The sequence below is a fragment of the Virgibacillus sp. Bac330 genome (genome assembly GCF_003667845.1).
In the GTDB taxonomy this organism is placed as follows: Bacteria; Bacillota; Bacilli; order Bacillales; family Amphibacillaceae; genus Virgibacillus; species Virgibacillus chiguensis.
This window is the reverse complement of sequence record NZ_CP033048.1, coordinates 1,153,428-1,211,098: the sequence shown is the minus strand read 5'-3', so window position 1 is coordinate 1,211,098 and position 57,671 is coordinate 1,153,428. Positions and strand designations below refer to the sequence as shown.

The 57,671-nt window shown below is 35.3% G+C and carries 58 protein-coding genes, 1 pseudogene and 1 other annotated feature (2 of these 60 cut by a window edge); of the genes and pseudogenes, 13 read left to right on the top strand and 46 right to left on the bottom strand.

The window, feature by feature from the left end; translation table 11 throughout:
- From D9780_RS05420 to D9780_RS05385, 9 genes are all read right to left on the bottom strand, one after another.
- Positions 1-224: the 5' portion of a hypothetical protein gene (locus tag D9780_RS05420; RefSeq protein WP_116279732.1), read on the bottom strand. Its footprint begins 70 nt before the window's first position; 224 of the gene's 294 nt are visible here — the first part of the coding sequence; its start codon is at positions 222-224; its stop codon lies off the left edge, out of view.
- Positions 221-472 carry a hypothetical protein gene (locus tag D9780_RS05415; RefSeq protein WP_121639523.1) on the bottom strand — a complete coding sequence of 84 codons (252 nt, stop codon included), beginning with the start codon at positions 470-472 and terminating at the stop codon, positions 221-223. The genes D9780_RS05420 and D9780_RS05415 overlap by 4 nt, the downstream gene beginning before the upstream one ends.
- A 113-nt stretch (positions 473-585) precedes the next feature.
- Positions 586-1,515: a YopX family protein gene (locus D9780_RS05410; protein WP_121639522.1), complete on the bottom strand. Its 930-nt coding sequence runs from the start codon at positions 1,513-1,515 to the stop codon at positions 586-588.
- A gap of 57 nt (positions 1,516-1,572) precedes the next feature.
- Positions 1,573-1,974 carry a hypothetical protein gene (locus tag D9780_RS05405; RefSeq protein WP_121639521.1) on the bottom strand — a complete coding sequence of 134 codons (402 nt, stop codon included), beginning with the start codon at positions 1,972-1,974 and terminating at the stop codon, positions 1,573-1,575.
- Between the two features lie 141 nt (positions 1,975-2,115).
- Positions 2,116-2,589: a single-stranded DNA-binding protein gene (gene ssb / locus D9780_RS05400; protein ID WP_121639520.1), complete on the bottom strand. Its 474-nt coding sequence runs from the start codon at positions 2,587-2,589 to the stop codon at positions 2,116-2,118.
- A gap of 33 nt (positions 2,590-2,622) precedes the next feature.
- Positions 2,623-3,657, bottom strand: coding sequence for a hypothetical protein (locus D9780_RS05395; protein ID WP_121639519.1), 1,035 nt, complete (start codon positions 3,655-3,657; stop codon positions 2,623-2,625).
- A 3-nt stretch (positions 3,658-3,660) separates the two neighbouring features.
- A complete protein-coding gene (locus tag D9780_RS05390) occupies positions 3,661-3,870 on the bottom strand; it encodes a hypothetical protein (RefSeq protein ID WP_121639518.1) in 210 nt (69 codons plus the stop codon).
- 102 nt (positions 3,871-3,972) lie between these two features.
- Complete coding sequence (locus tag D9780_RS20985) at positions 3,973-4,137, bottom strand: hypothetical protein (RefSeq protein WP_162985790.1); 165 nt, start codon at positions 4,135-4,137, stop codon at positions 3,973-3,975.
- A gap of 241 nt (positions 4,138-4,378) precedes the next feature.
- Entirely contained in the window at positions 4,379-4,573 is a 195-nt protein-coding gene (locus D9780_RS05385) for a helix-turn-helix transcriptional regulator (protein WP_121639517.1), read from the bottom strand.
- Positions 4,574-4,740: 167 nt separating this feature from the next.
- Between D9780_RS05385 and D9780_RS05380 the strand changes: the two genes are divergently transcribed.
- The 3 genes from D9780_RS05380 to D9780_RS05370 all read left to right on the top strand — a co-directional run bounded on the left by D9780_RS05380 (position 4,741) and on the right by D9780_RS05370 (position 6,362).
- Complete coding sequence (locus tag D9780_RS05380; RefSeq protein ID WP_121639516.1) at positions 4,741-5,169, top strand: helix-turn-helix domain-containing protein; 429 nt, start codon at positions 4,741-4,743, stop codon at positions 5,167-5,169.
- A 206-nt stretch (positions 5,170-5,375) separates the two neighbouring features.
- The gene (locus D9780_RS21600) at positions 5,376-5,483 is read left to right on the top strand and encodes a hypothetical protein (RefSeq protein WP_162985789.1); all 108 of its coding nucleotides are present in this window, start codon (positions 5,376-5,378) and stop codon (positions 5,481-5,483) included.
- Between the two features lie 201 nt (positions 5,484-5,684).
- Entirely contained in the window at positions 5,685-6,362 is a 678-nt protein-coding gene (locus tag D9780_RS05370; RefSeq protein WP_121639514.1) for a hypothetical protein, read from the top strand.
- 3 nt (positions 6,363-6,365) lie between these two features.
- Here the strand turns inward: D9780_RS05370 and D9780_RS05365 are convergent, their stop codons facing one another.
- The gene (locus D9780_RS05365; RefSeq protein WP_121639513.1) at positions 6,366-7,088 is read right to left on the bottom strand and encodes a hypothetical protein; all 723 of its coding nucleotides are present in this window, start codon (positions 7,086-7,088) and stop codon (positions 6,366-6,368) included.
- A 96-nt stretch (positions 7,089-7,184) separates the two neighbouring features.
- Positions 7,185-10,244: a DEAD/DEAH box helicase gene (locus tag D9780_RS05360; RefSeq protein WP_121639512.1), complete on the bottom strand. Its 3,060-nt coding sequence runs from the start codon at positions 10,242-10,244 to the stop codon at positions 7,185-7,187.
- A 301-nt stretch (positions 10,245-10,545) separates the two neighbouring features.
- Between D9780_RS05360 and D9780_RS05355 the strand changes: the two genes are divergently transcribed.
- A complete protein-coding gene (locus D9780_RS05355) occupies positions 10,546-10,986 on the top strand; it encodes an ImmA/IrrE family metallo-endopeptidase (protein WP_371413706.1) in 441 nt (146 codons plus the stop codon).
- A 135-nt stretch (positions 10,987-11,121) separates the two neighbouring features.
- Here D9780_RS05355 and D9780_RS05350 read toward each other — a convergent pair whose 3' ends face one another.
- From D9780_RS05350 to D9780_RS05315, 8 genes and pseudogenes are all read right to left on the bottom strand, one after another.
- A complete protein-coding gene (locus D9780_RS05350; RefSeq protein WP_121639510.1) occupies positions 11,122-11,571 on the bottom strand; it encodes a hypothetical protein in 450 nt (149 codons plus the stop codon).
- A 1-nt stretch (position 11,572) separates the two neighbouring features.
- Positions 11,573-11,665: pseudogene (locus tag D9780_RS05345) on the bottom strand (polymorphic toxin type 35 domain-containing protein); the annotation flags it as partial.
- 699 nt (positions 11,666-12,364) lie between these two features.
- Positions 12,365-12,826, bottom strand: coding sequence for a hypothetical protein (locus D9780_RS05340; RefSeq protein WP_121639509.1), 462 nt, complete (start codon positions 12,824-12,826; stop codon positions 12,365-12,367).
- 397 nt (positions 12,827-13,223) lie between these two features.
- Entirely contained in the window at positions 13,224-13,397 is a 174-nt protein-coding gene (locus D9780_RS05335) for a helix-turn-helix domain-containing protein (protein ID WP_121639508.1), read from the bottom strand.
- 434 nt (positions 13,398-13,831) lie between these two features.
- Positions 13,832-14,272 carry an acyl-CoA thioesterase gene (locus tag D9780_RS05330; protein WP_073010239.1) on the bottom strand — a complete coding sequence of 147 codons (441 nt, stop codon included), beginning with the start codon at positions 14,270-14,272 and terminating at the stop codon, positions 13,832-13,834.
- Positions 14,273-14,692: 420 nt separating this feature from the next.
- Entirely contained in the window at positions 14,693-15,457 is a 765-nt protein-coding gene (gene sdhB, locus D9780_RS05325) for a succinate dehydrogenase iron-sulfur subunit (RefSeq protein ID WP_073010236.1), read from the bottom strand.
- A gap of 2 nt (positions 15,458-15,459) precedes the next feature.
- Positions 15,460-17,223, bottom strand: a complete 1,764-nt coding sequence (gene sdhA / locus D9780_RS05320; protein ID WP_116278204.1) for a succinate dehydrogenase flavoprotein subunit — start codon at positions 17,221-17,223, stop codon at positions 15,460-15,462.
- A gap of 30 nt (positions 17,224-17,253) precedes the next feature.
- The gene (locus D9780_RS05315) at positions 17,254-17,868 is read right to left on the bottom strand and encodes a succinate dehydrogenase cytochrome b558 subunit (protein WP_101933801.1); all 615 of its coding nucleotides are present in this window, start codon (positions 17,866-17,868) and stop codon (positions 17,254-17,256) included.
- 691 nt (positions 17,869-18,559) lie between these two features.
- Here D9780_RS05315 and D9780_RS05310 point away from each other — a divergent pair.
- The gene (locus D9780_RS05310) at positions 18,560-19,003 is read left to right on the top strand and encodes a YslB family protein (protein ID WP_121639507.1); all 444 of its coding nucleotides are present in this window, start codon (positions 18,560-18,562) and stop codon (positions 19,001-19,003) included.
- Positions 19,004-19,390: 387 nt separating this feature from the next.
- On the opposite strand, the gene uvrC is transcribed toward D9780_RS05310, so the two are convergent.
- The 12 genes from uvrC to zapA all read right to left on the bottom strand — a co-directional run bounded on the left by uvrC (position 19,391) and on the right by zapA (position 32,787).
- Positions 19,391-21,181, bottom strand: coding sequence for an excinuclease ABC subunit UvrC (gene uvrC, locus D9780_RS05305; protein WP_121639506.1), 1,791 nt, complete (start codon positions 21,179-21,181; stop codon positions 19,391-19,393).
- Between the two features lie 117 nt (positions 21,182-21,298).
- Positions 21,299-21,613, bottom strand: a complete 315-nt coding sequence (trxA, locus tag D9780_RS05300) for a thioredoxin (protein ID WP_073010223.1) — start codon at positions 21,611-21,613, stop codon at positions 21,299-21,301.
- 368 nt (positions 21,614-21,981) lie between these two features.
- On the bottom strand, positions 21,982-22,968 hold the full coding sequence (locus D9780_RS05295; RefSeq protein ID WP_121639505.1) for an electron transfer flavoprotein subunit alpha/FixB family protein: 987 nt from the start codon (positions 22,966-22,968) through the stop codon (positions 21,982-21,984).
- Positions 22,969-22,994: 26 nt separating this feature from the next.
- On the bottom strand, positions 22,995-23,768 hold the full coding sequence (locus D9780_RS05290) for an electron transfer flavoprotein subunit beta/FixA family protein (RefSeq protein WP_121639504.1): 774 nt from the start codon (positions 23,766-23,768) through the stop codon (positions 22,995-22,997).
- Positions 23,769-23,787: 19 nt separating this feature from the next.
- Positions 23,788-24,564, bottom strand: coding sequence for an enoyl-CoA hydratase (locus D9780_RS05285; RefSeq protein ID WP_205601119.1), 777 nt, complete (start codon positions 24,562-24,564; stop codon positions 23,788-23,790).
- 26 nt (positions 24,565-24,590) lie between these two features.
- A complete protein-coding gene (locus D9780_RS05280) occupies positions 24,591-25,178 on the bottom strand; it encodes a fatty acid metabolism transcriptional regulator FadR (protein WP_121639503.1) in 588 nt (195 codons plus the stop codon).
- 119 nt (positions 25,179-25,297) lie between these two features.
- Positions 25,298-26,983 (bottom strand): long-chain-fatty-acid--CoA ligase, encoded by a 1,686-nt coding sequence (locus tag D9780_RS05275; RefSeq protein WP_121639502.1) that lies wholly within the window; start codon positions 26,981-26,983, stop codon positions 25,298-25,300.
- A 320-nt stretch (positions 26,984-27,303) separates the two neighbouring features.
- Positions 27,304-27,714 (bottom strand): DUF350 domain-containing protein, encoded by a 411-nt coding sequence (locus D9780_RS05270; RefSeq protein ID WP_371413732.1) that lies wholly within the window; start codon positions 27,712-27,714, stop codon positions 27,304-27,306.
- A 30-nt stretch (positions 27,715-27,744) separates the two neighbouring features.
- Positions 27,745-30,087, bottom strand: a complete 2,343-nt coding sequence (locus tag D9780_RS05265; protein WP_121641434.1) for an endonuclease MutS2 — start codon at positions 30,085-30,087, stop codon at positions 27,745-27,747.
- 120 nt (positions 30,088-30,207) lie between these two features.
- The gene (gene polX / locus D9780_RS05260; protein WP_121641433.1) at positions 30,208-31,926 is read right to left on the bottom strand and encodes a DNA polymerase/3'-5' exonuclease PolX; all 1,719 of its coding nucleotides are present in this window, start codon (positions 31,924-31,926) and stop codon (positions 30,208-30,210) included.
- 32 nt (positions 31,927-31,958) lie between these two features.
- A complete protein-coding gene (locus D9780_RS05255; RefSeq protein ID WP_116278211.1) occupies positions 31,959-32,504 on the bottom strand; it encodes a CvpA family protein in 546 nt (181 codons plus the stop codon).
- Positions 32,505-32,526: 22 nt separating this feature from the next.
- Positions 32,527-32,787, bottom strand: a complete 261-nt coding sequence (gene zapA / locus D9780_RS05250) for a cell division protein ZapA (protein WP_073010200.1) — start codon at positions 32,785-32,787, stop codon at positions 32,527-32,529.
- Between the two features lie 265 nt (positions 32,788-33,052).
- On the opposite strand from zapA, the gene rnhC reads away from it, so the two are divergent.
- The gene (rnhC, locus tag D9780_RS05245) at positions 33,053-33,991 is read left to right on the top strand and encodes a ribonuclease HIII (protein WP_121639501.1); all 939 of its coding nucleotides are present in this window, start codon (positions 33,053-33,055) and stop codon (positions 33,989-33,991) included.
- A gap of 287 nt (positions 33,992-34,278) precedes the next feature.
- Here rnhC and pheT read toward each other — a convergent pair whose 3' ends face one another.
- From pheT to D9780_RS05230, 3 genes are all read right to left on the bottom strand, one after another.
- Positions 34,279-36,708: a phenylalanine--tRNA ligase subunit beta gene (gene pheT, locus D9780_RS05240; RefSeq protein WP_121639500.1), complete on the bottom strand. Its 2,430-nt coding sequence runs from the start codon at positions 36,706-36,708 to the stop codon at positions 34,279-34,281.
- A 14-nt stretch (positions 36,709-36,722) separates the two neighbouring features.
- Positions 36,723-37,757 carry a phenylalanine--tRNA ligase subunit alpha gene (pheS, locus tag D9780_RS05235; RefSeq protein WP_116278214.1) on the bottom strand — a complete coding sequence of 345 codons (1,035 nt, stop codon included), beginning with the start codon at positions 37,755-37,757 and terminating at the stop codon, positions 36,723-36,725.
- Positions 37,758-38,105: 348 nt separating this feature from the next.
- Positions 38,106-38,852, bottom strand: coding sequence for a TrmH family RNA methyltransferase (locus D9780_RS05230; RefSeq protein ID WP_371413705.1), 747 nt, complete (start codon positions 38,850-38,852; stop codon positions 38,106-38,108).
- Positions 38,853-39,089: 237 nt separating this feature from the next.
- Here D9780_RS05230 and sspI point away from each other — a divergent pair, with 237 nt between their 5' ends.
- From sspI to D9780_RS21540, 6 genes are all read left to right on the top strand, one after another.
- On the top strand, positions 39,090-39,314 hold the full coding sequence (gene sspI, locus D9780_RS05225) for a small acid-soluble spore protein SspI (RefSeq protein WP_073010190.1): 225 nt from the start codon (positions 39,090-39,092) through the stop codon (positions 39,312-39,314).
- A 515-nt stretch (positions 39,315-39,829) separates the two neighbouring features.
- Positions 39,830-41,404 carry a DUF6583 family protein gene (locus D9780_RS05220; protein ID WP_121639499.1) on the top strand — a complete coding sequence of 525 codons (1,575 nt, stop codon included), beginning with the start codon at positions 39,830-39,832 and terminating at the stop codon, positions 41,402-41,404.
- 34 nt (positions 41,405-41,438) lie between these two features.
- The gene (locus D9780_RS05215) at positions 41,439-42,662 is read left to right on the top strand and encodes an ABC transporter permease (protein WP_121639498.1); all 1,224 of its coding nucleotides are present in this window, start codon (positions 41,439-41,441) and stop codon (positions 42,660-42,662) included.
- On the top strand, positions 42,659-43,789 hold the full coding sequence (locus D9780_RS05210; protein ID WP_121639497.1) for an ABC transporter permease: 1,131 nt from the start codon (positions 42,659-42,661) through the stop codon (positions 43,787-43,789). The genes D9780_RS05215 and D9780_RS05210 overlap by 4 nt, the downstream gene beginning before the upstream one ends.
- The gene (locus D9780_RS05205; RefSeq protein ID WP_121639496.1) at positions 43,782-44,468 is read left to right on the top strand and encodes an ABC transporter ATP-binding protein; all 687 of its coding nucleotides are present in this window, start codon (positions 43,782-43,784) and stop codon (positions 44,466-44,468) included. The genes D9780_RS05210 and D9780_RS05205 overlap by 8 nt, the downstream gene beginning before the upstream one ends.
- Positions 44,469-44,519: 51 nt before the next feature.
- On the top strand, positions 44,520-45,152 hold the full coding sequence (locus D9780_RS21540) for a lytic transglycosylase domain-containing protein (protein WP_121639495.1): 633 nt from the start codon (positions 44,520-44,522) through the stop codon (positions 45,150-45,152).
- A gap of 156 nt (positions 45,153-45,308) precedes the next feature.
- Here the strand turns inward: D9780_RS21540 and D9780_RS05195 are convergent, their stop codons facing one another.
- Positions 45,309-46,394 (bottom strand): M42 family metallopeptidase, encoded by a 1,086-nt coding sequence (locus tag D9780_RS05195; RefSeq protein WP_121639494.1) that lies wholly within the window; start codon positions 46,392-46,394, stop codon positions 45,309-45,311.
- 196 nt (positions 46,395-46,590) lie between these two features.
- A complete protein-coding gene (locus D9780_RS05190) occupies positions 46,591-47,076 on the bottom strand; it encodes a dUTP diphosphatase (protein WP_121639493.1) in 486 nt (161 codons plus the stop codon).
- A 120-nt stretch (positions 47,077-47,196) separates the two neighbouring features.
- Here D9780_RS05190 and D9780_RS05185 point away from each other — a divergent pair, with 120 nt between their 5' ends.
- Entirely contained in the window at positions 47,197-47,589 is a 393-nt protein-coding gene (locus D9780_RS05185) for a sigma-w pathway protein ysdB (protein WP_121639492.1), read from the top strand.
- A gap of 490 nt (positions 47,590-48,079) precedes the next feature.
- Here the strand turns inward: D9780_RS05185 and D9780_RS05180 are convergent, their stop codons facing one another.
- The 10 genes from D9780_RS05180 to D9780_RS05135 form a co-directional block, all read right to left on the bottom strand.
- Positions 48,080-48,664: a TVP38/TMEM64 family protein gene (locus tag D9780_RS05180; RefSeq protein ID WP_121639491.1), complete on the bottom strand. Its 585-nt coding sequence runs from the start codon at positions 48,662-48,664 to the stop codon at positions 48,080-48,082.
- A 120-nt stretch (positions 48,665-48,784) separates the two neighbouring features.
- Positions 48,785-49,066 carry a DUF1294 domain-containing protein gene (locus D9780_RS05175; RefSeq protein WP_073010161.1) on the bottom strand — a complete coding sequence of 94 codons (282 nt, stop codon included), beginning with the start codon at positions 49,064-49,066 and terminating at the stop codon, positions 48,785-48,787.
- A gap of 427 nt (positions 49,067-49,493) precedes the next feature.
- The gene (rplT, locus tag D9780_RS05170; RefSeq protein ID WP_073010158.1) at positions 49,494-49,850 is read right to left on the bottom strand and encodes a 50S ribosomal protein L20; all 357 of its coding nucleotides are present in this window, start codon (positions 49,848-49,850) and stop codon (positions 49,494-49,496) included.
- Positions 49,851-49,911: 61 nt separating this feature from the next.
- Entirely contained in the window at positions 49,912-50,109 is a 198-nt protein-coding gene (gene rpmI / locus D9780_RS05165) for a 50S ribosomal protein L35 (protein ID WP_073010155.1), read from the bottom strand.
- 34 nt (positions 50,110-50,143) lie between these two features.
- The gene (infC, locus tag D9780_RS05160) at positions 50,144-50,647 is read right to left on the bottom strand and encodes a translation initiation factor IF-3 (protein ID WP_116278245.1); all 504 of its coding nucleotides are present in this window, start codon (positions 50,645-50,647) and stop codon (positions 50,144-50,146) included.
- Positions 50,648-50,779: 132 nt separating this feature from the next.
- Positions 50,780-50,904: a sequence feature (ribosomal protein L20 leader region), on the bottom strand.
- Positions 50,905-50,992: 88 nt separating this feature from the next.
- Positions 50,993-51,751, bottom strand: coding sequence for an aminoglycoside phosphotransferase family protein (locus D9780_RS05155; protein ID WP_121639490.1), 759 nt, complete (start codon positions 51,749-51,751; stop codon positions 50,993-50,995).
- A gap of 280 nt (positions 51,752-52,031) precedes the next feature.
- Positions 52,032-53,978, bottom strand: a complete 1,947-nt coding sequence (gene thrS, locus D9780_RS05150) for a threonine--tRNA ligase (RefSeq protein ID WP_121639489.1) — start codon at positions 53,976-53,978, stop codon at positions 52,032-52,034.
- A gap of 321 nt (positions 53,979-54,299) precedes the next feature.
- Positions 54,300-55,154 carry a putative sporulation protein YtxC gene (gene ytxC, locus D9780_RS05145; RefSeq protein WP_240458818.1) on the bottom strand — a complete coding sequence of 285 codons (855 nt, stop codon included), beginning with the start codon at positions 55,152-55,154 and terminating at the stop codon, positions 54,300-54,302.
- Between the two features lie 384 nt (positions 55,155-55,538).
- Entirely contained in the window at positions 55,539-56,465 is a 927-nt protein-coding gene (gene dnaI, locus D9780_RS05140) for a primosomal protein DnaI (RefSeq protein ID WP_121639487.1), read from the bottom strand.
- A 23-nt stretch (positions 56,466-56,488) separates the two neighbouring features.
- Positions 56,489-57,671 carry the 3' portion of a replication initiation and membrane attachment family protein gene (locus D9780_RS05135; protein WP_073010302.1) on the bottom strand. It continues 152 nt past the right edge of the window, so only the last 1,183 of its 1,335 coding nucleotides appear in the window; the start codon falls outside the window, past its right edge; the stop codon is at positions 56,489-56,491.

Sequence of the window (57,671 nt, the reverse complement as noted above, 5' to 3'; positions counted from 1 at the left end):
CTAAATAAAGTAATTCTATTAGCAACCTCTTTATGTTTCTTATTAAAAGCAAGTATTCCTGCAAAACAATTCGCTACAAGTAAAATAAAGAACGAAACTCCAATCAGTAAGTCGTGTATTAAACCAGTAGCAATCGAAAACCCATTCAACGACCAGTACATAATTACTGCACACAGAACAAAAATAAACAATAAACGAAGATATTTCATATCTTTATTAGTCATTTTTTACCTCCCGCATTTACATTTCGTAAATCAATTGGAATTTGAGTATCTCGATGATCCATAACCATCCTTCTTGCTTGAAACCAAGAGCAATTGTATGACTGTTGAACAGCCGTCACGTACCTTCTCCAGACTTCTTTTTCCTCTTTAAAAGCTTTAGAATTTTTGTTTTTTGTTGACTCTAATGGAGATACAACATGTTGAGGTATAACTTCTCTATTTTGATCAAACAAACTTAATTGTTGCATATAATCTCTCCTCACTTTTTTTGATTTAAAATGGTCAATATTTACCTTGCAACTGTTTGCATAAAGTGAATTTTGTAGCTTTGACTCCTAGCCACGGAAATCTATAAGATGCATTAAGCATTCTCTAATAATCCAGAATTCTCATAGATGTTTCCAATGATTTTGCAACGTGATATTATCAATTTATCTAAGTATTCAAACTTAAAATCCCCCTTTAATACATAACATGCTAAATAGGCAGCATATTCAGGATGATAAACGATTCTTGCTCTAATTCCATTAGGATTTTCAAGTACGTCCCCACCATATATTTCCTCATCGTTTTTATCATTCAACCCGATGTATTGATCACTAGAAACTAACTCATGTTCATTAGAAAAGACGATAGATAAATCTTTTAAAGGTTTCCTTTCGATTTGAGCTAAAAAGTAATGGACAACATGTATATTTCCAGTAGGTTTGTGTTTCATGATATACCTAATTTTTTGTTTCCACACAGCTCTTTTCTCGATTATGCTTGATTTTAGAGTTTCCTCATTATAAATATTGCATTTCAAAATATCCATCTTACCTTCTTCAACTTTTTCCACTTCGATTGCTTTCACATTTGGTACTTGTTGGACTACTAACTGTGCAATTTTTTCACCTTTGCGGATTACATATCCACCTTCCATAACTTCATCAAATTTAGAAATTGCATCATAACCGCCTGTGATGAATCTAGCAGCCGTCATTTTGAAATCTTCATATTCCTCGCAAGGTGCGATATTATCGACAATTACCTTAACCTCGCCAGCATAACCGTTATCCACCGTACCTAATTGCACTCGTAGTTTTGTCTTAGCTGTAATGTCCCTAAACGGTCTTATCTGCGCTTCAAATCCTTCTGGTAGTTGTAAAGATACACCTGTAGGAACTACTGCTGTTTCCCCCGGTTCGATTATCACATCTTCATTCGCATATAAATCAAATCCAGAATCAGTTTCATGCGCTTTTGTAGGTATAATTGCGTCGTTGTTTAATTTTTTAACTAATAAATTCATTATTTATACCTCCTACACCCACTGTTAATAATGTAACATCGTCAGTAGAAGTTAGTTTTATTTTTTTAAAACTGTATTTATTTCATATAAATGTTGCTTAGATAACTTCTCTATCCAACAACGTCCATCGTCTTTAGAAATAGCTATAAAGTGTTCGTTATTATTTTTATAAAGAATAATGTTTTGTCCCTCCCCTAATTCCATTTCAAACTTTTCTTCAAAAGCCAATAATTTGTTGCCGTCATATAAATCTGCATATCCTTCGCAATAAGCCAAAGCAAGAATACAAAACGTTTCTTCATCGCCATATTTCAATGCTGTTTCTAAAGGAATACCAGCTTCTTTTAATAGTTCTTGGTTTTCTTCGTTATTTTCTACGAGCATATAAGCGCTATCACCACCATTAGTTTCAATTACTTCTAGTTTGTTTAAAACATTTAATACTTTTTGTCTTTCCATTTTTACGCCTCCTAACTGCTTACGGCAGTTTTATATTCATATTTTTTAACGCACATATTTCTTACACAGTTTAAATTACCTATAAACCTTTATATATCAAGGTTTATCATACCCTTTAATGTTTACACATATGGACAGGGGTCAGAACGGTAAATCGTCATCCGTAACATCTATCGCCTCTCCACTACTTCCAAACGAGCTGTTAAAATTATTTTCTTGCCCTCTTGAGGCTTTTTCATGGTAATTTGGTGTATTTGTATGCGATCGGTTTTTAAAACTATCGGAATTGTTATTTTTGCTTTCTATGAATTGAACACTTCCTGCTAATACTTCAGTAACAAATACTGTTTTTCCATCTTGTCCTTCAAATCGGCGTGTTTGCACTCGCCCATCCACACCAACCATGCTTCCTTTATGCATATAAGTCGCTAAGTTTTCAGCAGGCTTTCTCCATATCACGCATTTGATAAAATCGGCTTCCTTGTTTCCCTGTTGATTTGAAAATGGACGGTTAACAGCTAAGGTGAAATTAGCTACTGCCACTCCATTTGGTGTATAGCGTAAATCAGGATCCTTTGTTAACCTTCCTACAAGCACAACACGATTAATAGTCATTCTAATACCTCCTAATTTTTCGGCAATATATTTTTAACGCTCCTGCTTTTGCTGTTTAAACCATTCGGGGATTACTTCATTTGATTTCCCTTCTTCCAGCCAATCGTAGTAAACAGTGTCTGGCTGATTTGCGTTACGTGATCTTGTCGATAATTCATTAAGCAAAACGTTGTAGATGGTTTTGTAAATATAACCGTCCCCATTTTCCACCGTCTGCTGTTGCTCTATTTGCCTAATTGCTCTGCTAAAAGCATTGATTAACTGATACTCAAGTTCGTGCTCTTGCTCTAGCCAAATAACAAAGCCCACTTCTTTTTCAACTCGTTTTTTAGCAATCAAAATAATTTCATAATATTTTTGAGCTTGGTTCATATCTGCGGAAAAAGCTTTTAACATATTTGCAAGTCTTTCAGGCACTCGCTCACTATTTTCATAGAATCCTTTTTCCATGTATGCTTTTTTCAGCTGCTCTTTTTCTTCATCCGTTGTTGGATTTATTTCATGTGTAATATTTTCATCGTGGTTTTTAGTATCTATATTTGTATCTAGTGTATCTAAATAATTATTAGTTAATTTATTAACTGTACATTTTGGACTGTCCAAAATGTACAATCCAAATTTGGACTGTGCGTTTTGTACAGTCGAAGAATCGCTATTATGGCGCGCTTCTTCCTCGTAATTCCTATTTTCTTCCTGTTGGGTAGATAATTTTCCATCCCAAATACTGCAACCTTCCATTTTTTCAATTTCCTTGATATCATCTTCTTGAAATTTCTCTTGGGAAACATAATAAATATACTCAAACGTTCTTCCAGTTCTCTTTCTTAGTTGGACTATGTAATTATTCTCAACAAGTTGGTTCCATGCTTTCTCCACAGAACGGCGACCGTTTTTTCCATAAAATTTGTATAGTGCCGTTTTTTTAATTTCCCAGGAATCTGGCATAGATATAAGGTTTGCAAGTAAGCCAATAGCTTCTAAGCTCAAATTATCCGTATCCTGCAACATCTCTCTATTTAAAGATTCATAGCCTTTACGTCTATATTTTTTAATGTTTCCGCCAGCCATTTGTTACACCTCACATACTCTTTCATAACACTTGTCTAAAGTGGAATAGCATTCATGAATCTCTTCTGAAGTAAGCTCGTACAAATTGAACTTTGTATACGTAATACATACCTCTCCACATTGAAGACTTTCTCCAACTTGTAAACGTTCTATCTTTTGGTAAAGCGGATCAGTATACGCTCCTAGGTATTCGTATAAATGCACCTGTTGCACTTTCAACACCACCTTATTAAAACTTTGCTATTATTCGTGAAATTTTTGGTTTATAATGAACAGTAAAGTAGCTATGTGCTTGTCCATCTGAAAAAAGGAGGCTTATTCAAGCCTGCTTAAATAAGTGCTCTTTGCTTTATCTGGATTGAAATAGGGTTCAAATGCTTTTCGGAAACATTCTTCCATTGGCATGTCGCCAAACGTTTCCTTACCAAGCTTTAAATGACTTTTTCGCTTTGGACGCTTCTTTTCATTTTGCTTCGTCATGAAATCCCCCCTCTTTGTTAACATATGCAAAATGAATAGATGGACTGCCCTATCAATTTTAGTTACTTGCTTTTCTGCATTAAAAACTCCTTTTGGGGTAATCTCATAAATGCACATGTTTTAATACAATTTTTGATTTACTTGAAAAAGATTAAATCAGCTTATTTTATCTGACCTTACTTTTTCTCTTTTTAAGTAAATAACCATAATCTTTTTCTATCCCTTGTTCACTTATAGTTAACTAACTATCCAAAAAAATATAGTCAGGGTTAGAATTAAATACTTTTGCAATTTTAACTGCATGTTCATATGTTAATCTACGCTTACCATTTTCAATCATCCAATAGTACTCTTTTGATATGCCGACTTCATCAGCTACTTGTTGGTAAGTTAAGCCTTCTTTTATTCTAATTTTTTTCAACTTATCAAGCACCATTTACTTCATCCCTTTCGGTTAACTTGAGGTTAACCTAAGTATAGTTCACTACAAGTTAACTTGTCAAGGGTTTTTTTTATAAATTTCTATTTAGTTAACTTTACTGCTTTTTCTTTATGTTATCTATTAGTTAACTTATAATATTATTTAGAAACGAGGTGTTAACTGTGTTAGGAGATAGGTTAAAGAAATTACGGAAACAAAAAAAGATAACACAAGAAGAACTAGGTAAAAAAGTAAATGTTACAAAAGTATCTATTTCGGGTTATGAAAACGGACATAGAACACCTGATACAGAAACACTTCAAAAATTAGCTGATTTTTTTGAAGTAACTACAGATTATTTGTTAGGTAGATCAGATGAAAGTAACCCTCATTGGAATGAACTAACCGAAAAAGATGAAAAAGACATTGCTAAGCGCATGGAAAAGATTAAAGAGGATTTGCAAAACGCTGATGGATTAAATTTTTCTGGGGAACCAATTAGTGAGGAAGCTGTTGAATCCTTGTTAGAAGCCATGGAATATGCTGTTCGGCAAACACAGCGAATTAATAAGAAATATATTCCTAAAAAACACAGAAAAAAATCAGATTGAAATAACATAGGGGCAATATTGTTGAGTTGTTGGATCAAGAAAACAGTCCAAACAATTAATACAGGCATCTAACTCTAACGATCCCTTTGAACTAGTTGATGTAAAAACATCCACGTTGTTGAGTGGGATTTACACCATGAAATTAAAGGGTTTTACAAATATGTTCTAGAAGCCAATATATTTTTATTAATTCTAATTTAGATGACATGCCTAAAATATCTGTATGTGCTCACAAACTAGGACACTCTCAATTACATACAAGAGTGAATACTCCATTCCTAAGGAGTACCACTTTTGTTCCTGTAAATAAATAAGAAGTAGAAGCAAATACCTTTGCTGTAAAACTTCTATTGCCAGACGAGTGTCTTTATGAAAATGTAAGCACAGACATTACCATTTAAATAATAACTGCAACTTGCGATACCCCTGAACAAATTATCCATCTAAAAAATTTTAAAGTTTAAATGGGTAAATAGAACTAATTCAAATATTTATAAATCTTGGAGGGTTATATTTTGGCAAAAGCTTTTTTAATTTGTATTATAAAAAAATTTCCACAAAAAGATTTCCTTGTTCCTATACAACAAGAATTCGATTTACTAGAAACAGAAGGAAAACCAGTTACATCTATTCAAATAAACACTGAAAACTTTCATATAAATTTTGATCAATATAAATGCCATAACGATTACATTCATAACAAGAGTGGAAGGGTTTTTAATCGGGATTTCAATTACTATTTTGAACCCCTTGATTTTCACTCATACTACAAAAAAGATGATAGCTTGTTATTAGTTCAAACAAAAACAGACGCAGCTATTGATTTTGTTAACAGATTAAATAATACAAAAGAATATGATATCAAACCTGTAGACATCGATTTTAAAAATATGATTCCTCTTATAACAGAAGTTTCTGGTGCGTGGTTTGCTGACTTAAAACGAACACACCTTAAAACTGCTGGGTATTTCGGTCCTAATGTAAACAAAAGTGAAGAATATAAAGAAGCTGCTTCAGAAGGGAATATATCGTCGATACATTTAAAATATATTAGCACCAGAAACAACAAGGAGCACTATGTAGTAATTTCTAAAAAAGGCTCTGTAATTTTATATGATACACTACAAACACCGGAAGAAGAGTTGGATATTATTGATGAAATTTATAGAGAACTTATAAATCCCCACTTGTAAAGTTTAACGTGGGGATAATGTTAAATATTCTTTTGAGAAAGAGTTTAATTTTTGAAGACTTGTGGTATAAAATTCAATAGATTGTTTATTGACTGTCACTTTATCATTTTCTACATTAAATTTAACATTAAAAGTATTAATATCTTTTAATTTTAACCTACGAATAAAGAAACCATAATAAGGATTCACCTCTTTAAAACCAATATTAAAATAATACTTGCTTTCATCTTCTTTTAATATCCTAGAAAGTTTTTCTAAAATCTCCCCCAATTCATAATCAATTAATCTTCTAGATCTTCTATACGATACTTCTAAATCACTTAAATCTAATCTAAAAATATTATTTGTATTATCAATTACAATTTCGAAAGTAAGTGTATTTATTTTATATAATCTTCTTAAATTACTAAGTTTTATAACTTTTAGATCACTCGTGCTATCTCTAAACATTTCTTCAATTTTGTTAAAAGTATCAATGTTAAAATCTCCAACAAATTCAACTTGCATATTCCATATACAATCAGGATTCTTTATGAAAAACCATGCTCTTTTTATAAACATATAAAATGGTTCTGAATAATTCCAAGTTAATTGAATCATAAAAAGAAGCCAACCCAATATAATGGTTCCATTAGCAAGAAAGGACATAGAACTTTTTATGATTATAACTGCAACCAAAATAATGACAATACACCAACCGATGCAAAAAAACACAGTTTTTTTCATAAATCTCTTCCCCTCCTTTTACAAAGTATAACAGAACGTATATTCTTAGTTCAACTTCTTTCTTTATAATTCACGTTATCATAATAAGAAGGTTAACTATTTCTTAATCACATACCTACTATTTTCAAGATTGTAAACTTCACCAATATTTCTTGCTATGGTGCTATAATATTCTTTTTTTGAAAGGCGTTTATAATCCCCTACCATGTAAAATTCTTCTTTTGCTCTTGTCACAGCCACGTTAATTAGATTAGGCTTAGAGCATGACCAATTGGCAGCGCTATCGCTTTTTTCATCTGTTCCAGCTACAAAATAAACAATATCTGCTTCCCTACCCTGAAATGTATGAACGGTTCCAATTGATTTAATGATCCAGCTACTTATACTTCGATTTGGAATACCTTCTTGCTTTAAGCGTGCTCTTACAATGTTCTTAATACCGTCTTTAACAGCGGTAAAAGGAGTGATTACATATATATCTGGTGGCTCTATACCATTTTTCCATTGTGAGGCGATCTTTTCCGCAACAAAGTATGCTTGTTCTTTTACAAATTGGCGATTAATTGCACCACCGATACAATGAAACCATGCGCTTTCTCCAAGCTTTTCCTTTTTAGCTAAGACCATTTTATTATCATAAGCAATTTCATTAGAGATGGTAAACATTGGACTTGAACACCTTCTATGAACCCATAAAGGAATTCCAATCCACTGCCCATACTTATTATATACTCCAAATCTATTTGCATTATCAGCAATAGATTGTACAGAGGATCCTTTATCAATATAAATAGAATCCACATTATAGTATTTTTTAATGTCTCCTAGAATTGTTTGATCAATAGTTACGACTGGTTCTATTTGAAGTGGATCTCCAACTACAATAGCATTTTTGGAACGCCATAATGCTCCTGCTGCTTGCTGTGGACTAGCTTGCCCAGCTTCATCAATAAACAAATAATCAATAAAATCTTTGCTTACCCCTTTGTACATCAAACTAAAACTTGCAAAAGTAGTACTTATTAATGGCGTTATCAAATGAACAGCTTGCCAAGCATATTCCAAGTATCGTCTATGTTCACTCTGGTTTAGATCTAACTGATTTCGATAATTTAATAAACGGAGGTTAGATTTTATCGCTTTGTAGTTGAATATTAATATCAACTTATGAATCTTCATTGCTTTTAAAAATAACAATCCTCTTTCATAGTTTAATTCATCTGTGATCCAAATTGCTTTTTCTTGCCTATAATCGTATGCAGAACTACTCCAATATTTCTCATCAGGTAGCACTAAATTTTGATCTTCATATTTTTCCATTACACGATCATAGTAATCTATTTTATTTTTATTATCCAACATATTTTCTTGTGCTACATACTTTTTTAAGGTTAATTGATGTAGATCACCTAATTCTTTCTGAATTTTTGCATTAATATCTAGTAAGTCATCTTCTAACTGTAATATTTGCGTATTCTTTTTACGAAGCACTTTTCTAATTACTCTCATTAAAAGCCCTTCTCTTGAAACTGTTTCAAATTCTTCTTCTAATAATGTTTTTCTCTCTTGGAAATGTTCTAGTTTTTCTTCTATTTTTTTCTCTTTCTCTTCTAAAGTTAATATAATTTCCTCCGTTTTATCTAATTCGATTTTTAAATTATTAATAAATTTACGTTGATCGCATATAAATTGTAGTTCTTTTTTCTTTGCTTTAATAGATCTTAGTGTTGCTTGAAAATCATTAACAGCGTCTTTCCAATTAGACATGTCAATGTTTTTACTATCTTGTTCTAATTGATTTATAAAACTATCCTCATCTTTATTATAAAGTTTATTATAATAGCTCGATATATTTTCCTTTTTTCCCATTGCAGCAGAAAACAATCCCCACGCCTTTTCATCATTACCTATTAAATCTTTAGCAGCAATTGGATACATATTTAACTGTTTTGCCTCATCAGCATAAAGTTCTTCAAATGCTTTAAACTCATCCTTTTCGTCAACTTTACGAATAATTTCCCTTTCTTTTGGAAGGTCTTTAGAAATGTTTTCTACTGCACCATTATTACTTGAAGCTACAACCATTGAATAATTTCTAATTGATTTTTCCATCTCATAGATTGGATAATTATAGCCTTCTAATTGAAGGGTTTTCAACTTTTGAAACGCTTTTGTTGGATCTCCTAATTTAATCATGGCTTCTGCTCTTTCAACCATGATATGTGCAAAAATATCTTTTAATAAAGTTGTTTTCCCTGTTCCCGGAGGTCCATTAACTGAATGCACTTTTTCATTCATGTTTATAATTTGGTTAACTGCAACCTGTTGCATCAAAGACAACCTATGTTCGACTTTGGAAGGCCATCTACTATTCGGTAAATATTTAGGCTGTAATATTTCTTCTATAACCTTTCTATTTTCATCGATAATGATCCTATTATTAGAATCTACTCCTTCGATAAACTTATATAAAGTATCGTTAGTTCCTTTTTGAATAATATTTTCTAAATCTTTTAAAAAGAAGCTGTTGAAACTACCCTGACCACTACTGCCTTCTTTTACGATTTCTTTCTCCACATAGTGTAATTGATTTTCTAGTAGAAAAAAATACTGTCGATATGTATCTAAAGCTTTGTAGAGCGAATGTTGATCCACTCCACCTTTAAAAATGGCATCTACTTTGTCTTCAAATAATTGTAATTTATCATCAAATGCTGTCTTCATTTCATCATATGCTATATGAGCTTTTTTACTCATTATCTTAGTTGCATACATTAAAATAGGAACAAAAATTGAACCCTTTATGTACTCCCCATTTTGATCAATCGAAAAGGAAAAGCTAAATAGAATTGTTTTATCTTTGTTGATAATTTCATCATTATTTTGCAGTAAATTACGTAAATACTCAACTAGTTTATATTGTTGAAAGCATCCCAAATAATAGCGAAATTGTAGGTTTTCCTTACTAGACTCTTTTAATTTCACCTGCTCCCATGGCTTTTCTGATAAACTAATTTGTTCAGTTTTACGTTGCTTTTTCCCGTCTAAAAATCGATTTTTGTTAATCACTTCTCCAATACCCTTTACCTCGCTTGGAGACAAAGATTCAACTAGTTTCCAAGCCTCTAAAACAGATTTCACATCTTCTTTTCCCATTGTTTCACTCCTAAATATTCTTCCTTACCAATTGAAGATTAGTTTACTTCATAACTTAAATGCATTATACCAAATTTCCAGTTGCAGGAATATAGATAGGTATATTTATCTATTAAAACCTCCATCTTAGCAAAACTGGTCACCTCTTACCTTGATGCAAATAATAGAAATGCACTTAACCTATTTCTTTTAAGTCTTCATGATGACCAAAAACGTAGCATCAGGCCTTTACTTTAAGAAACTGCCGCTATGTCGATATTATAAAAAAGGATGGCTACACTATGATGGGAGGATGGATCGATTGAGTTGGATAAAGGATATAGTAAATCAATTAATACAAAAGTTTCGTTCTAATAATCCATTTGAACTAGCAAACTTTAAAAATGTCCATGTTATCGAGTGGAATTTGCATGACGAAATCAAGGGGTTTTACAAATATGATAGAAAGAATCAATATATTTTTATTAATTCTAATTTAGATGACATAACTAAAAGATTTGTATGTGCTCATGAGCTCGGTCACTCTCAATTACATACAAGAGTAAATACCCCTTTCTTACGGAGTACCACTTACCTTCCAGTAAGTAAGATTGAAGTAGAAGCAAACACCTTTGCTGTAGAGCTTCTTCTGCCAGATGAGTGTCTATATGAATATGTAAGCACAAACATTACCATTAAAGAAGTAGCTGCAACTTACGGTATCCCTGAACAAATTTGTCATCTAAAAAATTTTAAAGTTTGAATAGGTACTTAGAACTAAGCCTAAAGTATGAAAGTAGTCAATATACGGTTTAACGTACACCCTGTGCAGATATACAAAGAGATGGCACGTTGAATATATCATTTAAAAATGATGGCCATCTCTTCTTTATTACACTTATTTGTTATTCCTATTTTCACTCATAAATTCATTTGCTATTTCGTTGTTAGGATCTAATGTAAGGATCTTTTTAGCAACGTTGAATGCTTCCTTTTCGGATACTACAGTTTCAGGAACATCATGTAAAAACAGAAGGTTAGTTAAATAACCTACATCTTGTTGATTAGTTAATTCAACACAACGTTTTGCATGATATAAAGCAGTGTAGTAAGCTCCATCAATATGACATAGTGGGTTAACTAGCATATCAAAAGCTATTCCATGAAGTTCCACTTTTTCATCTTCAATTATTAAACTCATAACAAAGGCATAATTGGTAATACTGGAGTTATGAAAAGCAATATCTGTTAATGTTGCATCAAGTTCTTCAATAGAAAGATTGCTAGAAATTTTTTTAGCCTCTTCCAGATTACCACTTAAAATAAGACCCTTTAACTTGTTAGTCAATTTATTTCACCCATCCATTACTAATATATGTTTTTCCGTTAGCCCTTTTAAAAGTCACTGTCACAGTTCTTCCACTCATCTTCTTCAATGTTTTTTATGTTTATATGCATTATTTACTATAAAGCAAATATATGACAGAATAAGGGTACATAACATTGCACACCAAAAAATTCTAAAAATATAAGGTCATCAGCCTTCCCCCTACTGTTATCGATGCCTAATCAAATCAATAAATGTTGAAGGGAATGCTGACCTGAAATTAATTCTATCAACAAGGTACTTTTAAATTAAAAATAGAAGTTGTAGACTGCTTACGTGGGCAAGTAGTAGGATTTATCTTATTTAAAAATGAGTTAGCTCAGCTTAAAGTTAGAGAAAAGAGTACGAAGTTAATACTGTAATACATTATTCGCAAAATACTTAGAATGTAGGCTTTTTCGTTAGGTGTTAATTGAATCTTTTTACGACCACATTTCGCTTTATTCACTTGATATTGTAGGTAAACGACACATTAAATCCTTCTTTCAGTTGTCTAATAACACGATAAACAGCTTCCATGGTCACGCTTTAACTTATTGGCAATTTTTTGACCAGAAAAGTCGAATTCATGATATTCCTCTATGAATACCAGTTCTGTTTTGGTAAGATGGGTGTAGGACATGTCAGATACACTCTCCTTAACTTTGGTCGGTTATTGATTGAGTAGAGTATATCACGACATGTCTTTTTTAGTGTCTCACTTAATTTTACAATCTAGGTTATTAAAAACTAGAAAGGCAAATTTAATCAACATTCATCTCTCTTTTGAAAATTTATTTATTCCCCATTTATCTCCGAGTGATTCGATAGATTCAACTAGTACGTTATCACCAATTATGTGATAATTGTACTTATGTCCTTCAATAAATAGATTATGCTTATTATCGATACTAATTGAATAAGCGCTTTTAGTCGTTCTAACGGTAATAAAATATTCTGTGTCTCCTCGTTCCGTTGTTTTTTTTAATTTCATATCTGCGGGTTGCTCAATTATTTTCATCATCTCATCATTGTTATCAAGATACATGTCTTTCCATACACGTTCATCTGAATTATTATAATAGGTAATGTCAATTGTTCTAATTTCTTCATCTTCCGAAATTAAATCCGTTAGAACTTCTTTATAAGTAGTTGTTCTCCATTGAGCCACCATAAAAAAAACTGCAACGATAATCAATAACAAAATAACCAAATTCCATATCTTTTTTTTCCGCACTATAAACCTCCCTATAGTTCTTGATGTATTTATTTGAATTTTATAATAATTTTTTCAACTTTAATGTATTATAAAAAGAATGGGTGTGTCAATAATGTTTTTTAGATTCCCTTTTAATAATTGGAATCTAATTACACAATATATTCTACACCCACTCAATTTTATCAAAAGACATCTTTTTTTACATGACTGTTTGTCACATAAAAAGACTGGTACTCATCAAGAAGTTTGGTGAGTACCACTTTTTTAATTAAGGGGATTTTGTCACAGTCTATTATAATTAAATGTAATTATAAAGTATTCCATCCGCCTACACAATAATCGCATTAATGTGTAATTTTCAGATATCCCACACCTATGTAATAGCGTGAGCTATTTGAAGATTACCTAATAAAAATCAGCATTTGCAATTGGTACGCATAGCATTTGAAATATGGTTTCGGACAGTTTTTTCTGATATGAATAATTCCTGGGCAATTTCTTTTGTGGTTTTATCCTGAACTAATAGTTCAAATACTTCTTTTTCCCGTTTAGTTAATAATTGCTTCGGTTTATACTCGTTGTCCTTCAAATGGTAACCCCTCCTTGCTGTCAATAGAGCTGCAAAATGAAGGGAAATTATTTAGTCAATAATAGCTTATGTAAAAGCAATTAAACGGTGCGTACATTTATCAGGGGTCACAGAAATCTTGTAAACTAACACCTACACTTACCACCTTGCTCGTTGCTTGAAGTGGAAGTTTTTTAGGTAATCGCCACTTTTAGTAACTGACGAAAAGGAAAAGGCAAATGAAATAGCATCTAGGCTACCCTTGACACGCTGTGAGAAAAAGACTACTTCCCAAAACACGTTTAACTGTATATTTATATTTAGTAAAATATGGTTTTTTTTATTAACATGATTATTACCACCACTTTATTCTCTAAATATAAAAATGAGAGCGGTTAAACGTTCTGCACAACTTGTAAGATCTGCCTTTCTAATATAACGTATACTATTTCTGTTTACTTTTGCGCCAAAGCTATTCTCATTGATTCTCCTAATGATATTGGCTTGCCTGTTTTTGCATGAATGTATACAAGTCGTCCTCTTCCAGTCAAAGCAATTTCTTGTTTATCATCTAAAACCATATAATGTATATCAACAGAAGATCTACCAACATGATGTGCTTTCACATACACTTGAATAGTTTGATCAAAGTACAGTTGCTTTAAAAAATCGCATTGTAAATCAGATACAACTGGTATTCCCTCTGTATTCGTATTCCCATCAAAAACACCTGCAGCTTTCAAAAATTCGATTCTTGCCTGCTCAAAATAAATAAACACAGTAGTATTGTTCATATGACCAAATAAGTCTGTCTCAGAAAAACGAATCGTAACTGGTATAGAAAAAGAAAAAGTTTTACTCCACTCATTTAGATTGTCAATATAAGATATTCGCACATTTTCACCTCTTTAACAAATAATGTATGGGATCGGACAAATAAAAGCTTGTCACAGTCAATTCATTTAATCTACTACCTTCGCCGCAACATGCCGCTAGTTTGATTGCTGAAAATTAAACGTAACACGCTTACAAACATTTAACTATAAAAGAAAACTTCATCACATAGTCTTAGAGATTATTCGTTGCGATAAACGCTGTCATTTTCCTTATACTAAAAACCTTCAAAATTACTACTTTCTACAGTTTATAATGTGAACAAAAACTTTTGTTGTACAAATTTAAATTTTAAAGCGTAGCTCTTAATCCACTTCTATTCAAAGGAAAATAATCATCATTCTAAAATTTCTCATAATTAATATTGAAAAACAGCCCTCAGCCTTCTTAGAGGCAGAGGGTCGTTAGTATAGCTAATTAAATTAATGTGCGTTGTCACTTCCAAAAAAGTTTTTAAACGCTTGGATATTTGTTGCTCGGTTCATGGCAGCAATAGAAGTAGTCAGTGGAATACCTTTAGGGCAAACTTGTACACAGTTTTGCGAGTTTCCACAACCATCTATACCTCCATCTTCCATCAACCCATTTAAACGTTCACTTGCATTCATTTCTCCAGTTGGATGTGCATTAAACAAACGAGCCTGCGAAATAGCTGCTGGACCAATGAAATTGGATTTATCATTAACATTTGGGCAAGCTTCTAGACAAACACCGCAAGTCATACATTTCGATAATTCATATGCCCATTGCCGTTTCTTTTCAGGCATACGTGGACCGGCTCCTAAATCATGCGTACCATCAATTGGAATCCATGCTTTCACCTGTTTTAACGCATCGAACATGCGGTTACGATCGATAATTAGATCGCGAACAACTGGAAATGTTGACATTGGTTCTAGTCGGATCGGCTGTTCAAGCTGATCTACAAGTGCTGCACAAGACTGTCTTGCTACCCCATTAATCACCATGGAACATGCACCACATACTTCCTCAAGACAGTTCATATCCCACTGAACTGGTGTTGTTTTCTCTCCATTTGCATTAACCGGATTTTGTCTAATTTCCATCAATGCAGAAATAACGTTCATATTTGGCTTATAAGGTATTTTAAACGTTTCTGTATAGGAGTTAGAATCAGGGCTGTCTTGTCGAGTTATAATAAAAGTAACTGTTTTATTATCAGCCATTCTTACTTACTCCCTTCACTTTTTTTCGTGTAGTCACGCTTACGAGGTTTAATTAATGAAATATCTACATCCTCATAAGAAAATTTAGGTGCTTTTTCTTCTGCGTCAAATTCTGCAATCGTTGTTTTCAACCACTCTTCATCATTTCGATCTGGGAATTCAGGTTTATAATGAGCACCACGGCTCTCATTCCGATTATAAGCGCCTTGTGTAATAACACGCGCTAAATGAAGCATGTTTTCCAACTGACGTGTAAACATAACACCTTGGTTGCTCCAACGAGAGGTATCATTAATATTAATGTTTTCAAAACGTTGCAGTAGTTCTTGAATCTTTTCATCTGTTTGCAATAATTTTTTATTATCACGCACTACGGTTACGTTATCAGTCATCCACTGACCAAGTTCCTTATGAAGCTGATAAGCATTTTCTTCGCCATCCATGTTCATTAATTTTTCAAAGTGGTCTTGTTCCACTTTTACATTCTCTTCAAATAAATGAGATGGCAAATCATCGACATGCTTCTCTAAACTTTCTATATATTCCATTGCCTTTGGACCAGCAACAGCTCCTCCATAAATAGCAGACAATAATGAATTAGCACCAAGACGGTTGGCACCATGCTGCGAATAATCACATTCTCCTGCAGCAAAAATACCAGGGATATTAGTCATTTGATTAATATCTACCCACAGTCCACCCATGGAATAATGGACAGCAGGGAAGATTTTCATAGGCACTTTTCGAGGATCTTCGCCAACAAATTTCTCATATATCTCAATAATTCCGCCTAGTTTTATATCAAGCTCTTTTGGATCTTTATGTGATAGATCCAAATACACCATATTCTCGCCATTTATACCAAGTTTTTGGTTCACACATACGTCAAAAATTTCACGTGTGGCGATGTCTCTTGGTACGAGGTTACCATAAGCTGGATATTTTTCCTCTAAGAAATACCAAGGTTCTCCATCTTTATATGTCCAAATTCTGCCCCCTTCACCACGGGCAGACTCACTCATTAATCGTAATTTATCATCACCAGGAATAGCTGTAGGATGAATTTGAATAAATTCTCCATTGGCATATTTTGCACCTTGCTGGTACAACTTACTTGCAGCAGATCCAGTATTAATCATAGAATTAGTAGATTTACCAAAGATAATTCCAGGACCACCAGTAGCAAAAATGGTTGCATCAGATGGAAATGCTTTTATCTCATGCGTTTTCACATTTTGAGCTACAATCCCTCTACCAACACCTTCTTCATCAATCACTGCCCGCGCAAATTCCCAGTTTTCATATTTTGTCACAAGACCTTCAACCTCATAACGACGAACTTGCTCATCCACCGCATAAAGTAATTGTTGTCCTGTTGTTGCTCCAGCATAAGCTGTTCTATGCATTTGCGTTCCACCAAAACGACGAAAATCTAGCAATCCTTCAGGTGTGCGGTTAAACATAACACCCATTCGATCAAACATATGAATAATTCCAGGCGCTGCATCACACATCGCTTTTACTTGCGGTTGGTTTGCTAAGAAATCTCCACCGTACACTGTATCATCAAAGTGAAGCCAAGGAGAATCCCCTTCTCCCTTAGTATTAACTGCACCATTTATTCCACCTTGAGCACATACAGAGTGAGAGCGCTTTACAGGAACAATGGAAAATAAATCAACACTTACTCCTGCTTCTGCTGCTTTTATTGTTGCCATTAAGCCAGCTAAACCTCCGCCAACTATGGCAATTTTCCGTTTACTCATAACTTGTCACCCACTCCCTGTTCCTTTGAATTAAATACCGTAAGCAAATGTAAGAATTGTTCTAACACCGACATAACTTAGTGCTAAGAAAACAACTACAGTTGCATATGTAACTACTTTTTGTGATTTAGGTGTTTGTGTAATACCCCAAGTCACACAGAAGCTCCATAATCCATTGGCAAAATGGAAAATAGTAGATAGGACACCAATCATATAGAACCAGAACATAAATGGATTGGAAAGAATCCCTTCCATTAGGCTATAGTCAGCTCCTTGTGATCCTAACTGTATTCTTGTCTCCCACACATGCCAAACAACAAAGACAAACGTAATAATACCCGTTATTCGCTGTAATAAGAACATCCAATTACGGAAAAAATTATATCTTTTCGTGTTGCTTCGTGCTACAAATACAATATATACCCCTAAAATAGCATGAAACAAAATTGGAATAAAAATAACCCCGAATTCCAATACGAGTCTAAATGGTAGACTGTGCATAAAATCGGCTGCTTTATTAAAATTCTCTTCTCCATAAACAGCAAAATGATTCACCACTAAATGTTGAACCAAAAAAAGACCTATCGGAATTACACCTAATAACGAGTGCACTCTTCTTGTTAGAAACTCACGATGCTCTGTCAATGTGTTCCCCCCCTTTAATTTGATCATTAATTAGTTTCATAGTGTTGTACATATTTAAAAGTTCAACTCTTAAAGGAAGTACGGCGAGTTGACATTGTACAATTGCGACATGTTTATTGTACTTCTAACTATTGCAAGCGTCAAGAAAACGGTACCTTTATTTCTATTTTTGCATGCGTTAAAAGTATTCTCATTACTTGTACTTTTTCAAAAAAATTATTTTAATGCATACACCTTGCCCATTTATATATTTTCTAGCATTTAGGAAGCATCTTAAGTATGATAAACTAGTAGAAGCTCAAAGATTTGTGACTTGCACGTACTAAAATTATTTAAGATAATATAACAAGCTACATACATATAGTAGTGAAATCAACGTAAATGATGGTCTTTAAAATATGGAATGTAATTTATAAAGTACTACTACAAAAGGAAAATGTATTAGAAAAACTTGGCTTGTCGCCAATTTTTATGACGAAAGCTGTAATTTTTCTTATTCTATAAACCTTACAAATTTTTATACTTTTTTATAGTATAAACTAAAAGTACGCTCTATAACACTCGTCGTTCACTATTAAGAGCGAGTTGCAAACTTTAACTTTTAAAGTATTCATTATAAAGAAAAAATGTTCATTGTAGGAAGGTGTTTATTTACCCTTACTTTAAGAGTATTCAGAGAGGATGACATGGAATGAGAAACCAACAAACAACGGTTATATCCGTTCACGATTTAGAAGCATTACATACAGAAGGTGTCGGCTTTGATATTTTACGATATGTTAGTTTACCAGAATTACTAGGTGAAGAATCTCCAACCCTGCTATATTTCATGGGGAGAAAACTTGCCAGAAAGTTTGATATACAAACCGTAGATGATGTCATACATATTTTTACACTTTTAGGCTTTGGGCGATTAGAAGTTGTAAAAGATAAACGCAAATCAATGACCTTTCAATTGATGTCTGATGCAGTTGCGTCACGATTACAAGCTTCATTTTCTACCGATTTTCGCCTAGAAGCTGGTTTTTTAGCAGAAGCTCTACATATAATTGAAAACAGAGATTGCGAGTGCGTAGAAACGATTAATAAAAGAATTCATCAAGTTGAGTTTAAAGCCATGTTTTCGGTGGATTAATAGAAATAATTAAAACAAGTGTGCTCTTAACCCCCGATACTACAAATTTTTTACTAAACATTGTTATAGAAACATTTCGTTGGTGCAAAAGATCAAGAACCGACCGAGATTCTTGATCTTTTAACCCCCTTTGGACAAGCGCCTTAAATATCCGCCAAGAACAAAGGCTCGGGGCGCCCGGTTAGCAACGTAGAGAGTAGAACGAATCAACGAAAGTTTTAGGAATTATGATGAGAAACGAACCGATGATGACTTAGCTTAAGGCAATGGAGTGAAGTCGCCTAGTTGCTGGGCGCTGGAGCCGGACGTGGCTAAAAACTTAGTTAGTTTATCAAGTTTTATAATTTCCTAGACCATAAAAAAGCAGTAGATTGCCAGATCATGGCGCTACTGCTTTTCTATGTTAGCTGCTTGAAAATGGGTAATAATATTTTCAGCGACATCACGTGGAATACCTAATCTTATCAGGTCGTCCATACTAGCTTGTTTTATTTCCGTGATTGTTTTAAAATGTGTTAGCAACAATCTTCTTCTTTTTTGACCAATACCTGAAATATTATCTAATTCAGATTGTACAACGTTTTTCCCACGTAATTGACGATGAAACGTAATGGCAAAACGATGCACTTCTTCCTGCACCCTTTGGACAAGATAAAATTCATTCGATTTGCGATCTAAATCTATAATTTGAGGTGGAAATCCATATAAAAGTTCACTTGTTTTATGACGATCATCTTTTGCTAAACCACATAAAGGAATGTCTAGCCCTAACTCATTTTCTAGCACATCCAATGCGGCACTCATTTGACCTTTTCCACCATCTACAATAATTAAACCTGGTAATGGAAGTTTATCTCTTAAAACTCTCGTGTAACGCCTTCTAATAACTTCTCTCATTGTTTCATAATCATCCGGTCGATCAACATTGCGGATTTTGTATTTACGATACTCATTCTTAGCTGGCTTACCGTCTATAAAAACAACCATCGCAGAAACTGGATCAGTCCCTTGAATGTTGGAATTATCAAATGCTTCTATTCGATGCGGTGTTTCAATATTTAGAATTTCTCCTAAGCGCTCTACAGCTACAATAGTTCTTTCTTCGTCTCGCTCCATAATAGAGAATTTCTCATTTAACGAAATTCGCGCATTTTCTTCCGCTAGCTTCACCAATTCTTTTTTTCTTCCACGGTATGGCGTATGCACATCTACCTCAAGTAAATCTTTCAATAGTTCTGTATTGGTACCAAGAGGAACAAGAATTTGTTTTGGCTTCGGATGGTTTTGATGGAGGTAAAAACGGCCAACATAACTAATAAATGTTTCTTCAGCTTCATCGAAAAAAGGAAAAACAGCTATATCTCGTTCAATCAACTTCCCTTGACGAATAAAAAATACTTGGATGCACATCCATCCTTTATCATAACTATATGCAAAAATATCCCTATCTGCCTGGTCGTTTAACGTCATTTTCTGTTGTTCCATGACAGATTCAATGTGATAAATTTGATCTCTTAATTCCTTCGCTCTTTCAAAATTCAACGCTTCACTCGCTTGCTGCATTTTCTTCGTTAAGTCTTTTTTTATTGCTTTATATCCACCATGTAAAAAAGATGATACATTTTGGACAATTGCTGCATATTCTTCTTTTGTCGGTGGATTGTTACTACAGGCGTAACATTGACCCATATGATAGTACAAGCAAGGGCGCCCAGGAAGGTTATTACATTTTCTAAGAGGGTAAAGTCGATCCAATAATTTTTTTGTTTCTCTCGCCGCGATAACATTGGGATAAGGACCAAAGTATTTGCCTTTGTCTTTCTTTATTTTCCTCGTAATTAGCAACCTTGGATGGCGTTCAGAAGTAATTTTTAAGTAAGGGTAAGACTTATCGTCTTTGAGCATAACATTATATTTAGGATCATATTTTTTAATTAAATTCATTTCTAAAATAAGTGCTTCTATCTCGGAAGAAGTTACAATATACTCAAAACTTTCAATCTCTTGCACTAAACGTTGCGTTTTTCGATCATGTGCTCCAGTAAAGTAAGAACGCACCCGATTCTTTAATACTTTCGACTTTCCAACATAAATGACGCTTTCATATTTATCCTTCATCAAATAACAGCCTGGCTTTGCTGGTAAAACCGCTAGTTTATCTTTTATATTTTGGTTCATCTACATTCATTCCTTTAATAGACATGTTCTACCATGTAAGACTCTAGAAAATCCCTTGTCACTATTTAGCAACAAGGGATTCTTCATCTTCTATTCTAAAGAATAGTATACCATTTGTTAAGCATGTTTGTTAATTAAATCAACTAATGCTTCTTTTGGCTGAAAACCGATTACTTGGTCAACGACTTGACCATCTTTAAATAACAACAATGTTGGAATACTCATCACACCAAATTTACCTGCTGTTTCTTGGTTTTCGTCAACATCTAATTTTACAATCTGAACTTTTTCAGACATTTCACCATCAATTTCTTCCAATACTGGTGCAATCATTTTACATGGTCCACACCATGGCGCCCAAAAGTCTGCTAGCACTAAACCTTCTGCAGTCTCTTTGGCAAACGTCTGATCAGTAGCATTGATAATTGCCATTCTTTCATTCCTCCTTGACTTAGATAAAGCTTTCCCGCTTATTACGTTGAGTATATCATCGTTTAAATAAGCATCCTAATTATTTGCTTATGCATTGTTTATATCATTTCTAAAGCCTAAAAATCAATTCATATGTTTCCTTTCTATGTACACATACCTAATGATTGCTCCGAAAATTAAAATCTCTCTCCCTCTTAAAAGTTGGACCCAACGGCAAGGCCCTACGGAGAAAAATGAACTATATTTTCAGAAAAAGATGTGTTTGCTTTGCCACAGCATGTGGAAAGCGATCAGTTCTTTGACTTCTATAGAGAGAGTTTCCGGAGCATTGGCTATCCTTATTTTAGTATCGTTAACACCTTTTTCTTCTAAGCCCCTGTTCCTACTTTTGCTTTCTTCACTTCCTCAATCAAAAGTGGAATAATGTCAAACAAATCTCCAACAATACCGTAGTCTGCTATATTAAAGATGGTCGCTTCTGGGTCTTTATTAATAGCTACAATTACTTTGGAATTTGACATACCTGCCAAATGTTGAATGGCACCAGAGATACCAACTGCAATGTATAAATCTGGCGTGACAACCTTCCCTGTTTGCCCAATTTGCAAGGAGTAATCACAATATTCCGCATCACAAGCACCTCGTGAAGCTCCTACTGCACCTCCTAATACTTCGGCTAATTCATAAAGAGGTTTGAATCCTTCTTCACTTTTCACACCGCGACCACCAGCTACAATTACATTTGCTTCAGATAAATCAACACCCTCAGAAGCTTTTCTTATTACATCTTTAATAACCGTGCGAATATCAGCAATTTCAACTGCTTTATCAGTTACTTCTCCCGATCTGGATGTATCTTTATCTAAGGCTGCAATATTATTAGGACGGATAGTAAAAAATGTTAAACCATCCGTAATAACTTTCTTCTCAAATGCTTTCCCAGAATAGATAGGACGGACAAATTGAACTTGATCATCAGCTATTTCAATGTCTACTGCATCTGAAATGAGTCCAGTATTTAGCTTACTTGCTAACTTTGGCGTAAGGTCCTTTCCTATGGATGTATGCCCCATCACAATTACTTGTGGGGCTTCTTCCTCAACAACAGCCATTACTGCTTGACAATATCCTTCAGAGGTGTAATTTTGTAAGTTTTCGTGTGTAACTGTTATTACGCGGTCTGCTCCATAATGAATCATTTCTTCTCCTAATGAAGACAGTTCACCATTACCGCATACTACACCAACTACTTCACCATCAGCGTGAACCTTTTTTGCTGCTGCTATCGCCTCAAAAGAAACATTTCGTAATACACCATCTTTCACTTCTCCAATTACTACTATTTTTTCACTCAAGTTCATTACTCCTCTCTGTCTTAAAATTACAGTACTTTCGCTTCCGTTTTCAATAATGTAACAAGTTCTTTTACTTGCTCTTGCGGTTCACCTTCTAGTACCTTGCCAGCTTCCTTCTCCGGCGGTAAGAAGATATCTACTGTTTTCGTTTTCGCTTCTACGTCATCTTCATCTAAGTCTAAATCGTCTATTTCCAGTTCTTCTAATGGTTTCTTTTTTGCTTTCATTATTCCTGGAAGTGAAGGATACCTTGGTTCGTTTAGCCCTTGTTGGCAGGTCACCAATAGTGGCAAAGTTGTTTCTACTATTTCCACATCTCCTTCCACATCTTTTTCCACGGTAGCTGTATCTCCACTAACCTTTAAGTCTGTAATCGTTGTCACATGTGGGATACGTAGTGCATCTGCAAGCCGCGGACCTACTTGCCCACTTGCTTCATCAATCGCTACATTCCCAGCAAGGATTATGTCCGGTTCTTTATCCTCAAAAAACGCTTCCAAAATTTTTGCTGTTGTATATTGATCACCATCTTCTACATCATCTTCTGTATTTATTAACACTGCTTTATCTGCCCCCATTGCTAAAGCAGTGCGTAATTGTTTTTCTGAATCTTCATCTCCAATTGTTACAACGGTGACTTCACCTCCATGCTCATCCCGTTGTTTAATGGCTTCCTCGACGGCATACTCGTCGTATGGATTAATAATAAATTCAGCACCTTCATCTTCAATTCGCCCGTTTGATACGTTAATTTTTTCTTCTGTATCAAATGTTTTCTTGAGTAACACATAAATTTCCATCATTGCTCCTCCTTTTTGTTTAGTTATCCTGGAAGTTCGGTTTCCGTTTTTCAATGAAAGCTTGCACGCCTTCTTTCGCATCCTCAGATCCAAAAATTTCGCCAAATGCTTTTGCTTCTTCTGATACTCCTTCTGCAAATAAACTAGTCTTTGCATAAGGTATTAAACGCATGATTTGCTGAATAGTTAACTTGCTCTTAGAAACTATTTTTTCAGCTAACTGCTTTACTTCTTCGTCCAAAGCGTTTGCTTCCACTACTTTATTTGCCAAGCCATAAGAATATGCTTCTTCCCCATTGATTGGCTCTCCAGTCAATATCATTTCATACGCTTTAGCCGAACCAACGAAGTGCGGCAAACGTTGTGTACCAGCAAAACCTGGTATAATACCTAATGTTATTTCAGGTAAACCAAGTTTTGCCTCCTTCGTTACAATTCTCATATGGCAAGCCATAGCAAGCTCCAGTCCTCCGCCTAGAGCAGCGCCATGAATAGATGCAATAATCGGAATGTGGAACGTTTCCATGCGAGCAAACAAATCTTGCCCTCTTTTCGCCATAGATTCATAGTCAGATGCTTGCTGCAAAGCTGTAAATTCTTTTATGTCTGCTCCTGCTGAAAAGAACTTCCCTTCTCCTTTTAAAACAATCGCCTTTATACTTGGGTCTTCCTCTATCTTATTCAACACTGCTTCCAAATCCTTTAATAGAATACTAGATAGAGCGTTTGCTGGCGGACTTTGGATCGTTACATAAGCAATAGAATGATTCGCTTCCAAAAATAGTGTGTTCGTCAAACTTCATCCCCCTTTGTTTTATTGATCTACTGCTTTGATTGAAGTCCTTCTGTTAATAATGTATGAACTTCCGTTGCTAAATCAACAAGATTGTACTTTCTATCTTTCATTACCCAATTTGTAACCGTTTCATCTAGTGTACCAAAAATCATCTGACGAACAAGTCGTAAATTCAAATTTTTTCGAAAAACTTTTTCTTCCATCCCTTCTGTAATGACGGTATCGATGACATTTAAATAAGGTTTTAACACATTATTGATTTGTAAACGCAAGGAAGGATTCGATTGCCTCAACTCCAACTGCGTAACAATAGCTAAATGGTGATCTTCACTTAACTGGCGAAAATGTAGCTTAATTAGTTCGTAAAGCTTTTCATTTGCGTTTTCCTTCTTCTGAATGGCATCTGTAATATGCGTAATAAATTGCCCCATTTTTTCTTCAAATACAGAGATCAATATATCTTCTTTGTTTTTAAAGTACAGATAAATCGTTCCATCTGCTACTCCTGCCTGTTTGGCAATTTTAGATACTTGAGAGGCATGGTAACCATTCTCTGCGATAACCTTTACTGCCGCCTCGATAATTTGATTGTATTTCGGTTTATTTTTCTTCATGATTCTCTCCTAAATTCGATACAATAATGAATGATTGTTCATTCATTATTGTATCTCTTTCTAAGAGAACTGTCAATGCCATTGCTTGTACAAAGCTAGATAAAAAAGAGCCAGAGAGCTCAATTTACTTGTAAATTTTCTTTTTCTTCATCAATAAGTTGTCTCCTTAGAATTTTACCAACCGCTGTTTTAGGAAGTTCTTCACGAAATTCATAAATGCGTGGCACTTTAAATGCTGCTAAGTGTTTTCGGCAATACGTATTAAGATCGTCTTCTGTTATTGTATAACCTGGCTTTAAAACTACATAAGCTTTTACTGTTTCCCCTCGATACGGGTCGGGAATACCAGCCACAACAGCTTCTTGAATCGCTTCATGCTCATATAACACTTCTTCTACTTCACGAGGATATATATTGTATCCACCAGCAATAATCATATCTTTTTTTCGATCTACAACATAAAAGTAGCCATCTTCTGTTTGGTATCCTAAATCACCTGTAAATAACCATCCGTCTTTTAATACTTGGGCTGTTTCTTCAGGATTGTTCCAATATCCTTTCATAATTTGCGGACCTTTAACAGCAATCTCTCCAATCTCTCCGCACGGCGCTTCTTCCATCGTTTCTTCATCAATTATTTTAGCATCTGTATCTGGCCACGGCACCCCAATACTACCATTTCTCCGTTCGTGCCAAACAAAATTTGCATGGGTAACAGGGGATGTTTCTGTTAAGCCATAACCTTCTACAAGTTTGCCACCTGTCACCTTTTCAAATTGTTCTTGAACCTCTGTAGGTAATGGTGCAGAACCACTTATACAAGCTTCAATCGATGATAAATTATACTGCTCTAATTTAGGATGATTTAATAAAGCCACATAAATTGTAGGTGCTCCTGGGAAAAGTGTTGGTTTATGCTTATCAATCGTTTTCAATACTTCTGTTGCATCAAATTTAGGTAACAAGATCATTTTAGCACCCATCATAATCGCATTATTCATAACTGCTGTCATTCCATAAACATGAAAAAACGGTAATACTCCTAATACGATTTCCTCACCAGGATTCGTTTTATAAATCCAAGCTTGGCACATTTGGACATTAGAAACTAAATTATGGTGAGTAAGCATCACTCCTTTTGGATTTCCAGTTGTTCCACCGGTATACTGCAATAAAGCCAAATCTTCTTTTGGATTAACGGCAACCTTTTCATAAGCAGACTGGGCGACATCCATCATATAATCCCAAACATGTATATTGTCGGATTGTTCTACTTTGACAACCATATTGTACTGTTTCTTTTGTATATAAGGATAAATTAAGTTTTTAGGAAATGGCAAATAATCTTTGATGCTTGCAACAATAGTATGTTGGATATCTGTATTATTTTTTACATTTGTAACACGGGGGAGTAAGATATCTAGACATACAATAAAAGTCGCTCCAGAATCCTTCAGCTGATATTCCAACTCCCTTTCTTTATACAGTGGATTTGTTTGTACAACGATACCCCCTGCCATTAAAGCCCCATAATACGTGATAACAGATTGTGGACAGTTTGGCAGCATGATAGCAATTCGATCTCCTTTTTCCATACCTAGTTGTTGTAAGTAGTTAGCCATTTTGGTTGCTTGATTATAAAGTTCTTCATACGTCAAATCTTTCCCCATAAAATGAAGCGCTTTCTTTTTAGGGAATGTTTCAGCACTTTCGAGTAAAAATCGATGGAGCGGCTTTTCATCATAGTGGAGTGATGTTTTTATTTCAGGTGGATAGTGCTGAAACCAAGTTTTCGTTTCTCCCATGTTTTTTCCTCCCTTTGCTTTATGCTTATTTACATTATACCGATTAATCGTTATTTTTTGAAATATTATTTAATTATTTTTTAGAAAAACTTGATTACCGCCAAACCTTTATGGTGAAAACCTTGTTTGGCTAATACGATAAAACCTTTTCCTATGGAAAAAACTTGGCAAATATGCCAAGTTTAATGATACATTCATTATAAGCAAACAAATACTCAACGTTAGATCAATAACCATATAATCCCTACAACAATAAATAAAATAGCTACAACAATTAATATCTTTGCTAAACGATCTAACACCATAGGTTTCTCCCCCTCTTACCCTATGCTAGCACCAATAACAAAAGCCAAACCTACTGAAATAATCATTGAAATAAATCCGACTGCTTTGTTGCCATTCCCTATCTCTTCATCGACTTTCAGTACTGGTGTCAAAAACTCAAATACAAAATAACTTAGTAATAACAAGATAAAACCGTATACACCCCAACCAATACTTTGAACCAATGTATCATTATGTTCAATAGAGTAACGAAAAATAATCGCAATACCAAATATCTTCCCGCCTGTTGCCATGGCTACTGCAAAATTTCCTTTTTTAATTTCTTCCCAATTTTTATATGACGTAACCATTTCTAAAATCGCTAAGAACACTAGCGTGCATAAGATCACCACACTGTATCTGGCTGCAGTTTGTACGACTACATTTTCCCAAAAGGCTACTCCCATTTCCATCCTATTCACCTCGAATACTCACTCTTATTTCAAATTAATGACCGTTATTCCACTACCGCCTTCTCCAGCTTCACCTGGCCTGGAGTCAACTATTCTCGGATGTTGTTGTACAAACTGCTGAACACCTTTTCGAAGCGCTCCAGTTCCCTTTCCATGTATAATGGAAACCCTTGGATAACCAGCAAGTAGCGCATCATCCACATACTTTTCTAATTTTAACAGCGCATCTTCTAACCTCTCTCCTCGAAGATCCAACTCTGTTTTCACATGGTAATTGCTTCCTTTAATAGTTGTAATTGGCTGCTCATACTTCTCTTTTGTTTTACTCATATAGTGTAAATCTTTTCGATTCACTTTCACTTTCATAATGCCAACTTGAACCAAATACTCATGATTGCTTATTCTTTCTAACACTGTCCCCTTCTGATTAATCGTAAGTAGTTTAATGTCATCACCAGGTTCTAGTACTTTTTCTTCTCGTTTTTTGGAGGGAGTAGAGGTGTCTTGTTTTGCCGATAACTCCGGTTTAGCATCATCAAGCATTTTCTTAGCTTCAATCCATTCATGCTCTTTCCACTCGGCTTCTCTGCGCATGTTGCGAATTTCTTGAACGATAAGCTCTGCCTCTTCCCGTGCTTTTTGAATGGCTTTATCAGCTTTCTCTTCAGCTTTCCGGTACAGTTTGTCTTTCTTCTCTTGCCATTCATGCCACATATTCTTTACATCTTCATAGAAGTTTTCTACTTGTTGTAGCAAGTCATGAGCTTGCTCGTAATCTTTTTCTGCCTTTAATTGCGATTGTTCTAAAGAAGCAATCATATTTTCAACATTTTTGGAATCCATGCCGACGTAGGACTTTGCATGATCAATAATTGCTGCGGAAAGCCCTAAGCGCCGAGATATATCAAAGGCATTACTTCGTCCAGGTATGCCTAATAACAAACGATACGTAGGACGTAATGTCTCAATATCAAATTCTACAGAAGCATTTAAAACTTGACGTCGATTAAATCCGTAAGCTTTTAATTCTGGATAGTGCGTCGTTGCTATTACTCTAGCTTGTCTTTCAATCACTTCATCGAGGATTGCCATTGCTAAAGCTGCGCCTTCTTGAGGATCAGTACCAGCACCAAGCTCGTCAAACAATACAAGTGTTTTTTCATCAATATACTTTAAAATGTCTACAATTGTAGTCATATGTGATGAAAACGTACTTAAATTTTGCTCTATTGACTGCTCGTCACCAATATCTGCAAAAATATGAGAGAACACAGCAAGCTCGCATCCATCCAATGCCGGAATTTGCAAACCAGATTGAGCCATTAAACAACAGAGTCCGACCATTTTTAAGGTGACCGTTTTCCCCCCTGTATTCGGCCCTGTAATTACAATAGCTGTATAATCATTGCCTAACTCAATATCATTCGCAACAACGTCTTGTGAATCAATTAATGGATGTCTAGCTTGGTTCATTTTAATAAAACCGCGGTCATTCATTATTGGTTTTGTACCTTTCATTGCCTGACCGTATTTTGCACGGGCGAATATAACATCCATCTTTCCAAGTATATGAACATTATGCTCTAAAGCATTTACTTCTTCTGCAATCAAGTTGCTAAGTGAAACTAATATCCTGTCCATTTCTCTCTTTTCATTAACAAATGCTTCTTGTAATTGATTATTTATATCAACAACAGCTTTTGGCTCCATAAATAGCGTTTGACCTGAAGCGGATTGATCGTGAACAATTCCTCCGATAGCACTACGATATTCTTGCTTAACCGGGAGAACATAACGATCGTTTCGTATTGTGATGATGGCATCTGACAATTTGTTGCTATGTGTTTTCGTAAAGTTGCTTAATTTCTCTCTGACCCTACTTTCTAACGTACGAATGGAAGAACGTATTCCTCGTAACTTTTCAGAAGCACTATCTAGCATATGACCGTCATCATTAATACAACGATTGATCGCTTGTTCTAATTGTCTTAACGGAGTAACTTCCTTTGCCATTCCACTAAGAATAGGAAAATCCTCCTCTAATCGATCGACAAAGTCTTTTGCCATCCTTGCACCATATATAGTGCTAGAAACCTCAATACACTCGCCTGCAGATAGCACTCCTCCAATGGAAACGCGTTTTAAACTTGGACGTATATCAAAAATTCCTCCCAAAGGTAGCGTTTTATTTAATCTCTCTATATGCGTTGCCTCATCCGTTTCATCTTGCAAGCGAACCACTGTTTTCATATCTGTAGAAGGGTGCGCTTGCTGCAATGCTTGTTTTCCAATAGATGTTGCTGCATAGTTGGTTACTTGTTCAATAATTTTATCAAACTCGAGTACGCGTAACATGCGCTCGTTCATGTCAATAACTCCTTTTACAGGTTGTTCAAGATAAATAGGAGCTTCTTGATAACCTCTATTTTTGCTTTTCCGATCTTCGGGTTGTACACCATACACCGAAATATATCTATAGAACGATCATTATTTATTTCGGTTAAAATAAGCAATCAGTTCTTGCGTAGACCACGTGTTCATAACCGTTTCTGGTTTAATCCATCCTTTTCTAGCGACCCCAACTCCATATGTCATATGCTCCAACATTTGGTAATTATGAGCATCCGTATTGATTGCTAATGTAACGCCTTTTTCTTGAGCTTCTCGAGCCCACTGATAAGATAAATCTAGACGATTTGGGTTTGCATTTATTTCTAATGCTGTATTTGTTTGTTTCGCTCTGTCAATTAAAGCACTAACATTAACTTGATAACCATCTCGCCTACCAATTAATCTACCTGTAGGGTGAGCAATAAGTGAAACGTAAGGATTTTCTAATGCTGCTTCTAATCGATACATCATTTTATCTTCGGGTTGGTTAAAACTCGAATGTATGGACGCAATAACAAAGTCAAGTTCACGCAGAAATTCATTGGAAAAATCAAGCTTTCCATCAGGTAGTATATCCATTTCTACACCTGAAAAAATATGAATATCAGGATATTTTTCATTTAAACGTACTATTTCTTCATGCTGTTGACGTAATCGTTTTTCAGTTAATCCGTTAGCAACTTTTAAGAATTTGGAGTGATCTGTAATCGCGATAAATTGATACGACTTTTCCATCGCTCGTAAGACCATTTCTTCCAACGATTGTGCACCATCACTCCACGTCGTATGCATGTGTAAGTCACCATTAATATCCGACAGCTCTAAAAGTGGATAAGGCGATTGAAATACCTCTTTTTCTCCAGTATTTTCCCTTAATTCAGGAGGAATATAGTGCAGACCAAAATGATTAAAAAAAGCTTTTTCTGAATGAAAGGTAAGAATTTCTCCCGTTTCTTCGACTTCTACACCATACTCGTTAATCTTTTCACCACGTGACTTTGCTATTTGACGCATAGCAACATTATGTTCTTTTGAGCCAGTAAAATGGTGTAGCGTAGAAGCAAATGCATCCTGCCGAACCATACGAAAATCCACATTTACATCATATACATCTTCCATGACAATAGATACTTTCGTTTCCCCTTTAGCAATTACGTTTTTTACCCCATCCATGGCTATTAAATGGTCTCTCACGATAGCTGGTTGTTCTGTTGCGATGATAAAGTCGATATCTTTGACAGTTTCTCTCATCCGCCGCAAGCTTCCTGCTCTTGAAAAACGATCGACTTCTTTTATTTGGTTCAAGTAGTCTTCCAATTTTTCAGCTAAAGGTAGCATTATCGCAATTGGTAAACGTTCTGGGCGTTTATTTGCTTCTTCTAGTGCTATTAATATTTTTTCAACTGTTTTTTTTCCAAATCCCGCTAATCTTTCTACCCGCCCAGTTTCACAGGCTTCCTTTAATTCTGCAGCGTCTGTAACGCCTAGTTCTTGATAAAGTTTAGCAATCTTCTTACCACCAAGCCCCGGAAGCTGTAATAATGAGAGCAAGCCTTTTGGAACTTGCTTTTCTAAATCTTGCAAGGTCTTAGATTGTCCTGTTTGTATGTACGCTTGAATAACAGCACTTGTTCCTTTGCCAATCCCGTTGATTTTAGAAAAATCATCAATTTCTTCTAAAGATCGATCATCTCTTTCCAACGCTTGTGCAGCTTTACGATAGGCGCTAATTTTAAAAGGGTTCTCTGCTTGTAATTCTAAATACGTCGCTATCGTTTCCATTAATTTTATAACATCTTTTTTGTTAATTTCCATCCTATTCACCAATCTCCCCCCAATGAAAACCATTATTTATTGGCTACATATGTGAACCAAAGCTCTTTAATTTCATTTGAAAAATAAGGAGTACGTTCAATAATAAATAACGCAACTGAAGAATCGTTTATCCATGTTTGTATTTGAGCAATCGGTATCAAAGCTGCAATATATAGGAAAATAAAAAGTAACAAATATGTTTCTACAAAGCCCAGAATGGCTCCTAATAATTTGTTTACAGAATGTAAAATCGGTAAAGAAGCAACAAAATCAAGCATAGAAGCTATAATTTGTAGAATGATTTTTACCGCTAAAAAAATAACCAAAAATGCAATAGCATTATAAAAACCCGCTTCAAGAGGCAAGTCTTGTAAAAACGTTGCCCACTTACCTTCTTCCTCTAAACCAGGATAAGGGATCCATAATTCCAGTTTAGGTCCTAACTCATCGTAATACAAAGCTGCTACAACAAAAGATGCTATAAACCCAATGAGATGGAATAGCTGTAAAATGAATCCTCTCTTTAACCCAATAAAAAAACCCATCACTAATAACAACAATAATAAAATAGTAACCATATGTTCCTGTTCCTCTTTCTAGTTAGTCTTCCTTTTTCTTCATAGAACCTAATAAAGAAGCATATTCTTCTTTTAATTTTAAATAATCATTCATCGTATTTACAGCAGTTAGTACAGCTAACCTTGTCGTATCGAGCTGCCTATTTGCTTCTTGGATTTCATTCATTTTTTGATCCACTAAACTGGCAACCAATTTAATATGATTTTGTGGCTCTGTTCCTATAATTGTATAGGTACGATTATGTATCTCTACCGTTGTTCGAGTTTTTTCCTCATTGGCCACGTTTAAATCCTCCCTGATAAAGAAAATTGTCCATCTTATCTTAACATGAAGTAGGTGATTAAGGAAACGATCAACTCCTTCACAACTGATTTTATCAATGGTTTGCGGAAATAGAAATTATCCTTTAGTATAAAAGAAAACTTCTATACAATAGTAGGTACTGTTATCTTTTACTTCGGCATATTTTGTATACACCCAACCCTTGAAGTGAGAGCCTACAGCATCTTATAAGCGAAATAAATTAAGATGAACTGGAGAGAATCAAATGTCACAACAAGTATATCAATTTTCTAATACAGTCATAGACAAAATGAAAGCTTATTATGCAAATTTTTTAATTACGCCACCCCAAGGCGCTTTGTTTCGAGCAAAAACAAACGAAGCGGTTATTACGGCATATAAATCAGGAAAAGTATTATTCCAGGGCGCTTCTCCAGAAAAAGCAGCTAGTCTATGGACAAAAGATGCTAAAACTGCCTCCACACAAGCTACTTATTCCAACAAAGCGAAAACAAATTCCTATACACCGAGTCCCCAACTGTTTTCTAGTAATCATATCGGTAGTGATGAAGCTGGGACAGGGGACTACTTTGGCCCTATTACTGTGGCAGCAGTCTATTTGACGAAAGCCCAAATTAGTGAATTAAAAAGGATGGGCGTAACGGACTCCAAAGCTTTGACAGATTTAAAGATCCGTCGTCTAGCAAGGGATATCATCCAATTAAACATCCCATATGCCCTAATTGCTTTACGTAATGAAAAATATAATCAATTACAGAAAAAAGGATGGACACAAGGTAAAATGAAGACGATGCTCCATCATCATGCCATTCAACGCTTAATCAAAAAAATTGATCAAAGTCCATTAGATGGAATTCTTATTGACCAATTTTGTGAACCTGTTGTGTATAAAAAACATTTAGCCTCTGAAAAAGAAGTGCTATCACCGTCTACTTTTTTCATGACAAAAGCAGAGAGTTACTCTACCTCCGTTGCTGCAGCTTCTATCCTTGCAAGAACTAGTTTTCTAAAGCAGATGGATATATTATCAGAGCAAACAGGTATTACATTGCCAAAGGGAGCTTCTCAAAAAGTGGATCAAACGGCAGCTGTAATTATGAAAAAGTACGGAGAAAATCGCTTAACTCAAATCGCAAAGGTTCATTTTGCAAACACAAAGAAAGCACACGCTTACCTAAATTAGAAATCACGCTTTTCTCTGTAGCAAACTTAACGCTTTACACCAACAGTTGCCAAGAGTTAGCCGCTTTTCTTAGACAATAAAGCTTAAGGTTTCATATTCTTGTATTACTTTGCTAAAAATTTTTTTATACATTTTGCTTTCTCTTTGGATTATAAGGGCTGCCTTGTATGTAAAAAGTTCCCACCTGTTTAGCAATTCATGCTTGAACAAGTGGGAATTCAAGTTATTAACAAAAGTATATTTCAGCTAACGAATTTTCTCACTATCCAGTAAGCTTTCCCTATTGCTTAAGATCGAATATATGCGTTAAACTTCTTCTTGACTGCTTCTATGATTTGTTCGTAAGACGCTTGAACCTCATCATCTGTTAATGTTTTCTCAGGATGCTGATATACTAAATGAAACGCTACAGACTTCTTGCCTGCTTCTAAATGCTCTCCTTCATAAACATCAAATATAGATACATGCTTCACAAGCGGTGCGCCAACATCCATAATGACTTGTTTTACTTCAGCTGCAAGCACAGTGTGATCAAGAACAAAAGCAATATCGCGTCCAATAGATGGATATTTAGGTATTTCCTCATAAGTAGGTTCATTTTTATACGCCTCTAATAACCCTTCGACATCGACATCAAATACATATGTTTCTTTTAGATCAAATTGCTTTTGTAGGCGTGGGTGTAGTTGACCGATAAACCCAATTGTCTCGCCTTCTAAATGGAGAGATGCTGTTCTTCCAGGGTGCATGTCTTTATGCTTACAAGGCTTGAAAACAACTGCTACATTTAAGTAATTAAACAGTTTCTCTAAAATTCCTTTTACAACATAAAAATCAACTAGTTTATTTTCTTGTTGCCACGGATGATGAACCCAATTTCCTGTTACAGCGCCAGCTAATCGAAGTCTTTCTTCTGGTTGTTTTGTTAACGTGCTTTCTGCTGTCAAAAATGTTTTGCCAATTTCATAATAACCTAGATCAAATTCATTACGTGCTCTGTTGTGAGTTAAGATACGCAAAATCTCAGGTAAAAAACTTAGGCGCAAATATTTATGTTCTTCACTCATCGGTAAAGCTAATTCAATTGGAACATAATTTGCTTCTGTTAACTCAGGGCTAATTAACGTATTAGCGGCATTTTCACTAATTAAAGTATATGTGCGACTCTCCATCAACCCTGATGCTTCCATAATGCCTTTTATTTTGCGAATTAATATTTGTCTTTCTGTAAGGCCTCCAGCTTGCCCAGCTCCAACTGGCAATGTGTATGGCAATTTATCATAGCCGTAAATACGCGCTATCTCTTCCAACATATCTTCAAAAATGCTAATGTCGCCTCTACGTGTTGGAATGTATACAAGATATTCTTGGCTTCTTTTTTCAAATTTAAATTGCAAGCGTTGCAAAGCATCTTCTACATCAGCAGGCTGTAATAATGTACCTAGACGTTTGTTAATTTCAGTTACATTCACTTTAACCTGTTTTTGCTCACGGTTTAATGCATCATATGCTACTACTCCTTTTGCAATAGTCGCATTGGCGTATTTTCCCATTAATTCGCACGCTCGAAGCCCTGCTTCTTTTACTCGATTTGGATCAACGCCTTTCGTAAATCGTGTACTTGAATCGCTATATAGACCCGTTGACTTCACTGCCTTCATTACCGTGCTAGAATCAAAATATGCTGCTTCAAGTAAAACATTTTTCGTTGTATCTGTGACTTCAGTCGATAAACCTCCCATTACTCCTGCTAGAGCAATCGGATCTTTCCCATCCGTGATAACTAAATGATCCTGTGATAATACGCGTTCTTGCTCATCCAATGTAACGAGTTTTTCATTGGTTTTAGCGTGGCGAACAACGATTTTTTTCTCCCCTAATTTATCATAATCAAACGCATGTAGGGGCTGGCCGTATTCCAGCAACACATAATTCGTTATATCCACCACGTTATTAATTGGGCGAATCCCAGCTGCTATTAAATAATTCCGCATCCATAATGGTGATTGTTCGATCTCTACATCACGAATAACAAAAGCACCATAATACGGATTAGCTTCTTTTGCTTCTACTTCAACAGCAATATAGTCTTTTGCCTCTTCCGTCCCCTCTTTTGGGTTTGGACTCGGCAGTTTTACCTCTCTGTTTAAAATAGCTCCTACTTCATACGCAACTCCTAACATAGATAGGCAGTCAGCGCGATTTGGAGTTAAATCAAATTCTAAAACAGCATCATTCAAGTTTAATAATGGCTCCACTGACTCACCAACTGTTACATCCTTGGGGAACACATAGATGCCATCAGCTACATCTTTTGGTACATATTTTTCTTCTATACCGAGTTCTTGTAGAGAACAAATCATTCCATTTGATTCAACCCCACGTAGTTTAACACGTTTAATTTTGAAATTATTTGGTAGGACAGCCCCTGGTTTGGCAACAGCCACTTTTTGCCCTTGTGCTACATTAGGAGCTCCACAAATAATTTGTAACGGCTCTTCCTCCCCAACATCTACTTGGCATAAGTTAAGCTTATCAGCGTTTGGGTGTTTCTCACAGGATACAACGTAGCCTACGACGACATGTTCGCTTTTCTCTGCTACATATTCAATGCCATCGACTTCGATTCCTGATTTTGTAATTTTACTAGCTAACTCTTCTGGACTTATATCTGTTATATCTACGTAATTTTTTAACCAATTTAATGATACTAACATGCAAACTTTCCTCCCTAAGCATTATGGTATTGCGTTAAAAACCGAATGTCATTCGTGTAAAACTGCCTTATATCCTTAATTCCATATTTCAACATCGCAATTCGTTCAGGTCCCATACCGAAGGCAAATCCGCTGTAAACCTTTGGATCATAACCAGCCATTGATAATACATTTGGATGTACCATACCCGCGCCTAAGATTTCAATCCATCCGGATCCTTTACAAATAGAGCAGCCTTTTCCTTCACATGCTTTACAAGAAATATCAATTTCCACAGATGGTTCTGTAAACGGAAAAAAACTTGGGCGAAAACGAATTTTTCGATCACTGCCATACATTTTTTTGGTGAAAACATCTAGTACACCTTTTAAATCACTCATTTTCACATCTTTATCTACATATAAACCTTCAATTTGTGTAAACTGATGGGAATGAGTGGCATCATCTGTATCACGGCGATAAACTTTTCCAGGAGATATCATTTTCACTGGCTTGTTACCACCATATTCAAGCATCGTACGTGCCTGTACAGGAGATGTTTGTGTACGCATTAATAACTCTTTTGTAATAAAAAAGGTGTCCTGCATTTCCCTTGCTGGATGATTTTTCGGTAAGTTTAATGCTTCAAAATTAAAATAATCCGTTTCTACCTCAGGCCCTTCTCTGATTTCAAAACCCATTCCAATAAATAAATCTTCAATTTCTTCAATTACTCTAGTTAATAAATGCCGGCCACCGAGTCTCACTGGTCTGCCAGGAAGTGTTACATCTATCGTTTCTTTTTCTAATTGCTCTTCTAAAGCCATTTCTTCTAATTTCTCCAATTGCTCCTCAAGGCTTAAGGTTAAACGTTGACGCACTTTGTTAGCAAGTTCTCCAATAACCGGGCGCTCTTCTTTAGAAAGTTTCCCCATCCCTCGCAACACACTTGTGAGTGAACCTTTCTTACCTAAGTAGGTTACTTTAATATCTTGCAGTTCTTTCGTAGTCTTAGCTTGTAAGATCTTTTCCAAAGCTTCTTGTTCAATCATTTTTAACTGCTCTTTCATCTTCTTATTTCCTCCTTTATTCATTCTTACATAGCTTAAAAAGCAATATAAAAAGCCTCCTCCCAGCAAGGGACGAGGCATATTTTCGCGGTACCACCCTAGTTCATACAATGTTTCCAAAGTATCCACTTCATTCCGATAACGGGAATAACCCGGAATACCTTTACTCATTAAGAATGAGGTCCAAGTATCTGCTCCAGAGTGAAAGGATGAACTTTGCTACGATGAAATGTTTTCAGTCTATGACATTTCTCCCTGTATACGTAATAGAGGCAAATTCTCCGCTCCTTCAACGCTTTTGCTATTATGTTATATATATTATAGATAAACACAAGAAGGTTTGCAACATTATGAGCGTAAATAGTACATTAAAATTCCAGAAGCTACACTGACATTTAACGATTCAGCTTTCCCATAAATTGGTATAGTCACCCGTTTATCTGCTAACTCCATTATTTGTGTTCTTACACCGCTTCCTTCATTTCCTACAATAAGTCCTGTCTTCAGCTTTGGTTTTACTTCTGTATAATGGAACGCATCCTCTAAAGCCGTTACCCATATTTCAAAACCTGCTTTTTTAAGCGATGCAATTTCCTCTTCTAACCTGGCTATCCTAATAGGAATATGGAACAAAGAACCTTGCGTAGAACGAATAACTTTATGATTAAAAGCATCTACCGTTCCTTCTCCTAGAATTACTTCTGAAAAACCTGCTGCATCTGCCGTCCGAATTATCGTTCCAAGATTACCAGGATCTTGCACTGCATCGACGATAAGTACAGGGCTTTGCTTTATGGCAAATAATTCTCTCATAGACACTACAGCTGCAATCCCTTGTGGTGCATCCGTTTGAGATATGGTTGTAAAAATAGTATCTTTCACCACAGTAACTGGGATGTCGTTTACCCACGTAGGTAGAGATACACCTTCTTGAATAATTAACTCCTTCATCGTCCATCCACTTAGAAAGGCTTCTTCAACTATGTGAAAACCTTCAATGAGAAACGTATTTGTATTTTCTCGCCCTTTTCGAGTGTGTAACTTTTTCCAATTTTTCACTTTTGTATTTTTAACAGATGTAATTATTGATTCCATACGTATCACCCTCATTCACCTTACATAGTATACATATTTTATCCTTATTCGGTCAAACTAATTTTAGCGTGCAAAGGCTAAAATTATTGTTGCCGATAATTTACCTATATGGTAGGAAATGCATTAGCACATCCTGTAGTCCTTCATTTATATTATATAATCTGCCCTAATCTACAGAAAACTTTAGCCGTGCAACGTAATTTCTTAAGCTTTTTAATTTGCAAAGGAGGAATTGTCTTGGATTTAAATTTACGCGAAGCAATACTTAGCAATATCGCTTCTAATGACCAATCCCAATTGGAAGCAACTATTGTTGATGCCGTCCAGAGTGGAGAAGAAAAAATGCTTCCTGGACTAGGTGTCTTATTCGAATTAATCTGGGAGAATGCAGAAGAACAAGATAAAGACCATATGTTAGAAGCTTTAGAACAAGGTGTAAAGCAAGCTACAACACAGTCCTAAACCTTAAGAGAGTAGCACTTGAAAAATTAGTCAAGTGCTACTCTTTTGCTTGCACTATAATAAGAAAAATTTGTTTATTGATAAGTCTGTTTTGTACTAAAAACCAAAAAAATTTATACGGTTCTTATAGCGGCTCTGTATTAGAATTTTTTTCTATCATTTGAACTTCTTGTGCTATTATACATATTGTCTCGTATGCGCTCACGAGACAGAAACAATGACTATTAAATATCAGTCGAATTTGCTTAAATTTTTAAACACTAGGACTCAAATGGCATGAATAGTAAAGTGAATTTACCATTTGCTCCGCTAAATACATAGGTATTATTACCCTTTTTCACTTTAATTTTTGAATCACACACCTTATTTTAATTTTTCCCTACGTGGACAAGTATTGGCACAATTTGACTATATTTTTACAAAGTGATATAAACATAAACAGATACTTCATTGTCATTATTACAGGATTATGTAATACAATTAAATCGGAAGTATTTACAGAGAGGGGAAAAGTAATGGAGGAAACAAAGAAACGTAAGCTGTCACCCAAAACATTAATTGGTATTACTATAGGGGCAGTAATACTAATTGGCGGAACTGTTGCGGCTTATATTTTCGCAAATTTATCGGATAAGCAGAAATACTTTTTAGCAGAAAAAGAATCAATAGCGTTTATGAATGAGCAAATTGAACAACGATATGAATCAGAATTTGATTGGTTAGAAACTACTAGAGAAGAACCGACGGAAACAAATTATGAATTGTCAGCGGAATCCGATATTCCTATTATTCAAGGTGGTATGGGGGTAGATCCTGCTCAACTCATCAATAATTCTACTATTTCTTACACACATGCTGCTGATATAAAAAATAAAAAAATATCTGGAAATCTATCAGCGAATATTGGCGAAATGAAAGTGGATAACATTACTTTTCATTTAAATTCCAAACAATTTATGGTAGGTTTACCGTTTCTGGAACAATTCATCTCGTTAAAAGGTGAAAATGTTGGCAAACTATTGCAAGAAATCGACCCAGCTACTTTTACAGGCGAAGAAAAGGTTGATTTTAATATGTTATTTGAAGAAGCACTATCTGAAGATGATAAAGAATATATTCAAGAAGAATATGGCAAGTTTATTTATGACCAATTACCAGACGAAGCTTTTAAAACAGAAAGCGAAACGATTAAAGTCCATGATAAATCATTAGAAACAGACAAAATCACGATGCAATTAAGTGAAGAAAAAGTAAAAGATATTTTAAGTAAAACCATAGAAAAATTACGAAAAGACGATAAAATGAAAGAGCTTTTCCGTCAATTTTTAGAAGAACAATTGATGGGGATGGCAGCCATGCCTGAAATAAAAAAAGAGATAGACCAAACAATGGAAGATTATGATACTTCTTTAGAAAAAGCAAAAGAAGATATAGATGGATTTAAAATTCCAAAAGGTTTAACATCTACCATTTGGGTGCACGATGATTTAATTGCCCAACGCGATTTTAATATTCAACTCGGTCAAAACAAAGAACGACTTACTACAATCGAGTTTAAAGGGACACAACTTCTCCAAGAAGAAAGGCAGCAATTTAATCTCGCTTTAAACGTTGATGACGCTATGGAAGGTGGTAAAGTAAGCCTCTCCGGTGATTTATCATGGAAAGATAAAAAAGCGGAGGATTCTCTGAAACTAGCGTTTGACGAACAAGCATTTACTTATGACGGCAAAGAAACGTTAAAAGATGGAAAACGCGATTTTGAACGTACGATTAATCTGCAAGATCCATATACAGGTGATACACAACTCATTTGGAACGGTACATCTAATTATGAAAAAGATCAAATGAACGAGGAACACAGCTTTGCTTTTACTGATCCAAATGTTGATCAAAATTTATTCTCACTTCATGCTAATGTTGAAGGAAAAACAGTAGACAGTGTAGATATTCCGAGTAAAGATAAAACTACAGAAATTGGAACAATGAATAAACAAGAGCTTATGGAATTTTTCGAAACGAAAGTTACACCTAAATTCCAAGGTTGGATGGTAGAAATGCTATCAGCTACCGGAAACATGGAATTCTAACGATAAATACAAGAAACGAACGGAAGTGCCCATTATGCATTTCATGAAAATAACATTATTGTTTATAACATATAATGCACTGCAATTAAAGAGGAAGTGGTATGCACTTCCTCTTGTTTTACTTCTCCCCATTTTTATCGTCGGCTTACTAGCGTATATTACCATAACATTTGTTACTCCAGATGAACAAAATCCTATACAAGTTGGACTAGTTGATTTAGATCAATCAAAGGAAACAAAGCTATTCATTAATATGTTGGATGAAACATCTGAACTTGGCAGCTTTATACATGTACATAAAATGAGTGAAACAGCAGCGAAACAAAAAATGGAGAATGATGAGATCAGCTCCTACATAGTATTCCCAGAAAAATTCACGCATAATTTATATCAAGGAAATCCAGTTACTTTATCAATGATAGGCAACCCAAATCAACCTATTCAAAGCCAAATGGTTTATACAATAATGGAAAGTGTGACAACACATATAAGGGCGTCTCAAGCAAATGTGCTCACGTTAAATCGTTACGCCAAAAAACTCCCCTTAGATGAGCAAGAACGCAATGAGTTTGTCTTTGAACAATTTAAGAAGTTTGTGTTCTACACTTTAGGAAGAAAGCAGCTTATTCAAGAGGAGCAATTAATTAATCAGGCTACCGCCACCCCCGCTTCTTACTATAGTCTTGGTGGCTGGTTTATCATATTCACATCATGGTTACTACTTATATACACAGGATTACACCGTGACGTAACAGCAAAAATGGAACAAAGAATGATGCTCTACAATGTACGACCAATTCAACCGATATTTGCTAAACTAGCTGTAACTATGGGCTTCGTTTGTATGCTTGGTTTAGGTCTATTATTTGTACTTCATATATTATTAGGTTGGGATATTCAACTCGTAGACGCAGTGAGGATTATGCTTGTTATTATTTTATATAGCTTTTGCTTCTTATTAGCCATTTCTATCGTAGAAGCTTTCATTCGTTCTCATCGAATGCGACTCGTCGTACAAATTAGCCTTACTTTGGCAATTCTTTTATTAAGTGGCTCTATCATTCCAACGTTTTATTTGCCGCTTTCATTTCAGCAAATGCTTCCCTTTACTTTTTCTTCGGAAGCATTCTACTGGCTACAAGAATTATTACTACATAAACGCTTGTATGTAGACTACATTCCATTGTTACTAATGACTGCCGTTGGTTTTTTTGTTCTTTCTAGTATTACCATTGGAAAGGAGCGCCTACATCAATGAAATCTATTATCCAAACCCGCTTCTTGCATTGGAAACATCATTTCTATTCCTTTGTTTTTTGGCTGTTTTTCCCTCTTGCTAGTGTGATTTTTCTTCATTATTTGCTAATAGACGTTCAGACAGAAAGCAAAGTCCCGGTAGGTCTTGTTGTAGAAGATCAAACAAACACCGCTTTTGAATTGGTAAAAGAATTGAAACAATCCTCTCTTCTTCGTATCTACGAGTTAGATGAAGACAAAGCGCTTCAACAATTGAAAAAACATGAATTGGATAGTGTATTTATTATTAAAGATGGGTATGAAGAAAAGATGCATAGAGGTAGTCGAAATCGGCTAATTACTAGTTATCAATCAGATTTATCGTTCGCTTATACTCCTGTTTCGGAAATGGTAGCCTCTTTCGTGCAAAAAAATACAGGACGAATTAAAACCGCTCATACTGTATTACAATTGGAGAAACAGTTGACCAACAGTCAGGAATGGACAAAAGATGAAATTATTACTACAAGTAAAGAGTTCGAGACAAATCAGAATTTATTATCAACTCAATTTCAATATCGAGACCAAGTAAACAAAAGAGAAAAACAAGTATCATTATGGAACCCCTGGGGGATATGGATATTATTCGCAAGTTTGGCCACTTTCTTTCTTTTTGATTGGGTGATTAAAGAAAACAATGCGACCGTTAAACCACGATTTGTATTTATTCGGTTTTCTTTTAAGAAATATGCGTTACTCAATCTCACATTATATACATGTTTATTACTTTTCATAGATGTTATTACAATTTTTGTTTTTCACTATATTCTTGAGATACCAACCCATTTCTCACAAATTATTGCCATCGTCACCATAAGAATGATATTGAATGGTTTTGCTTTTTTATTCGCTTTTAAAATGAAACGTTTAGTTACGTATTATAGCCTATCTTTCATTATTACATTATTACTTGCTTTAACTAGCGGAGCAATTATCCCTATTGATCATCTAGTTAAGAACCTGCCAACTATATCTGTAATTCACCCGTTTATTCCATTTCTCGAAGGGGCATTACATAATATTTGGCTTTATATTGTAGGCTTACTAATTATTATTTGGTATGCAAGAAGGGAAGATACATATGCTTAACGTAGAACGTATATCTAAAACTTATAATAAACAGCCTATTTTCACTGATGTCTCCTTTTCCATACATCCTGGTGAAATTATCGGTTTGGTCGGTGAAAATGGGGCAGGGAAATCGACTTTATTACATGTATTAGCAACTTTACAGATGCCTACAACAGGGTCCATTCAATTATACGACTGGTACTACCAAAAACATCGTAAGCATGTACGACGCCATATCGGATTTGTACCGCAAGATATCGCTATATGGGATAATTTTACCGTTCGTGAAAATATGGTTTTTTTTGAAAAACTAGCATGGAAAAACAATTTCGAAAAAGAATTAAAAGAATTATGTCTTGATATGAATTTAGATCGTTGGCACGATAAAGTTCATACGCTGTCTGGTGGCATGAAACGAAAACTCAATCTAGCCATTAGCCTTATTCACGACCCGGCTCTGATTTTATTAGACGAACCGACAGTCGGAATAGATTTAAAATCAAAAAAGGAAATTGCTACTTACTTGCAAAAGTTAGCGCATAATCAACAAAAAATGGTCCTTTACACTTCTCATGATATGGATGAAATCAAAGCTTTATGCTCCAAAGTTATTTGTATTGGTGAAGATCCTTTTTATAGGAATTTATTACAACATGCTGGCAAAAAAATTGTCCCGCTTAATAACTCATTCCCTTAATTATAAACTTATAGTAAAATAGTATATGACCGTTAGGAAGGAGAACACAGTATGGAAATAAGAGAGTTGCAAAAAATGATGCAGTATGAAGCGATGTCTATCCTTACATCTGGCTCAAATGGGTTTTCCAGTCATTCACCAATGATGGAACTTGCCTTTAAGCAGTTGTTGCAAGAACAGTTATCCAAAGCAAACACACTACAAGCTACTCATTCTTTACCACCTAAGAACCATAACCATACATATCCATTAAATAATACGTTAACAACTTCGTATGCAAAGATGACAGCGACAAGTGATACAACTACTAAAGAGATAGATACGCTCATTCAGGATGCCGCAAAGAAGTACCAAGTAGACGAGCGTCTCATTCGCTCTGTTATTCAGACAGAATCCAATTTTAATCCGCTAGCTAAAAGTAGCGCCGGAGCTCAAGGTTTAATGCAATTAATGCCTGCCACCGCAAGAGGCTTAGGTGTAACAAATCCATATGACCCGCAGCAAAACATACAAGGCGGTGTCAAATATTTAAAGCAAATGATGGACAGATATAACGGTCATACAGAATTAGCTTTGGCTGCTTATAATGCCGGACCTGGAAATGTAGATAAACATCAAGGAGTTCCACCTTTTAAAGAAACTCAAAATTATGTACAAAAAATAATGCATCAATATTTAGCTTAAAGATTAAATTTACTTGAACGCCTGTTTGTAGCCTTCATACTTCATGGTTTTCTTTTAAAAAAAGACTAAAATCCGAACTCATTTAAATTCTTAATCGAATTTTAAATATAAGTTCGGATTTTTTCACCAATAAACTTGTATACAAGTAAATCTTTTTTAAGCAAGAATTAGTTCATTTACAGTATCACGATCCAGCTTTTTAATCGTCTCCACAATTAATTTTACCGCATGTTCAAAATCATCTCGATGTAAAATACCAGCATGCGTATGGATATAGCGTGTTGCAATTGTAATAGATAAAGACGGCACACCGTTTGCTGTTAAATGAATAGAACCAGAATCGGTACCCCCGCCAGCCATCGTCGCAAATTGATACGGAATGTCATTTTCTTCAGCGGTTTTAACAACAAGGTCACGTACTCCTTTATGAGATATCATAGAGGCATCGTATAACACGATTTGTGGCCCTTTACCAATTTTGCTATCTGCTTCATGATCTGAAACTCCTGGCATGTCACCAGCTATACCTACATCAACACCAAAACCAATATCTGGTTTTATCGTGTTGGCAGCAGTTTTAGCACCACGAAGTCCAACTTCTTCTTGTACAGTTCCAACACCATAAACGATGTTAGGATGCTTTTGTCCTTTTAGTTGTTTTAAAACCTCAATAGCAATTGCACAGCCAATACGGTTGTCCCAAGCCTTAGCCAACAGTAGCTTTTCATTTTTTAAAGGTGTAAACTCAAAATATGGAACGACGGAATCTCCAGGTTTTACACCAAATTCTTCCGCTTCTTCTTTGCTAGAAGCACCTATATCAATGAACATATCTTTAATTTCTACTGGCTTTTTCCTTGCTTCAGCAGAAAGAATATGAGGCGGTTTCGATCCAATAACACCTGTTACATCTCCATGACTTCCCATAATGGTAACACGCTGGGCAAGCATTACTTGGCTCCACCAACCACCAGCCGTTTGAAAGTAAAGAAAACCTTTATCATCAATTCTTGTAACCATAAAACCAATTTCATCCAAGTGCCCAGCAACCATTATTTTAGGGCCATTCTCGTCGCCGGTTTTTTTAGCGATTAGACTACCCAAATTATCATACATGACTTCATCTGCATATGGAGTAATGTAATTGTTCATGACGTCACGGGCTTCTTTTTCATTGCCTGGTATCCCTTTAGCATCTGTCAAATCTTTAAACATAGTTAATGTTTCATCCATCTTCGTCATATGTATTCACCTCTTCAATAAACTCTTATCTATTATACCTCTTTTAATCAAATTTTAAAATTTTTAAAGCATGCGCGTGATTTTTAAAAAACTGTTGTTTCCATATAAAATTGTATAAAACTTTTGGTTAGCATAAGCGAAACAACTTTTTTGCCCTAACAATTTGACAATAAGCTATTCTTTACATTCTTCTCTTCTAATACCCTTCGTCTTGACGTACGAAATTCACTTCATTCTTTTCTAGATAAGCTCTATGAACATCTACTTCCGAAAATCCTAAAGCTTGACCTAGATGCAAGTATGTTTCCCATAAATGACTATAATTAACCGACGTTGGATGTTGAAAAAATTGCTGACAGGCTGTGTACACGTTTAGAAATAACGTTGTTTCATCCTCCACGTCATTTCTAGAAACGTTCCCGCTAAAATAATGACCCTTTGTAATTCCTAATGAGAGTAAAAAGTGAACGCCATCCACATATTCTTCTAATATTGTCTCTCTTTCACTTCTCGGCTTATTACTCCAAAATTTAAAGCACCTTGTCTCATTGGCTAATTCTCCCAACTCCACAAGTAATGCCAAATACTTCTTTTCGAATACATCTTGTTTCTTTATATTTTGGTTCGTTTCAATATATGTATCTAGCTCGTTCTGTAATCGATATAATTTTTCCCAATTCATGATAAGACCTTCCTCACTTCATCTTTTTCTACGATTGTAACATATAAAAATAAAAAATAGTGAAACCTTTATATATGTCATTCCGTACTACAAAGGAATAATGATCAGGGAGACGATAGTATGATAGTCATTTTATTTCGCGTACTAATTGTGCTGGCTTTGGCATTGCTTATATATACTTGGATTCAATATTATCGTAATCCCCAACGAAAATTGCAAATAGCTAAAGCAGAAGGAACATATTATTTTTTAGACGAACCTGGAAATAGTAAAAAAAATCTTCAATTTGTTTATAAAGGATGCTTGTTTGAAGGTGAGAAATATGTTGGAACTACAGAAGATTCTTTTGAAGTAGTTAATATACATATTACAGCCAAAGATCCTCTTGAGCTTAGTGGTTTACGAAGGGACGACTTATATTTTCTTGAGGAAGAGATCCTTATCCGTTATCCCCATGCAAAAATTGAATGGAAACATCCGATTAATCAATTGTTAATAAGCTCTTTGGATTAAATTATGATAGAGAGATGGCGCTACGATTAGTTGAAAATTTTGGCCTCTCAACAAGAGATGAATGATTGAAGTGTTACTTTTGCACGCACTTTTTGAACATCCCTTTTATAGTGAAGAGCCGATTATATTTTTCATCTGCTATAGCATGTGTAATTTAATGTGGAGCAACGTATTTAAGAGAAGCTCTAAGTTATTTGCAGTGCTATAGAACGCGTTCGATTCATCGATGAGAGTGCAAGCTTAATCAAGATAGATGTAAGGTACTATTAAAAACATTGAAAAATAAGAAGCGGGAGATAACAGCTCTATTCACAGAAGATTTTAAGTCATTGTGTAAAAACTTGTTTTATCACCCTTAAGCATTGCGATTTAGCCAAGTTTTTTTAATTAAATGAACAATAATCACAGATATGAATAAATGCTTTTGTTCGTATATATGCACCTCTCCGCTCTCATTTCATTTTCTGCATCTCGTTTGCTATCCTCTCTCCTATGTACCTTCCCTTGTTTGAACATGAAAAAAATCTTGCCATTTGATATAAATTTCTTTTCTACGCAACAAATAAACAATTGGCAAAAGTATCAGTAAGCTTAAACCAATGTAGAGTGGCGTCAAATTTGAAATCCATTGACCAATAGATGTATAAATAAATGCTATCGGAATGTTAGTCAAAAAAGATGATTTTGTATAATCTTTTAAGCCCGATGATATCTCTAACAAACATAACGAAAGTAAGTGGAAATGGATAAATGGTATCAATCGAAGCAACGCTATTTGCGATGTTGTTAAAGCTGTTTGCTTACCAATTATCTTTCCTTTTACCTTTTGAAATCGTTGCATAGACTTCGGCATCTTATATACAAAAAAGTAAAATATAATACTTGATAATGTAATACCTATAAGGGAATATACTGTCCCTGCAATAGCTCCAAATAATATACCACCTGATATACAAATAAATATAACCGGTAAAAAAAGCAAAGGCCTTAATAAATGAAAACTGATAAATAATATAGGGGCAAATAAGCCTCCTCCTTCAATGAAAGCGAGTAAATAATTCCCCATTAATTCCATCTTGAGCCTCCTTCTTGTTGAACTATTACAGACACAAAAGTACCTACTAGTACATGTATATGACAGGAGACGAGCCTTTATGACAAGAAAATAATAAACACAGGTTCCAGAAATAGTATGTTACACCAAGCCATTAAACATGTAGTATATCAAAAATAAGCAATGACCAAAAAATAATACAGGGATACCAAAAATAAAACGCCTATGTCTCGTTTTGTGGCGATATAATTTCATTCCTAACCAAATTCCCAATGCGCCTCCTAAAATCGCCAACATCCATAGCGTCCTTTCTGGAATTCGATATTGTTTCTGTTCTGCTTTGCGCTTATCCATTCCCATCAATACAAAAGCTATACTATTAACACCTAGCAAATAAAATAAGATAGTATTCCACTGATTCACCTGCTCATTCCTCCCCGCTTCTATTTCTACTTAAGTATTCTCTGCGATTAGAAAGACTTGGCTTATCTCCAAGTCTTTCCTGCGAATTCTCTAGCTTTGCGTACATTAGCACAAAGGCGCAAGCGCCCGTTCAGCAGCGTAGCGAGTGGAACGAATCAACGAAAGTTTTAGGGATCATGCCACTAAAACAGGGGTATGCCGACGGTGGGCGGCAAGCCCGTTTTTAGTCGGCCTTCCTTTTTAACACGATGATGACTTATCGTAGGGCGATGGAGTCAAGTCGCCTAGTTGCTGGGTGCTGGAGCCGGACGTGGCTAAATAACTTAGTAAGTTTATCCACAGCTGCTAGATTTTTTTAATTTCCTATACAATAAATAAAAAGAACCAAATAACTTTGCAATCGCAAATATTTGGTCCTTACTTTCTTTTATTTCAATGCTTCTTTTGCTTTCGTAACTAATTGCGTAAAAGCTTTTTCATCGTTAATTGCTAAGTCTGATAGCATTTTACGATTAATATCGATTCCAGCTACTTTTAAACCATGCATTAATTTATTATAGGACATGTCATTTAAACGTGCTGCTGCATTAATACGAGAAATCCAAAGTTTACGGAAATCACGTTTTTTCTGTTTACGATCACGATAAGCATACTGACCCGATTTCATTACTTGTTGCTTTGCTGTTTTAAATAACGTTCTTTTTGAACCATAATAACCTTTAGCTAATTTAAGGACGCGTTTACGACGTTGACGCGTTACTGTTCCACCTTTAACACGTGGCATAATAATTCCCTCCTAGTACAAATCAAAAATATATTTTACCGTTCTATTTCAATATGCTTGCTTATTTATAAGGAAGCATTGTTTTAATTCTTCTGTAATCACCAGCTGATACTGTGGTTGTTTTACGAAGTTTACGCTTTTGCTTTTGCGATTTATTTGCAAACATGTGGCTAGTGTATGCATGGCCACGTTTTAATTTTCCAGTACCTGTTTTTTGAAAACGTTTCTGAGAACCTTTATGGGTCTTCATTTTTGGCATAGTATTTTTCCTCCTTATAACTAACGATCTAAATCTACTTCTCATTTACTGGAGCAAGCATCATAAACATATTACGACCTTCCATTTTAGGCTTTGTCTCAACAGTCGCAATATCTTTTACTTCCTCAGCAAATCGATCAAGTACTTCTCGTCCTAATTCTTTATGCGTAATAGCACGTCCGCGGAAACGAACAGCGGCTTTTACTTTGTCGCCTTTTTCTAAGAATTTACGAGCATTTTTTAGCTTCGTTTCAAAATCGTGGTCCCCAATTCCAGGGGTAAATCGAACCTCTTTTACGTTAATAACTTTTTGTTTTTTACGTGCTTCTTTCTCTTTTTTCTGCTGTTCAAAACGATATTTCCCGTAATCCATAATTCGACATACAGGCGGTTTTGCGTTGGGAGCAACAAGCACTAAATCAAGATTGCGTTTTCGAGCAATTTCTAGAGCTTCTTGACGAGGTTTAACACCTAACTGATCGCCATTGGCATCAATTAAACGCACTTCACGAGCACGAATTTTCTCATTAACATTCATTTCCTTGCTAATTATCATCCACCTCCAAATATTTTCACTGCGATCTTTTTGACAAGTTACATTCGTTTCAAACAACTAACTTAGCAAAAGCTAAATTTTAGACGCTAGCTTATAAACGATATATTTATTCCAACGTCTAAAAAAGCGTGGGCAACACGGGCACCCACACTTCTCCAATCGTCTATATGAATCGGTAGAACCAGTCAACTGCCACCAGGCGTCAAGCAGGTGAGAAGCGGGTGCTTCTTCTTGTCTTCAGATCATTTAATTATCAACTACATTATAATAGCATATGTATCGTAACATGTCAAAGAGTTTTTAAGCACCAAACCGTATTGGTTCTCGTTACCCTTTCTTACCATCATGAATTATTTCCATAAGTCGCTGTTCGTTTTCTGTAGTTACACCTTCTGATAGTCTTGCAGCTGCGATGATTGGAGCCCACTGAAATATCTCTTTTCGCTTTAAATCACTCGTCTTGCAGTAATAAAAAAGATATTTTTCCGCTATTTCTAACGAGAATTGAGAGTACAACAAATACGTACGATATACATCGGCGCCAATATTACCGATACTAGCATCTACCCAATCAATAATTGTCACACGATTATTAGATGCAATTAGGTTAAAAAAATGGTAATCTCCATGGCATAAGCTAGCGTCCTCAGGTAACATGTCCAACAACTGCATAAGGTGTACTTTTTCCGATCTTTCCAACTGATTAACAGTAGCAATTTGACGCTCTAGCTTTTGTTTCATCCGCTCCATAGCGCTCGAATGAACTGTCTTTTTATAATGTAATTGTTGCTGCACAGCTACAGATAAGGTAAGAATGTCATCTAAGGAGCAGATTTCCTCTTGATACATTTGCCCTAACGTTTTTCCTTGGATATATTCCATTATAATCGCTTGCCGATTATCAATTTTTCTTACAACCCAAACTTTCGGGACATTGATACCACATGAATAAACAAAAGCATGTTTTCTTGCTTCTCGTAACGCCTCATTAGGAGCAGTTTTTTCATGGAATAGCTTCACAATGATATCGTTGCATATATAAATATCAGCGGTATTTCCTCTTGCGATTGGGCTTCCAAATGTCAATAAGCTCCCTCCCTTTTTTATTATATATTTCTCTATTTGCCACATAAATCCTTTTTTGCACTATAGAAAAGTATAAGAAAAACAAAGGCTTTCGTCAGGATTGGCAACAAGCCACGTTTTTATAGTATAAAGAAATCAAAAACAGCCTCCCTTGAGCAAGGAAAGGCTGTTTTAGTCTGTTTTATGGTATGGAATGCATACCATATAAAGGTTAATATTATGAGGCAATGAACGAGAGTTCTCTCCATAAAATACTAGCGATAAGCGAAATTAGCTACTATTATTTAGCTTTGTGCAAAACTTTATTGTCAATTTCTTGCTTAATCCTAGCGATAAACACATCAAGCAAAACCGTCTCTGTTTCTTTTTCTCCGTAACGGCGAATATTTACAGCATGTTCGTTCACTTCATGATCACCTAGAACAAGCGCAAATGGTATCTTTTGCGTTTGGGCCTCTCGAATTTTATAACCGATCTTTTCATCACGCTCATCTACTGCAACCCTTACTCCTTCTAACCTTAATTTATCAGCAACCTGTTTTGCATAATCCAAATGCGCCTTTGGAGATACTGGAATCACCTTCACCTGAACAGGAGCAAGCCATACAGGGAACGCACCTTTATATTCTTCAATGAGGAATGCAACGAAACGTTCCATTGTAGAAACGACACCGCGATGAATAACTACCGGGCGGTGATGTTGACCATCTTCACCAATATATGTTAAATCAAATCGTTCCGGAAGATGAAAATCAAGTTGAACGGTAGATAATGTTTCGTCTTTTCCTAACGCTGTTTTCACTTGGACATCCAGCTTTGGACCATAGAACGCCGCTTCACCTTCAGCTTCTACATATTCTACTTGAAGTTCTTCCATCGTTTCTTTAAGCATCGCTTGTGCTTTTTCCCACATCGCATCGTTATCTACATATTTTTCTTTATCTTCTGGATCACGATAGGATAAACGGAAATAATAATCGTTAATACCGAAATCCTCATATACTCTTTGCACAAGCTCAACAACACGAATAAATTCATCTTTCAATTGATCTGGACGAGCGAAAATATGCGCATCATTTAAAGTCATGGCTCTCACACGCTGTAATCCAGCTAATGCACCAGACATCTCATAACGATGCATCGTTCCAAGCTCAGCAATACGCACAGGTAGATTCCGGTAGCTGTACAGCTGATTTTTGTATACCATCATATGATGTGGACAATTCATTGGTCTTAGTACTAATTCTTCGTTGTCCATCGTCATCTCTGGAAACATGTCTTCATGATAGTGATCCCAATGCCCGCTCGTTTTATATAACTCGACACTTCCCAATACAGGTGTATAGACATGATCATAGCCAAGACGTTCCTCTAGGTCAACAATGTAGCGTTCTATAGTTCTACGGATTGTTGCCCCTTTTGGCAGCCAAAGCGGTAAACCTTGTCCTACTTTTTGTGAGATCGTAAAGATATCTAATTCTTTACCTAGTTTCCGATGGTCACGTTCTTTACGTTCTTCCAACAATTTCAAATACGTGTCCACTTGACTTTGTTTTGCAAACGCCGTTCCATAAATGCGTTGTAATTGTTTGTTATTACTATCCCCACGCCAATAAGCACCTGAAATACTTAACAACTTAAAAGCCTTAATTTTATTTGTTGAAGGCACGTGAACTCCGCGACATAAATCAAAAAACTCCCCTTGTTTATAAATCGTCACTTGTTCATCTTCTGGAATGGCATCAATTAACTCTAGCTTCAAGGGATCGTCTTGAAACATTTCTATAGCATTTTCTCTTGATACTTCTAAACGTTCTATTTCTAGAGCTTCGTCTATTATTTTTTTCATTTCTTTTTCAATTTTCGGAAGATCTTCAGGTGTAATCGAATGCGCCATGTCCATATCATAATAAAAACCTTCTTCAATTACTGGACCGACACCAAAGTTCACATCTTTATACAATCGCTTAATCGCTTGAGCCATTAAATGAGCTGTGGAATGACGCATAATTTCTATACCCGCATCATCTTTGTTCGTAATAATTTCTATGGATCCACCACGATCTAATTTACGTCTTAAATCAAACGGTACACCATCTATCTTAATAGCTAATGCCTGTTTTTTTAATCCAGAGGAAATGGAACCGGCAATCTCCTCGCCAGTTACACCTTTTGAAAAAGCTTTTTCTGCTCCGTCTGGAAATACAAAAGTTAATTCTTCTGCCATTATCATCACTCCTTGTCAAATTAAAAAACGCCCATCCCTTTGCTTAGTTGCAAAGGGACGAGCGTTGGTCACGTCGTGGTTCCACCCTAATTCCCGTAAATCAATACGGCTTCATTCATCTATAACGTAGATAGTACGCTGTTGCTTTGCTATCGCAACAGGGCTCGAAGGTGGTAAACCATTCCTAGTAAGCGGGAACTTCCAGCCAATGATTCCCTTCTCTATCCTACCTCGCAAATGATTCTTATCCTTTTCATCGCCGATTGTAATTTAATAATAATATAATTTGTATTATAGCGCTTGATTATAGAAAAAGCAAGCCTATTGTTGTTCTTTCTGCATATAGTGAGAGAATGGAAACTTGCGAAGTGGTTCAAAAGTCACTCTTTCCTGAAATACATTAATCACGGTTAACGTTTTCGGTTCTGACGGGTCATCTCCATAAATATAAATATGCTCAGGTGCCATCGCAATAAGTGGAGCTAAATTAAACTCATTATCATCCAAACCTACTAAATACAATGGTTCTTTTTGCATAGCCATTCGTAATTCTAGCCGTGAAAGAGGTTTACCGTTGCCATTGTAAAAAGAAAATGTTTCACCTTGTACCATATAAATATGAGGTACAGAAGATTTACGATTTAAAACGAAACCTCTTAGCATATTAATGAATTCTTGGTGCTCTTCTTCTCTTTTATACTCATCAATTGCAAGACCGACATAATGAACAACATTATCCTGAAATACTTTTAGTCGAAATTTCACTAATGAGTCATAGTGAATGGTCGATGTATCTTTTATGTTTGCAATGAAAAGTGATTCAAGTAGTTGTTGTGGGTTTTCATTTTTTCTTACAAACAGGCTGTCTTTATCCGTACCAGTCATTACCCAATTCGTTAACTCTAAGATCTTTTCCTTTTCATTTGTATCTGTATAAAAATAGTAATCTTCTATAACCGACGTTATCCATTTTCCCATACGGTGTGTAATAAATACATTCGTTAAAGATTTCGCAATCGCTGGGATAAGTACTTGATTTGGAATATTTGCATCAAATTGTAAATGATTCCCCCATTCTTTATGTGTTTTCCAATACAGGTTAATCTGTTTATTATGCTGGCGCATCTTTTCACAGAAACGAATGACTTCTTTATCTGACTCGATAAATAATTCCACCAATACATATCACCCTCATCCAACCAAACTGTTACATTATATGGACAAAGGGTGAAAATAATGAGTAATCCGTAAAAACTAGTATAGATCCATAAAAATAGAAATGATTGTAATGCTTTTTATTATAATAAAGGTGTTTAAATTCTATCTCTTATTAGAAAAACTTGGCTTGTCGTCATTTATAGTGGGAGCTCTTGTTTTTCTTATACTAAAAATTTTCATGCTTTCTTATAGTGTAATTGGAAAAGCCAAGTGAAATTTTCACTTGGCTTCATGTTCTCTCTCGGGTTAGAGATTTGTTTCCATGATAGAGGAATGATCCATATCAATCACGATTATTCCCAAAAAGAAAGAAACAAGTTTACTAGAAATATCAATGGGTTATTACGTTCTCCTGTTTTCAGCAAAGATGGCTACTGGTCGGCTAACTTGTTTCATTCGCTCAATGATACGGCCTGCTTTCACTTCTTCCACACCATTTCTAGTAGAAGCTAAGTGTGTTTCAAGTTCTTCCATGCTGTAATTGGAAGTAAAAAATACGGGTAACCCTTCCATCATACGATACTGCAATAAAGAACCTAGAATTTCATCGCGAAACCACGGGGATTGCATCTCCGCTCCTATATCATCAAGCATAAGAACATCCGTCTTCTTAAAATACGCTAATTTTTTATTCAACGAGTCATCTTTCATCGAAGCCTTCATTTCTCTTACAAATTCAGGCATATAAATTAATGCTGAAGAGATATACATTTCTTTTAATTTATTAGCAAGCGCTCCGAGAAAATAAGTTTTACCTACACCGAAAGGACCGTATAAATACAATCCTTTAGAAGGAATTTCTTGTTCACAATCACTTATAAACTTCACAATTTCTCGAACAGCTTGACTACGTTTTGGATCAGCATCAATATGATCAATTTTAGCTCCCAATATTTGTTTAGGCATATATAAGCTTTGAACTAATTGCTGTTGTTCTCGCTGCTTTTCATAATCAATTCGCCGGTAACACTTTTCATAGGACAAATGGATCTCTCCACCTTCGACGTTTAACACGGGGGAGTACCCTTGAATCATATTCATGCAATCATTAAAACATGTACAGTGACTACATTGTTTAGACTGTGTCTTAAACTCATGTAGTTTAATTAAATTTTTATCTATTTCTTTCTTAGTTAACTCTGGATGCTCAGCTATAAGCGCTTTTATTTCCGGGTCACTTAATATTTCTTGGCGAATTTTAGCATATTGCTCCTGAAAATTCCGGTTTTGTCTCATCCATTTTTGCAACGTCGATTGTACGGGTTTCATATCCATCATCCTTGATAATGCGTTTATTTGTTATAGCTTGAATACTGCTTTAACAGCATTTCAATTTCTTTCTGCTCTTGCACTTCATCCACTTTGTTTTCCTTCGTAGCAGCAACTTCCTGTTTTTGGTGTTTTTTTTGTTGTTTAAACCAATCGGGAACGACTTCTTTCGATTGCGTTTTTCTAGTTGACTTTTTCGAATTTTTATAGTTAGTTACTTCTTTTTTCGCAAAAGCCATTGCTTCTTTAGCAGTTTTTAAATTAGCCCTAGACCAATGACTAGCAATCTTAGATAAATAATTTTTAGATAGCTTCATATTTGTTTGCAATAGTACATAATGTATTAAAACATTCATGACAGGTGCTGGCAATCCTTGTGATGTCATAATGTCGCCGATTAATCTTAGGTCTTGTTCAGAAGCATGATGGCCACTTGACAAATCTTCCAGCAATTGTTTTGGCGAAATATGCTCCAAATGATAAATGAGCTGTTCTTCTTTCGTACTTCCTACTGGTTCTTCTTCCTTATGCACTTCTTTAGTCGCTTTTTCTACGAGACGCACAGACTTTTCCTGATTTTTCGACTGAAATAAATCAAAGCACGCTGCTTTAAATTCATTTATATGCAATCTATTTTCTTCTGTTAAAGCCCACAAAATTGCTTTTTCTATTTCATATGTTTCCAGCTCATAGAGTAACATCATCTGGGTTATTACTTTACGATTGTAAGCTGTAAGCACCTTTTTAGTTGGAATCATACGTTGCTTCAAGCTATGTTCAACAGAAGTAAAATCTACATTGTCTAGATTTACACCTTGCTGTATTTGCTTCTGCTCCTCCTTTGGCAAGGAATCAGGCGTAATCGTTTGAAATACATCTTGGAAGGAAGCAGTTATATTATTACCATCTACTGGCTGTTTGTTTACAGCATAATGTTGCTCTAAATGGGCATATTTTTCTCTACCAATATGATGGTATAAAAGCTGAGAAAGCATTGGATCTTTTAAAAATTGCGCAGGCGAAAAAGCAGGCTTTAACACATACGTAAACACTCGATTATCACTGCTATTCAATTCATAAGTTTTAAGTAAACCAATGCCTTCTAATTTGCGTCTGGCAACGTAAATCTCGTCTAAAGGAAGATTTAAATAATTCATTAAAGTGTGATGCGTCTGAGGGATTTGCTTATCAGCTTGTAATTCCCGT

Coding starts and splice junctions, on each gene's coding strand:
- D9780_RS05415 (WP_121639523.1), bottom strand. CDS start 472: ATGCAACAATTAAGTTTGTTTGATCAAAATAGAGAAGTTATACCTCAA.
- D9780_RS05410 (WP_121639522.1), bottom strand. CDS start 1,515: ATGAATTTATTAGTTAAAAAATTAAACAACGACGCAATTATACCTACA.
- D9780_RS05405 (WP_121639521.1), bottom strand. CDS start 1,974: ATGGAAAGACAAAAAGTATTAAATGTTTTAAACAAACTAGAAGTAATT.
- ssb (WP_121639520.1), bottom strand. CDS start 2,589: ATGACTATTAATCGTGTTGTGCTTGTAGGAAGGTTAACAAAGGATCCT.
- D9780_RS05395 (WP_121639519.1), bottom strand. CDS start 3,657: ATGGCTGGCGGAAACATTAAAAAATATAGACGTAAAGGCTATGAATCT.
- D9780_RS20985 (WP_162985790.1), bottom strand. CDS start 4,137: ATGACGAAGCAAAATGAAAAGAAGCGTCCAAAGCGAAAAAGTCATTTA.
- D9780_RS05385 (WP_121639517.1), bottom strand. CDS start 4,573: ATGGTGCTTGATAAGTTGAAAAAAATTAGAATAAAAGAAGGCTTAACT.
- D9780_RS21600 (WP_162985789.1), top strand. CDS start 5,376: ATGCCTAAAATATCTGTATGTGCTCACAAACTAGGACACTCTCAATTA.
- D9780_RS05365 (WP_121639513.1), bottom strand. CDS start 7,088: ATGAAAAAAACTGTGTTTTTTTGCATCGGTTGGTGTATTGTCATTATT.
- D9780_RS05360 (WP_121639512.1), bottom strand. CDS start 10,244: ATGGGAAAAGAAGATGTGAAATCTGTTTTAGAGGCTTGGAAACTAGTT.
- sdhB (WP_073010236.1), bottom strand. CDS start 15,457: ATGGCTGATAATAAAACAGTTACTTTTATTATAACTCGACAAGACAGC.
- sdhA (WP_116278204.1), bottom strand. CDS start 17,223: ATGAGTAAACGGAAAATTGCCATAGTTGGCGGAGGTTTAGCTGGCTTA.
- D9780_RS05310 (WP_121639507.1), top strand. CDS start 18,560: ATGAGAAACCAACAAACAACGGTTATATCCGTTCACGATTTAGAAGCA.
- uvrC (WP_121639506.1), bottom strand. CDS start 21,181: ATGAACCAAAATATAAAAGATAAACTAGCGGTTTTACCAGCAAAGCCA.
- trxA (WP_073010223.1), bottom strand. CDS start 21,613: ATGGCAATTATCAATGCTACTGATCAGACGTTTGCCAAAGAGACTGCA.
- D9780_RS05290 (WP_121639504.1), bottom strand. CDS start 23,768: ATGGAAATTTATGTGTTACTCAAGAAAACATTTGATACAGAAGAAAAA.
- D9780_RS05280 (WP_121639503.1), bottom strand. CDS start 25,178: ATGAAGAAAAATAAACCGAAATACAATCAAATTATCGAGGCGGCAGTA.
- D9780_RS05275 (WP_121639502.1), bottom strand. CDS start 26,983: ATGGGAGAAACGAAAACTTGGTTTCAGCACTATCCACCTGAAATAAAA.
- D9780_RS05270 (WP_371413732.1), bottom strand. CDS start 27,714: ATGGGAGTAGCCTTTTGGGAAAATGTAGTCGTACAAACTGCAGCCAGA.
- D9780_RS05265 (WP_121641434.1), bottom strand. CDS start 30,087: ATGAACGAGCGCATGTTACGCGTACTCGAGTTTGATAAAATTATTGAA.
- polX (WP_121641433.1), bottom strand. CDS start 31,926: ATGGAAATTAACAAAAAAGATGTTATAAAATTAATGGAAACGATAGCG.
- D9780_RS05255 (WP_116278211.1), bottom strand. CDS start 32,504: ATGGTTACTATTTTATTATTGTTGTTATTAGTGATGGGTTTTTTTATT.
- rnhC (WP_121639501.1), top strand. CDS start 33,053: ATGTCACAACAAGTATATCAATTTTCTAATACAGTCATAGACAAAATG.
- pheT (WP_121639500.1), bottom strand. CDS start 36,708: ATGTTAGTATCATTAAATTGGTTAAAAAATTACGTAGATATAACAGAT.
- pheS (WP_116278214.1), bottom strand. CDS start 37,757: ATGAAAGAGCAGTTAAAAATGATTGAACAAGAAGCTTTGGAAAAGATC.
- D9780_RS05230 (WP_371413705.1), bottom strand. CDS start 38,852: ATGGAATCAATAATTACATCTGTTAAAAATACAAAAGTGAAAAATTGG.
- D9780_RS05220 (WP_121639499.1), top strand. CDS start 39,830: ATGGAGGAAACAAAGAAACGTAAGCTGTCACCCAAAACATTAATTGGT.
- D9780_RS05215 (WP_121639498.1), top strand. CDS start 41,439: ATGCATTTCATGAAAATAACATTATTGTTTATAACATATAATGCACTG.
- D9780_RS05210 (WP_121639497.1), top strand. CDS start 42,659: ATGAAATCTATTATCCAAACCCGCTTCTTGCATTGGAAACATCATTTC.
- D9780_RS05205 (WP_121639496.1), top strand. CDS start 43,782: ATGCTTAACGTAGAACGTATATCTAAAACTTATAATAAACAGCCTATT.
- D9780_RS21540 (WP_121639495.1), top strand. CDS start 44,520: ATGGAAATAAGAGAGTTGCAAAAAATGATGCAGTATGAAGCGATGTCT.
- D9780_RS05195 (WP_121639494.1), bottom strand. CDS start 46,394: ATGACGAAGATGGATGAAACATTAACTATGTTTAAAGATTTGACAGAT.
- D9780_RS05190 (WP_121639493.1), bottom strand. CDS start 47,076: ATGAATTGGGAAAAATTATATCGATTACAGAACGAGCTAGATACATAT.
- D9780_RS05185 (WP_121639492.1), top strand. CDS start 47,197: ATGATAGTCATTTTATTTCGCGTACTAATTGTGCTGGCTTTGGCATTG.
- D9780_RS05180 (WP_121639491.1), bottom strand. CDS start 48,664: ATGGAATTAATGGGGAATTATTTACTCGCTTTCATTGAAGGAGGAGGC.
- rplT (WP_073010158.1), bottom strand. CDS start 49,850: ATGCCACGTGTTAAAGGTGGAACAGTAACGCGTCAACGTCGTAAACGC.
- rpmI (WP_073010155.1), bottom strand. CDS start 50,109: ATGCCAAAAATGAAGACCCATAAAGGTTCTCAGAAACGTTTTCAAAAA.
- infC (WP_116278245.1), bottom strand. CDS start 50,647: ATGAATGTTAATGAGAAAATTCGTGCTCGTGAAGTGCGTTTAATTGAT.
- thrS (WP_121639489.1), bottom strand. CDS start 53,978: ATGGCAGAAGAATTAACTTTTGTATTTCCAGACGGAGCAGAAAAAGCT.
- dnaI (WP_121639487.1), bottom strand. CDS start 56,465: ATGAAACCCGTACAATCGACGTTGCAAAAATGGATGAGACAAAACCGG.